This is a genomic window from Burkholderiaceae bacterium (genome assembly GCA_024235995.1).
GTDB lineage: Bacteria > Pseudomonadota > Gammaproteobacteria > Burkholderiales > Burkholderiaceae_C > Ottowia.
In genome coordinates this window covers 2,920,184-2,976,278 of the sequence record JACKLI010000001.1, presented here as the reverse complement: position 1 = coordinate 2,976,278, position 56,095 = coordinate 2,920,184, and the positions used below count along the sequence as shown (strand labels likewise).

Sequence of the window (56,095 nt, the reverse complement as noted above, 5' to 3'; positions counted from 1 at the left end):
GCTCGCCGGTTACGCCAGATGTTCAAATGGAGCAAAAATTTTTTTATTGGCCGCCGCGATCCGGGCGTAACCTTTGCCTGGGCTGGGACGAACTCAGCGTTGCGCCACTCATCCAATGCCCGTCTCCGACACCGAAACCGAACTGCGTGCGCTGATGCTGGCCGGCCTGGCGGGCGACGAGGCGGCCTACCGGCGCTGCCTGCAGAAGCTGGCCGCCCACCTGCGCGCCTATCTGGGGCGGCGCCTGTTCGGCTGGCCCGACGACGTGGAGGATCTGGTGCAGGAATGTCTATTGGCCATGCACAACAAACGCCATACCTATCAGGCCGACCAGCCGTTCACGCCCTGGGTGCACGCCATCGCGCGCTACAAGCTGATCGACCTGCTGCGTGCGCGCGGCGTGCGCGAGGCCCTGCACGATCCGCTGGATGAGGAGATGGCCCTGTTCAGCGCCAGCGAGCACGACGCGCTGGATGCCCGCCGCGACGTGCTGGGCATGCTGCAAAGCCTGCCCGACAAGCAGCGCCGCTCGATCGAGTGCGTCAAGCTCGAGGGCCTGTCGGTGGCCGAGGCGGCGCGCCTGACGGGCCAGTCCGAGTCGGCGGTGAAGGTGGGCATCCACCGGGGATTGAAGGCGCTGGCGGCGCGCTTTGGCGCCAACCAGCGCCTGGAGGGCCAGGCATGAAAACCGACGATCTGATCAAGCTGCTGGCCACGCAGCCCGCCGCCGAGCGGCAGGCCCCGGCGGGCGCAGCGCTGGCGCGCGCGGTGGGGCTGGGGCTGCTGGGGGCCTTGCTGATCATGCTGGCCGGCTATGGGACGAATCCGGCCTTGCCGCAGTTGCTGGGCACGCCCATGTTCTGGTTCAAGCTGGGCATGCCGGTGGTGGTGGCGCTGAGCGCGGCGCGGCTGGCGGCCCGCCTGGCGCGCCCCGGCATGGGCCCGGGCCGCGCAGGGTGGGGCATTGCGCTGGCCGTGGCGCTGGTGTGGATCGCGGCGGTGGCGCAATGGCAGGCCACCCCGGCGCCGGAGCGCGCGGCCTTGCTGTGGGGGCAGACCTGGCTCAGTTGTCCCTTCAGCATCGGCCTGATCGGGCTGCCGGTGCTGGTGGGCAGCCTGCGCGCCTTGCGCGAACTGGCGCCGACCCGGCTGCGGTTGGCGGGCGCGGCCGCCGGGGCGCTGGCCGGTGGTGCCGGCGCGGCCGTCTATGCCTTGCACTGCCCCGAGTTCGGCGCGCCCTTTCTGGCGGTGTGGTACGTGCTGGGCATGGCGCTGCCGGTGGCGGCGGGCGCCTGGCTGGGGCCGCGCGTGCTGCGCTGGTGACGGCGAGCACGCAACACGCCGCAGGCTTGCGTCAAGAACTATCGAAAATATAGCTCACTGCGCTTGTCCGGCGCCGGCTGCGGCCCGATTTTGCTTTGATTCAGCGCTTGCGCCCGCCCAGCAGGCTGCCCAGCGCACCGCGCAGAAATTCGCGGCCCATACGGCGCATCTCGCCCTTGACCACGGTCTGCACCATGCCGTCGTACTGGCCGCCGCGCGGGCCGGTGCGGCCGAACAGGGCTTCCTTGACCACCGTGCCCACGCTGCCCAGCAGGCCGCCGTCGGCCGCGCCGCCGGCCGCGGGCGCGCCGCTGCCGTTGCCGCCACCGGGGGCTGCGCCCGCGCCCGTGCGCTGGGCCAGCTTCTCGTAGGCCGACTCGCGGTCCACCGCCTGCTCGTAGGTGCCTGCCACCAGCGAGCCGGCCATCAGCGCCTTGCGCTCGTCGTCGGTGATGGGGCCGATGCGGCTGCCGGGCGGGATGACGAACAAGCGCTCGGTCACGCCGGGGCGGCCCTTGGCGTCGAGCAGGCTGACGAGCGCCTCGCCGGTGGCCAGCTCGGTGATGGCGGCCTCGACGTTCAGCTTGGGGTTGCCGCGCATGGTCTCGGCCGTGGCCTTGACGGCCTTCTGGTCGCGCGCGGTGAAGGCGCGCAGGGCGTGCTGCACGCGGTTGCCCAGCTGCGCCAGCACGGTGTCGGGCACGTCGATCGGGTTTTGCGTCACGAAGTACACGCCCACGCCCTTGCTGCGCACCAGGCGCACCACCAGCTCGATGCGCTCGAGCAGCACCTTGGGCGCGTCGTTGAACAGCAGGTGCGCCTCGTCGAAGAAGAACACGAATTTGGGCTTTTCGGGGTCGCCGATCTCGGGCAGGCGCTCGTACAGGTCGGACAGCAGCCACAGCAGGAAGCTGGCGTACAGGCGCGGCGCGGTCAGCAGCTTGTCGGCGGCCAGGATGTTGACGACGCCCTTGCCGCCGACGGTCTGCATCATGTCCTCCAGGTTGAGCATGGGCTCGCCGAAGAACCTGTCGCCGCCCTGGCTCTCCAGCGTCAGCAGGCCGCGCTGGATGGCGCCCACGCTGGCGGTGCTGACGTTGCCGTACTGGGTGGTGAAATCCTTGGCGTTGTCGCCCACGTGCGCCAGCATGGCGCGCAGGTCCTTCAGGTCGAGCAGCAGCAGGCCCTGGTCGTCGGCGATCTTGAACACCAGGTTCAGCACGCCGGCCTGCGTGTCGTTCAAATCCAGCATGCGCGCCAGCAGCAGCGGCCCCATGTCGCTGATGGTGGCGCGCACCGGGTGGCCCTGCTCGCCGAACACGTCCCACAGCGTGGTGGGGCACTGGGTGGGCGGCGGCGGCTCCAGCCCGCGCTCCTTCAGCACCTGGGCGATCTTGCCCTCGATGCGGCCGGCCTGGCTGATGCCCGTCAGGTCGCCCTTGACGTCGGCCATGAACACCGGCACGCCGATGGCCGAGAACGACTCGGCCATTTTCTGCAGCGTGACGGTCTTGCCGGTGCCGGTGGCGCCGGTGACCAGGCCGTGGCGGTTGGCCAGGCCGGGCAGCAGGAAGGCCTGGAGATCGCCGTTCTGGGCCATGAGGATGGGATCGGCCATGGGCACTTGCCTTTGAAAAGTAAAATCGCCCGATTATCAAGCGACTTTTTTGAAGAAGGTGAGAGCGTCATGGCCGGCCACAGCAAATGGGCAAACATCCAGCACCGCAAGGGGCGCCAGGACGAGAAGCGCCAGCGCATCTGGACGCGCGTGGTGCGCGAGATCATGGTGGCCGCGCGCACCGGCGGGGGCGACCCCACGGCCAACCCGCGCCTGCGCCTGGCCATCGACAAGGCCAAGGCCGCCAACATGCCGGCCGACACCATCAAGCGCAACATCGACAAGGCCACCGGCAACCTCGAGGGCGTGAGCTACGAGGAGATCCGCTACGAGGGCTACGGCATCGGCGGCGCGGCGATCATCGTCGACACCATGACCGACAACCGCGTGCGCACCGTGGCCGACGTGCGCCACGCCTTCAGCAAGTACGGCGGCAACATGGGCACCGAGGGCTCGGTGTCGTTCCAGTTCAAGAACGTGGGGCAGATCGTGTTCGCCCCCGGCGTGAGCGAGGACCAGGTGATGGAGGTGGCGCTGGAGGCCGGCGCCGACGACGTCATCACCGACGAGGACGGCGCCATCGAGGTGCTGACCGCGCCGGGCGCCTTCGAGGCCGTGCGCGACGCGCTGGCGGCCGCGGGCCTGGCGCCTGAGGTGGCCGAGGTGACGCTGCGCGCCGACAGCAGCATCGACCTGGCGGGCGAGGACGCGCAGAAGATGCAAAAGCTGCTGGACGTGCTGGAAGACCTGGACGACGTGCAGAACGTCTATCACAACGCCAACGTCGACCTGGGCGAGTGACGGCAGCATGAAAGTCCTTGTCATCGGCGGCGGCGGCCGCGAGCACGCGCTGGCCTGGAAGCTGGCGCAGTCGCCCCGGGTGCAGCAGGTGTTCGTGGCGCCCGGCAACGGCGGCACGGCGCGCGACGCCAACCTGAAGAACGTGCCCCTCACCGACGTGGCGGCGCTGCGCGACTGGGCGCTGGCCGAGAAGATCGCGCTCACGGTGGTCGGCCCCGAGCAGCCGCTGGCCGCGGGCGTGGTGGACGACTTTCGCCAGCACGGCCTGCGCATCTTCGGCCCCAGCCGGGCGGCCGCGCAGCTGGAAAGCTCCAAGGCCTTCAGCAAGGCCTTCATGCAGCGCCACGGCATTCCCACCGCGGCGTACGATACCTTCACCGACGCCGCGGCGGCGCGCGCCTACGTCGACCGGCTGGGCGCGCCCATCGTCGTCAAGGCCGACGGCCTGGCCGCCGGCAAGGGCGTGGTGGTGGCGCAAACCGTGGCCGAGGCGCATGCCGCCATCGACGACATGCTGGGCGGTAACCAGCTGGGCGTGGCGCACAACGAAGGCGGCGCGCGCGTCGTGATCGAGGAGTTCCTGCACGGCGAGGAAGCCAGCTTCATCGTGCTGTGCGACGGCAAGAACGTGCTGCCGCTGGCCACCAGCCAGGACCACAAGCGCCTGCTGGACGGCGACGCCGGCCCCAACACCGGCGGCATGGGTGCGTACTCGCCCGCGCCGGTGGTCACGCCCGACATCCATGCGCGCGCGATGCGCGAGATCATCCTGCCCACCGTGCGCGGCATGGAGCAGGACGGCGTGCCCTTCACCGGTTTCCTGTACGCCGGCCTGATGATCGACGCGCAGGGCCACCCCAGGACGCTGGAGTTCAACACCCGCATGGGCGACCCCGAGACCCAGCCCATCCTGATGCGCCTGAAGTCCGACCTGCTGGAGGTGCTGCTGGCCGCCACCGCCGGCAAGCTGGACACGGTGCAGCTGCAGTGGGACCGGCGCGTGGCCCTGGGCGTGGTGATGGCCGCGCACGGCTACCCGCAGGCGCCGCGCAAGGGCGACGTGATCGTCGACCTGCCCGCCGTGCAGGACGACGCCATGGTGTTTCACGCCGGCACCGTGCTGGACGGCGACCAGGTCAAGACGGCAGGCGGGCGCGTGCTGTGCGTCACCGTGCTGGCCGACTCCGTCAAGCAGGCGCAGGTGCGCGCCTACGACGTGGCGCGCCAGATTCACTTCGATGGGGCGCAGTACCGGCGCGACATCGGGCATCGGGCGGTGGTGTGAGCCACGCTGCATGCGCCCTCGCCCAACCGCACACACGCTGACATGACCGACTTCAACACCCAGGTCCGCCATTACCTCATCGGCCTGCAGGCCCGCATCATCGACGCCATCGAAGGCGTGGACGGCCAGGCCCAGGCCGTGCGCGACGCCTGGCAAAAAGCGCCCGGCGATACGCTGCAGGGCGAGGGCATCACCCGCATCATGGAAGGCGGCGCGGTGTTCGAGCGCGCGGGCTGCGGCTTCTCGGATGTGCGCGGGCCGCGCCTGCCGCCCTCGGCCACGCAGCACCGGCCCGAGCTGGCCGGCGCGCCCTTCGAGGCCATGGGCGTGTCGCTGGTGTTCCACCCGCGGAGTCCCTATGTGCCCACCGTGCACATGAACGTGCGCATGATCTCGGCCGGCCAGCCGGGCAGCGAGCCCGTGCGCTGGTTCGGCGGCGGCATGGACCTGACGCCTTACTACGGCTTCGACGAGGACTGCCGGCACTTCCACGCCACCTGCCGCGACGCGCTGGCGCCGCTGGGCGGCGACCTGTACGGCCGCTTCAAGCCCTGGTGCGACGAGTATTTTTTCAACAAGCATCGCGGCGAGGCGCGCGGCATCGGCGGCATCTTCTACGACGACTTCGCCGAGGGCGGGCCCGAGCACGGCTTTGCGCTGATGCGGGCGGTGGGCGATGCTTTTTTGAACGCCTACCTGCCCATCGTCGAGCGCCGCCGCGCCACGCCCTGGAGCGAGCGCGAGCGCCAGCATCAGCTGCATCGGCGCGGGCGCTACGTCGAGTTCAACCTGGTGTGGGACCGCGGCACGCACTTCGGCCTGCAGTCGGGCGGGCGCACCGAGTCGATCCTGCTGTCCATGCCGCCGCTGGTGGCGTGGGCCTACCAACGCACACCCGAGCCCGGCACGCCCGAGGCGCGGCTGACCGAGCACTTCCTGGTGCCGCGCGCGTGGGTCTGAATCCCGCGCCCCAGCGCATCGGCGTCTACGGCGGCGCCTTCGATCCGCCGCATACGGCGCACCTGGCGGTGGCGCGCGCGGCCATCGACCAGCTGGCACTGGACGTGCTGCACGTGATTCCCACCGGCGACGCCTGGCACAAGTCGCGCCCGCTGTCGCCCGCGCGCGACCGCCTGGCGCTGTGCCGGCTGGCCTTTGCCGGCTGGCCGAGGGTGCGGGTCGACGACCGCGAGCTGCGGCGCCTTGGGCCCACCTACACCATCGACACGCTGGGCCAATTGCGTGCGCAGCACCCGCAAGCCGAGCTGTTTCTGATCATCGGCAGCGACCAGGCCGATGCCTTCGCGCGCTGGCGCCAGGCGCAGGACATCGTCTCGATTGCTACCGTTGCGATAGCTTGTCGGGCAGATGCAGCGGGGGCCAGCGCCCCGTTCGATGCCGAACATGCGCTGCCGGGCCTGCCGCTGGCCGGTGCGCGCGGCGTGCGGCACCTGCGGCTGCCGGCGCTGCCGCACAGCTCCACCGACATCCGTGCCCGCGTGGCCGCCGGGCGCGGCATCGCCCGTCTGGTGCCCGCCGCGGTGGCGCGGTATATTGCCGACCATCATCTCTACTCAAGTCACTCAATGAGCGAAACCGCCGCCAAGAAAGACGTGCAGAAACTGCAGCGCGCCATCGTCGATGGCCTGGAGGACGTCAAGGGCCAGGACATCCGGGTGTTCAACACCGAGCATCTGTCGCCGCTGTTCGAGCGCGTGATCGTGGCCAGCGGCACCTCCAACCGCCAGACCAAGGCGCTGGCCGCCAGCGTGCGCGACAAGGTGCGCGAAGCCGGCTTTGCCAAGCCGCGCGTGGAGGGCGAGGACAACGGCGAATGGATCATCGTCGACTGCGGCGCCGCCGTGGCGCACGTGATGCAGCCCATGATTCGCCAGTACTACAACCTGGAAGAAATCTGGGGCGAAAAACCGGTGCGCCTGCGCTCGGCAGCCCCCGCCGTGGCCAAGGCGGCCAAAAAAGCGGCTGCCAAACCGGCGCCAGCCAAGCCTGTGGCCAGCGCCAAGCCCGCTGCCGCCAAAAAGGCGCCCGCCAAGGCGGGTGGTGCCAAAGCTGCCGCGCCGCGCAAGCCCGCCGCCAAGAAGGCCGCAGGCACGGCGGGTGCGGCGCGCAAGACCAGCGCCCGCAAGCCCATGGCCAAGGTGCCGGTGGCCAAGAAGATGCTGGTGGTGGGCAAGCCCGTGGCCAAGACGGCCGCCAAGACCAGCCCCGCGCGCAAGGCCGCGCCCGCCCGCAAAACCCCCGCACGCCCGGCGCGATGAAGCTGTGCGTGGTCGCCGTCGGCCTGCGGGTGCCGGCGTGGGCCGGCGCGGCCTGGGACGACTACGCCAAGCGCTTTCCGCCCGAGCTGAAGGTGGAGCTGAAGGCCATCAAGACCGAGCCGCGCGCCGGCGGCAAGACCGCCGCGCAGGCCATGGCCGCCGAGCGCCAGCGCATCGAGGTGGCGCTGCCCAAATCGGCGCACGTGGTGGTGCTGGACGAGCGCGGCACAGCGGTCAGCACCGCGGCCCTGGCCGAGCGCCTGACGCACTGGCAGTCGCTGGGCCAGGACGTGGCCCTGCTGATCGGCGGCCCCGACGGGCTGGACCCCGCCCTGCGCCAGGCCGCGCACGAGCGCATCCGCCTGTCCGACCTGACCCTGCCGCACGCCATGGTGCGCGTGCTGCTGGTGGAGCAGCTGTATCGCGCCTGGTCGGTCAACGCGGGGCATCCGTATCACCGCGAATGAAGGGCGGCAGCCGAGACTTGACCATGCTTGACTTTGTCTACCTGGCCTCCCAAAGCCCGCGCCGGCGCGAGCTGCTCGACCAGCTGGGCGTGCGCTGGCGCCTGCTGCTGCCGGGCGATGCGCAGGCGGCCGAGACGCTGGAAGCGGTGCTGCCCGGCGAGGCCCCGGCGCGCTACGTGCGCCGCGTGACGGCGCTCAAGCTCGATGCCGCCGTGCAGCGCCTGCAAGCCGAAGGCGGCGCCAGCGCGCCCGTGCTGTGCGCCGACACCACGGTGGCGCTGGGCCGGCGCATCCTGGGCAAGCCGCAGGACGCGCGGGAGGCCGCCGCCATGCTGCGCGTGCTGTCGGGGCAGACGCACCGCGTCATCACGGCGGTGGCGGTGCAGCACGGCAGCTGGCGCGGCCAGGCCGCCAGCGCTTCGCGCGTGCGCTTTGCGCCGCTGGGCGAAGCCGACATCGCCGCCTACGTCGCCAGCGGCGAATGGCAGGGCAAGGCCGGCGGCTACGCGGTGCAGGGGCGGGCGGCGGCCTTCATCGCGCACATCAGCGGCAGCTACAGCGGCATCATGGGCCTGCCCTTGTTCGAAACCGCGCAATTGTTGCGTTCGGCCGACGTGCAATAAGCGCGAGAAGCTATCAAATATGCAGCAAGAAATTCTCATCAACTGGTCGCCGCAGGAAACCCGCGTGGCCGTCGTCGAGCTGGGCGCCGTGCAGGAGCTGCACGTCGAGCGCACGCTCGAGCGCGGCCTGGTGGGCAACGTGTACCTGGGCAAGGTGGCGCGCGTGCTGCCGGGCATGCAGTCGGCCTTCATCGACATCGGGCTGGAGCGCTCGGCCTTCCTGCACGTGGCCGACCTGTGGCAGCGCCCGCTGGAGGGCGAGAGCCTGCCCGCGCACCGCAACGGCGGCGCCCAGCGCCCGATCGAAAAGCAGGTGTTCGAAGGCCAGACGCTGATGGTGCAGGTCATCAAGGACCCCATCGGCACCAAGGGCGCGCGCCTGTCCACGCAGATCAGCGTGGCTGGGCGCATGCTGGTGTTTTTGCCGCAGGACGATCACATCGGCGTGTCGCAAAAGATCCCGGCCGGCCTGCGCGACGCACTGCGCGAGCGCGTGCAGCAGCTGGCGCGCGCCGCCGTGCCGGAGGGCAAGACCGGCGGCTACATCCTGCGCACCAACGCCGAGGACGCCAGCGACGCCGAACTGGCCGAGGACATCGCCTACCTGCGCAAGACCTGGGCGCGCATCCGCGAGGCCGCCACGCGCCAGCCGCCCGCATCGCTGCTGCACGAAGACCTGCGCCTGCTGCAGCGCGTGCTGCGCGACCTGGTGGGCGAGGGCACGCAATCCATCCGCATCGATTCGCGGGAGCAGTTCGACGCGCTGATGGCCTTCGGCAAGGAGTTCATGCCGGCGGCCGCGGCGCGCCTGTCGCACTACCGCGGCGAGCGGCCGATCTTCGATTTGTTCAACGTCGACGACGAGATCGCCAAGGCGCTGGGGCGGCGGGTCGACCTGAAATCCGGCGGCTACCTGGTGGTCGACCAGACCGAGGCGCTGACCACCATCGACGTCAACACCGGCGGCTTCATCGGCTCGCGCAATTTCGACGACACGGTGTTCAAGACCAACCTGGAGGCCGCGCAGGCCATTGCGCGCCAGCTGCGGCTGCGCAACCTGGGCGGCATCATCGTGGTCGACTTCATCGACATGACGCAGGCCGAGCACCAGCACGCCGTGCTGGCCGAGTTCCGCAAGCAGCTGGCGCGCGACCGCGTGAAGACCCAGGTGGGCGGCTTCTCGCCCCTGGGCCTGGTCGAGATGACGCGCAAGCGCACGCGCGAATCGCTGGCGCAGCTGCTGTGCGAGCCCTGCGAGCAGTGCCAGGGCAGCGGGCGCGTGCGCACCGCGCGCACCGTGGCCTACGACGTGCTGCGCGAAATCCTGCGCGAGGCGCGGCAGTTCAACCCGCGGGAATTCCGCGTCGTCGCCGCGCCCGCCGTGATCGACATGCTGCTGGACGAAGAGGGCCAGCACCTGGCCGGCCTGTCGGACTTCATCGGCAAGCCCATCTCGCTGCAGGCCGAAAGCACGGTGGGGCCGGATCAGTACGATATCGTTCTGCTTTGACTGTCACGAACCACTCGGAGAGAAAAATCATGTTCAGCCACATCATGGTCGGCTCCAACGACATCGACCGTTCCAAGCGCTTTTACGACGCGGTGCTGGGCCTGCTCGGCGCGCCCGAGCCCGCTCGCAACCAGGCGCCCACCGGCCACACGCGGCTGTTCTACCGGCACGAGGGCAACACCTTCTGCATCTCCGAGCCGATCAACGGCGAGCCGGCGACCTCTGCCAATGGCGCCACCATCGGCTTCAAGTGCAGCTCGCCCGAGCAGGTCCAGGCCTTTCACGACGCGGCGCTGGCGCACGGCGGCCGCTCGATCGAAAACCCGCCCGGCCTGCGGGAGGGCAAGGCGGGCGCCCTGTATCTGGCCTACGTGCGCGACCCCGACGGCAACAAGCTCTGCGCCCTGTATCGCCCCAAGTAAGGCCGCCGAAGCGGCCATGGGTCGATTTGACCCATGGCCAGCAGGTCACCCCACCATGTCGGCCGACAGGCCCGCCGTCTGGCTGAAGCCGCCGTCCACGTAGGTGATCTCGGCCGTCACGCCGGCAGCCAGGTCGCTCAGCAAGAAGGCCGCCACGTTGCCCACGTCCTCAATGGTGACGTTGCGGCGCAGCGGCGAGGCGCTGGCCACGTAGCCCAGCAGCTTGCCGAAGTCCTTGATGCCGCTGGCGGCCAGCGTCTTGATGGGGCCGGCGCTGATGCCGTTGACGCGCACGCCCTTGCCACCCAGCGCCTCGGCCATGTAGCGCACGCTGGCTTCCAGGCTGGCCTTGGCCAGGCCCATGGTGTTGTAGTTGGGGATGCTGCGCAGCGCGCCCAGGTAGCTCAGCGTCAGCAGGGCGGCCTTGTCGCTCAGGTAGGGCAGGGCGGCCTTGGCCATGCCCGGAAAGCTGTAGGCGCTGATGTCGTGCGCGATGCGGTAGTTCTCGCGCGAGAGGCCGTCGAAGAAGTTGCCGGCGATCGCCTCGCGCGGCGCAAAGCCGATGGCGTGCACGAAGCCGTCGAAGGTGGGCCAGGTGGCCGAGAGGTCCTTGAACATGCGCTCGATCTGCTCGTCGCTGCCGACGTCGCAGTCGAACACCAGGGTGGAATCGAACTCGGCCGCAAACTCGGTGATGCGGCCCTTGAAGCGCTCGCCCACGTAGCTGAAGGCCAGCTCGGCGCCCTGGGCGCGGCAGGCCTTGGCAATGCCGTAGGCGATGGACCGGTTGGACAACACGCCGGTGATCAAAAGCTTCTTGCCCGCCAGAAAGCCGGTGGGATGGGTCATGCGCTGGCTCCTCGAAAAATAGCGGCAGAATTATCGCATGCGACTTGTTCTGGCGGCCCTGCTCGCGGCATGCAGCCTTCCGGCCTGGGCCGCGCATGGCTACGCGCTGTGGGGCGATCTCAAGTACCTGGCCGGCTTCAGCCACTTCGACTACGTCAACGCCGATGCGCCCAAGGGCGGCGAAATCCGCCTGGTGGGCAATTCGCGCGCCTCCACCTTCGACAAGTACAACCCCTTCACCATTCGCGGCAACGCGCCCACCTACCTCAGCCAGCTGATGTTCGACACGCTGCTGACGGGTTCGCTGGACGAGGCCGGCGCCGCCTACGGCCTGCTGGCCGAGGACGTCAGCGTCGCGCCCGACCGCCTGTCGGCCACCTTCCGCCTGCGGCCCGAGGCGCGCTTTCACGACGGCTCGCCGGTGCTGGCGGCGGACGTCAAGCACAGCTTCGACACCCTGGTCGGCCCCTACGTCTCGCCGGCCTACAAGACCCTGCTGATCGAGGTGGCCGGCGCTGACGTGCTGGACGAGCGCACCGTGCGCTTTCGCTTCAGGCAACCCAACCGCGAGCTGCCGCTGACCGTGGGCGGCCTGCCCGTGTTCAGCCGCAAGTGGGGGCAGGGCAAGCCCTTCGACCAGGTGGTGATGGAGCCGCCCATCGGCAGCGGGCCTTACCGGATCGGGCCGGTCAACTTCGGGCGCGACATCACCTACGTGCGCGACCCGAACTACTGGGCGCGCGATCTGGCGCCCAAGCGCGGCAGCGACAACTTCGATCGCGTGCAGGTCAAGATCTACCGCGACAACACGGCGCGGCTGGAGGCGCTGAAGGCCGGCGAGTTCGATCTGATGGCGTTCTACTCGGCCGGCGACTGGGCGCGGCGCGTGAACGGCCCCAAGTTCAAGACCGGCGAGCTGGTCAAGGGCGAGTTCCGGCACCAGTTGCCCACCGGCTTTCAGAGCTACGTGCTCAACACCCGCCGCCCGCTGCTGCAGGACGTGCGCGTGCGCCAGGCGCTGGGCCTGGCGATCGACTTCGAGTGGATGAACCGGCAGATGTTCTACGGCGCCTACCGGCGCGTGCACGGCATCTTCGGCAACACCGCGTGCGCGGCCACGGGCGTGCCCGACGCCGCACAACGGGCGCTGATGGAGCCGTACAAAAAGGACATTCCGCCCGCCGCCTTCGGCCCCGCCTTCGAGCCGCCGCGCACCGACCAAAGCCCCAACGGCCTGCGCGAGAACCTGCGCCAGGCGCAGCAGCTGCTGGCGCAGGCCGGCTGGACGGTGCAGGGCGGCGTGCTGAAGAACGCCCAGGGCCAGCCCATGGTGCTGGAATACCTGGACAGCAACGAGGGCGGCGCGCGCGTGGTGGCGCCTTGGCGGCGCAACCTGGAAAAGCTGGGCATCCGCCTGGACTACCGCGCGGTCGACTTCGCGCTGTACCAGCAGCGGCTGCAAACTTTCGACTTCGACATCACCACCATCGCCTACCAGGGCACCTTCAACCCGGGGCAGGAATACGCCGACCTGTTCGGCAGCAAGGCCGCCGACACTCCCGATTCGGGCAACCTGGCGGGCGTCAAGAACCCGGCGGTGGACAGCCTCATCAGCCACATGGTGGGCGCGGCGACCCGGCCCGAGTTCCTGGCCTCGTGCCGCGCGCTGGAGCGCGTGGTCAGCCACGAGCACTACCTGCTGCCGCAGTGGTATTCGCCGGTGCACCGGCTGGCCTACAACGCCTGGCGGCTGGCGCGGCCCGCCGTGGTGCCGGCGTACTTCCAGGGCGAAGCCTGGGCCATCGAGACCTGGTGGGCGCGCCAGCCGCCAGGCCCCTGACGCTGTCTGTCAGCCCACCGACACCACCAGCTCGGGGTTGAACATGGCGTTTTCGACCTTGCCCTCGCGTGCGTAGCCACGCGGGTTGCACAGCACGCGCGTGCCGTCGACCTCGTAGTCGAAGCTGTCGTGCGTGTGGCCGTGAATCCACAGCCGCGCGCGCCGCCCCTTCAGCAGCCACGCGGCATCCGAGACAAAGGCGGCGTTGATCGGCGAGCCGGCAAAGCGCGGGTGGATGCTGTGCAGCGTGGGCGCGTGGTGGGTGACGACCACCGTGGGCCCGGCAAACGGACGGTCCAGCTCGGCGTCCAGCCAGCGGCTGCTGGCGTCAAACAGCTGCATGGTGTCCTCGGGCGTCAGCAGCGGGGCGTCGTCACCCGGCCCGGTGCGCACGCGCTTGAAGTCGTACATGAACTCGCTTGTGGCGCGCATCGCCTCGGCCTGCCGCTCGCCGTCGCCATGGGCCAGAAAATCGGTCCACAGGGTGGAGCCCAGAAAGCGCACGCCGCCCAGCTCGACGGCGCTGTCGTCCAGCAGGTGGACGTGCGTGCCGTCGAACAGGCGGTGAAAGGCCGCTTTCACCTCGGGCAGGCTGGAGCCGTAGAACTCGTGGTTGCCGATGACGTAGATCACCGGCTTGTCGAAGGCCAGCGCCCAGGGCGCGGCGCGCTCGGGCCGGCTGATGTCGCCGGCCAGGATCACCACGTCGGCCGAGGTGGCGGGCTGCGCCATGTCCTGCACGCCCAGGTGCAGGTCGGAAAGAATGTGAAGCTTCATGAGGGGCTCGCAACGTGTGCCTTGAACTATCCTATCGCGCATCATGTTCGCCTACGTCCTGAAGCGCCTTTTGCTCATGCTGCCCACGCTGCTGGGCGTGCTGCTGCTGACCTTCGTGGTGATCCAGTTCGTGCCGGGCGGGCCGGTGGAGCAGTACCTGGCCGAGGCCCGCGCGGGGGCGGGCGGCGCGGGGGCCGAGGGCGGCGGGCTGGCCTATCGCGGCGCGCAGGGGGTGGACGAAAAGCGCCTGGCCGAGATCCGCAAGCTCTACGGCTTCGACAAACCCGCTCCCGAGCGCTTCTGGCTGATGCTGAAGAACTACGCGCGCTTCGATCTGGGGCGCAGCTTTTTCCAGAACAAGGACGTGTGGCAGCTCATCCGCGAGAAGCTGCCGGTGTCGATCAGCCTGGGCCTGTGGACGTTTTTCATCAGCTACGGCATCAGCGTGCCGCTGGGTGTGGCCAAGGCGGTGCGCGCGGGCAGCCGGTTCGACCTGGTCACCACGCTGCTGGTGCTGGCGGGCTACGCCATTCCGGGCTTCGTGCTGGGGGTGGCGCTGCTGGTCATCTTCGGCGGGCAGCTGGGCTGGTTTCCGCTGCGCGGGCTGACCTCGGGCAACTGGGACGAGCTGAGCTGGCCGGCGCGCATCACCGACTACCTGTGGCACATCACGCTGCCGGTGACGGCCATGGTGATGGGCAGCTTTGCCGTCACCGCCATGCTGACCAAGAACAGTTTTCTGGAAGAAATCCGCAAGCAGTACGTGCTGACGGCGCGCGCCAAGGGCTTGAGCGAGCGGCAGGTGCTGTGGAAACACGTGTTTCGCAACGCGCTGATTCCCATCGTCACCGGCTTTCCGGCCGCCTTCATCGGCGCGTTCTTCACCGGCGCGCTGCTCATCGAGACCTTGTTCTCACTCGATGGCCTGGGCCTGCTCAGCTACGAGAGCGTGATCCGGCGCGACTACCCGGTGGTGCTGGGCACCCTGTACCTGTTCACGCTGATCGGCCTGCTCACCAAGCTCGTCAGCGACCTGACCTATGTGTGGGTGGATCCGCGGGTGAAGTTCGATTGACGGTGAAAACCCGGTTGTCATACAATGCAAGACAAACCGATTTTTCTAAGAGCCTGTTTATGACCTTTTCATGGTGCCCGCAAGGCAGCAAAAAGCCGCAATCGAGGCGCGCGCCGCAGGCCATGCTGGTGGCCTGGGCAAGGTGCGCAACGACGAGTGCGGCTTTTTGCTGCCTTGCCCGAAGGGTTGCCCCGCAAAGGCAGCGTCTGCGGCGTTGCAAATCCTCGCCGGGCCACCAGCCCGTCTGCGGTTTGCGCCTTGCAGCCACTGCCTTTGCGGGGCAACGGGCACCATGAAAAGGTCATAAACAGGCTCTAAGGAGTTCGTCATCATGCGCGTGAATGCACGGTTCGACGGCGACGCGGAGCAGCAGCTGATGTACCTGGCTCAGGCCACCGGCCTGGGCGTGAGCGAGGTGCTGCGCACCAGCGTGCAGCACTACTACGACCAGCTGCGTGCCCAGCGCGGCGGCCTGAGCCACTTTGCCGCCTTTGTGGGGCAGGGGCGCAGCGGCCGCAGCGACGTGGCCAGCCGCTACAAGGATCGCCTGGCCGAGGCCTGGGCCGACAAGCACCAGGGGCGGGCGCCTGCGGTGCATGAGGCCACCCCGCCGTGGCCGGCGCCCAAAGCACCCAAGGGCCGCGCATGATCATTGCCGACGCCGGGTTCTTCTACGCCCTAGCCGACGCCGGCGATGCCTGGCACGGGCGCTCGGTGCGGGCACTGGACACCCAGGCCGAAGGCTGGATCACCACCTGGCCGGTGCTGACCGAGGCCACGCACCTGCTCACGCGCTGGATCGGCACCGACGCGGCCCAGGCCCTGCTGCTGGACGTGGCCGCCGGCGGCGTGGCCGTGTGGCAGTGGCCGGCGCCGCAAACCGAGCGCCTGGCGCAGCTGATGGCCCGCTACGCCAACCTGCCGATGGACCTGGCCGACGCCTCGCTGGTGCTGCTGGCCGAGCACCTGGGCCACGGGCGCATCCTGAGCACCGACGAGCGCGACTTTGGTGCCTACCGCTTCAAGAGCCGCGAGCCTTTCGTCAACCTGCTGGCGCAAGACCTGCATGGTTGAAACGCCGGCGCCCAGTCCATCGCCAGCCCGCCGCGCCTGGCGGCGCTTTCGGCGCAACCGGCTGGGCTTCGTCAGCCTGGTGCTGTTTGGCGTGCTGGTGGGCCTGAGCCTGCTGGCCGAGGTGATCTCCAACGACAAGCCGCTGGTGGTGCGCTACGACGGGCAGTTCTACTTTTCACTGCTCAAGGCCTACCCCGAGAAGGTGTTCGGCGGCGACTTCGAGACCGAGACCGACTACCTCGACCCCTTCATCCGCGCGCAGTTGGCCAAGCCCGGTAACTGGGCCGTCTACCCGCCCAACCCCTACGGCGCGCACACCATCAATTACTTTGCCCAGGCGCCCAATCCGGCGCCGCCCAGCCGCGCCAACTGGCTGGGCACCGACGACCGCGGGCGCGACCTGCTGGCGCAGCTGATCTACGGCTTTCGCGTCTGCGTGCTGTTTGGTTTGGCCTTGACGGCGGTGGGTACCGCGCTGGGCATTGCGGCGGGCGCGGTGCAGGGCTTTTTCGGCGGCAAGACCGACCTGGCCTTGCAGCGCTTCATCGAGGTGTGGGGCTCCATGCCCGAGCTGTACCTGCTCATCATCTTCAGCGCCATCCTGGCGCCCAGCATCGGCCTGCTGCTGGTGCTGCTCAGCCTGTTCGGCTGGATGGGCCTGTCCGACTACGTGCGTGCCGAATTTTTGCGCAACCGCCAGCTCGACTACGTCAAGAGCGCGCGTGCGCTGGGCGTGCCCAACGCGCAGATCATCTGGCGCCACATCCTGCCCAACAGCATGGTGCCGGTGGTCACGTTTCTGCCGTTTCGCATGAGCGCGGCCATCCTGGCGCTGACCTCGCTGGATTTCCTGGGCCTGGGCGTGCCGCCGGGCACGCCCAGCCTGGGCGAGCTGCTGAGCCAGGGCAAGAACAACATCGACGCGTGGTGGATCTCGATCTCCACCTTCGGCGTGCTGGTGCTCACCCTGTTGTTGCTCACTTTCATGGGCGAGGCGCTGCGCGACGCGCTGGACCCGCGCAAGGGGGAGGCATGAATTTCAAGCCCAATGGGGTTGTAGCCCGGATGCAGCAAGCGCGGCCAGCTATCGAATCGATAGGAGCGCAGGCATGACGCCGCCGCTGCTGGACGTGCGCGGCCTGCGGGTTGCCTTCGGCCCCAAGACCGTGGTCGACGGCGTGGACTTCGCACTCGCGCCGGGCGAGCGGCTGGCTTTGGTGGGCGAGTCGGGTTCGGGCAAGTCGGTCACGGCGCTGGCGCTGCTGGGCCTGCTGCACGGCGCGCGCACCCAGGGGCAGGCTCTGTTCGAGACCGCGCAGGGCCGGCGCGACCTGCTGGGCCTGCCCGAGCGCGAGCTGCGCGGCCTGCGCGGCGACGACATCGCGATGATCTTTCAGGAGCCGATGACGGCGCTCAACCCGCTGATGACGGTGGGCGAGCAGATCGCCGAGGTCTTGCGGCTGAAACGGGCCCTGACGCCCGCCCAATCCGCGCAAGCAGCTACTGATTTGTTAGCAAGGACCGGCATCCCCGAGCCCGCGCGGCGCGCCGGCGCCTACCCGCACCAACTATCGGGCGGCCAGCGCCAGCGCGCCATGATCGCCATGGCGCTGGCTTGCCAGCCCCGGCTGCTGCTGGCCGACGAGCCCACCACCGCGCTGGACGTCAGCCTGCGCGGGCAAATCCTGGCCTTGCTGGGCGAGCTGCAGCGCGAGACCGGCATGGCGGTGCTGCTGATCACGCACGATCTGAACCTGGTGCGCCGCTTTGCCGACCGCGTGGCGGTGATGCAGCACGGCCGCCTGGTGGAGCAGGGCGCCACGGCGGCGCTCCTTGCCGCGCCGCGCCATGCGTACACGCAGCAGCTGCTGGCCAGCCGGCCCGAGCGCGACGTCGACGAGAGCCCCGCAGCGCCGGGCGCCACGCCGGTGCTGGCCGCGCGGGGGCTGCGCGTGGTCTACCCGACGCCGCTGCCGGGCATTTGCGGCTGGTTCAAGAAGGGCGAATTCGTCGCGCTGCAGGGCGCCGACTTCAGCCTGCCGCCCGGCCGCACGCTGGGCGTGATCGGCGAGTCGGGCTCGGGCAAGTCCACCCTGGCGCAGGCGGCCCTGGGCCTGCTGGCGCGCCGGCAGGTGGGTGGCGACATCCGGGTGGCGGGCCGGCCCTGGCAGCACCGGGCGGGGCCCGACCGGCCGCTGCGCCGGGCCGTGCAGGTGGTCTTCCAGGACCCGTTCTCGTCCCTGTCGCCGCGCATGACGGTGCAGGAGATCGTCGGCGAGGGCCTGCGCGTGCACCAGCGCGAGCTGCCCGAGGCCGAGCGCGTCGCGCGCGTGCACCAGGCCCTGGCGGACGTCGGCCTGGGCGGGGAGCGCTTTGCCGGCTTGCTGGCGCGCTACCCGCACGAGTTCTCGGGCGGCCAGCGCCAGCGCATCGCCCTGGCGCGGGCGCTGATCGTCGGGCCCGAGCTGCTGGTGCTGGACGAACCCACCAGCGCGCTCGACGTCACCATCCAGAAGCAGGTGCTGGCCCTGCTGCAGGCGCTGCAGCGTGAGCGGCGGCTGGCTTACCTGCTGATCACGCACGACGTGGCCGTGGTGCGCGCCATGGCGCACGAGGTGATCGTGCTCAAGGACGGCGTGGTGGTCGAGTCCGGCGCCGCCGCGCAGGTGCTGGGCGCGCCGCGGCACCCCTACACGCAAAAGCTGCTGGCGGCGGCCTGAGCGGCCGTTTCCAGGTTCAAACCAGCGCCATCGCCGCCCCGGCCAGCGCACACCCCAGCACCACCAGCCAGGGCGGTGCGCGCCAGCGCATCAGCGCCAGCAGGGCCACGGCCGCCAGCGCGGCATCCGCCGCGCCGCGCAGCCCGTAGCGCGCCACCGGGTCGATCAGCGCCGCCAGCAGCACGCCCACCACCGCGGCGTTGACGGCGGCCAGCGCGCGGCGCGCCCGCCCGCTGTGGCGCAGGCGCTCCCAGAACGGCAGCGCGCCGGCCAGCAGCAGGAAGGCCGGCGCAAAAATGGCCGCCAGCGCGATGGCGCCACCCAGCCAGCCCTGGGGCGCCACCGTGCGGGCGGCGCCCAGAAAGGCGGCAAACGTGAACAGCGGCCCCGGCACGGCCTGCGCCGCCCCGTAGCCGGCCAGGAAGGTGTCTTCGCTCACCCAGCCCGGCGGCACCACCTCCGCCTGCAGCAGCGGCAGCACCACGTGACCGCCGCCGAACACCAGCGAGCCGGCGCGGTAGAAGGCGTCCACCAGCAGCAGCACGGCATGCGCGCTGCCGTGCGCCAGCGCCGTCAGCAGCGGCAGGCCCAGCAGCAGGGCGAAGAACAGCGCCAGCCAGGCGGCGCCAGCGCGCAGGGAGCGCGCCGCCGGCGCGCCCTGCTGGGGCGTGGCCGGCCCGGGCGGCAGCCGCAACGCGCCCGCGGCGCCCAAGGCAGCCGCCAGGGCCATCGCGCCCACCTGCGTCCAGGGCGTGGGCCAGGCCAGCGCGGTGGCCGCGACCAGCACCGCCAGCACGCGGCGCCGGCCGTCGGGGCACAGCTGCCGCGCCATGCCCCACGTGGCTTGCGCCACCACCGCCACCGCCACCACCTTGAGGCCGTGCAGGGCGCCCTGGGCCCCTGGGTGCGCCATGTTCCAGTGCGTCAGGCCGAGCGCCAGCAGCACCAGCGCCAGCGCCGACGGCAGCGTGAAGCCGCACCAGGCCGCCAGCGCGCCGGGGTAGCCCGCGCGCCGCAATCCCAGCGCCAGGCCGACCTGGCTGCTGGCCGGGCCGGGCAAGAACTGGCACAGCGCCACCAGCTCGGCGTAGGCGGCTTCGTCCAGCCAGCGGCGGCGCACCACGAATTCCTGGCGAAAGTAGCCCAGGTGCGCCACCGGCCCGCCGAACGATGTCAGCCCCAGGCACAGGAAAATCAGCCCCACGGCCCATGGGCTGTCGGGGCGCGCGCAGGTGCCGGGCGGTGCGGGGGAGGACATGGGCGCAAGCATATCGGCCGCCGGCCCCGTCTGGCCAGGCTGGGCGCGGGCCGTTGTCACGCGGGCGCTGTCGTGCTAAAATTCCATGGATTGACGACCACATGGGCGGCCTTGCACCCGCCCATTTTTTATGCCTGAACGCCAGCGCCGGGTGCCGAAATGGCGCGGCGCGGCCGCAGGCTTCACCGATCACACACGTGGCACTGCAACCGACGATCGAAGACACCGTGCGCTCATTGGGATATGAGCTGGTCGAGCTGGAACGCTCGGCCGGGGGGCTGCTGCGGGTGACGATCGACTGGCCATGGGCCGCGGAGCAGGTCGAGCGCCTGGTGTCGGTGGACGATTGCGAGCGCGTGACGCGCCAGCTGCAGTACGTGCTGGAGGTCGAGGGCGTGGACTACCAGCGCCTGGAAGTGTCCTCGCCCGGCATCGACCGGCCGCTGCGCCACGCGCAGGACTTCGAGCGCTTTGCGGGCGAGGTGGTCGATCTGGTGCTGAAGGCGCCCATCGGCGCGGCCGCGGCCGGCCAGGTGGCCGCCAACCGCAAGAAGTTTCGCGGCACGCTGCAGCGCGGCGAAGGCGAGGGCTGGCGCATCGTGTGGCGTGACGAGCCGGCGGTCAAGCCGGGCGTGCGCGTGAGCAAGAAGCGCGAGGCGGCGCCCGAGCAGGCGCTGGACTTCGCGCTGGACGAGCTGGCCTCGGCGCGCCTGGCGCCGGTGGTCGATTTCAAGGGTCGAAAGCCCAAGGGTGATTCGGTTGAGGCAAAACAGGAATAAGCGCCACCCGCTGTTCCTTTGAGAGTATTGAAACAGGTGACACCATGAACCGCGAACTGTTGATGCTGGTCGAGGCGATTTCGCGCGAGAAGAACGTCGAGCATGACGTCGTGTTCGGCGCGGTCGAGGCCGCGCTGGCCCAGGCCGCCAAGAAGCTGTACGAGGGCGACGTCGATCTGCGCGTGGCCATCGACCGGGAGACCGGCGACTACGAGACCTTCCGCCGCTGGCACGTGGTGCCCGACGAGGCCGGCCTGCAGCTGCCCGACCAGGAAATCCTGCTGTTCGAGGCCAAGGAGCAGATCCCGGACATCGAGGTCGACGAGTACATCGAGGAGCCGGTCGATTCGGTGCCCATCGGGCGCATCGGCGCCATGGCGGCCAAGCAGGTCATCCTGCAGAAGATCCGCGACGCCGAGCGCGAGATGCTGCTGAACGACTTCATGAGCCGCGGCGAAAAAATCTTCACCGGCACCGTCAAGCGCATGGACAAGGGCGACATCATCGTCGAGAGCGGGCGCGTCGAAGGGCGCCTGCGCCGCGGCGAGATGATCCCGAAGGAAAACCTGCGCAACGGCGACCGCGTGCGCGCCATGATCATGGAGGTGGACCTGACGCTGCGCGGCGCGCCCATCCTGCTGTCGCGCTCGGCGCCGGAGTTCATGATCGAGCTGTTCCGCAACGAGGTGCCCGAGATCGAGCAGGGCCTGCTGGAGATCAAGAGCTGCGCGCGCGACCCCGGCAGCCGCGCCAAGATCGCCGTGCTCAGCCACGACAAGCGCGTGGACCCCATCGGCACCTGCGTCGGCGTGCGCGGCACGCGCGTCAACGCCGTCACCAACGAGCTGGCCGGCGAGCGCGTGGACATCGTGCTGTGGTCCGACGACCCGGCGCAGTTCGTGATCGGCGCGCTGGCGCCGGCCAACGTCTCGTCGATCGTGGTCGATGAGGAAAAGCACGCCATGGACGTGGTGGTGGACGAGGAAAACCTGGCCATCGCCATCGGCCGCGGCGGCCAGAACGTGCGCCTGGCCTCCGACCTGACGGGCTGGAAGATCAACATCATGGACGCGGCCGAATCGGCCCAGAAGCAGGCCGAGGAAACCACCTCGCTGCGCAAGCTGTTCATGGAAAAGCTCGACGTCGACGAGGAGATCGCCGACATGCTGATCGCCGAAGGCTTCACCAACCTGGAGGAAGTGGCCTACGTGCCGATCCAGGAAATGCTGGACATCGAGGGCTTCGACGAGGAAACCGTCGAGGAGCTGCGCGCCCGCGCCAAGGATGCCCTGCTGACGCAGGCCATCGCCCGCGAGGAAAGCATGGACGCGGTGTCGCAGGACCTGCGTGACCTCGAGGGCCTGACCCCCGCGCTGATCGGCCAGCTGGCCGAAGCCGGCGTGCAGACGCGCGACGACCTGGCCGACCTGGCCGTCGATGAACTCACCGCCATCACTGGGCAGTCCGAGGACGAGGCCCGGGCCCTGATCCTGAAGGCGCGCGAGCACTGGTTCGCCAGCCAAGAGTAAGGACATGGAGACACGCACCGTATATGACGAACACCACCGTTGCCGATTTCGCGAACGAACTCAAGCGCCCCGCTGACGCGCTGCTGGAGCAGCTGCACGCCGCCGGGGTGGGCAAGCGCTCGACCACCGACGTGCTGACCGACTCCGACAAGCAGCAGCTGCTGACCTATCTGGAGGCCAGCCACGGCACCGGCGCCGCGCGCAAGAAGATCACGCTGACCAAGAAGACCACCAGCGAGATCAAGCAGGCCGACGCCTCGGGCAAGGCGCGCACCATCCAGGTGGAGGTGCGCAAGAAGCGCACCTTCATCAAGCGCGAGGACGAGGTGGCGCCGGCAGCGCCCGCGCCCGCCGCCGAGTCGGCAGCACCCGCCGAGCCGGCGCCCGCGCCCATCATCGACGCCGCCGAACAGGCGCGGCGCGATGAAGAAGCCCGCCGCCACGCCGAGCTGCTGCGCCGCCAGGCCGAGGAGCAAGCCGAAAAGCGCCGCCTGCGCGAAGAGCAGGAACGCCAGGCCGCGGCCGAGCAGGCCCGCCTGGCTGCCGAGCAAGCCGCCGCGGCCGCCCAGGCCACCGCGGCGCCTGCCGCACCGGCCGCGGACAAGCAGCCGGCCGAGGCCGAAGCCGTCGAGGCCACGCCCGCCAAGGCCGAGCCAGCACCCGAGCCGGCCGCCGCCGCGCCCAGCGCCGAGGACGAAGCCGCCCTGGCGCGCGAGTACGATGCCAAGCGCCGCAAGGCACTGGCCGAGGCCGAGGCCATCCGCGCCATGATGAACGCGCCGCGCAAGGTGCTGGTGGCCAAGAAGCCGGACGAGGGCAAGGCCGCCGCCACCACCCCCGCGGTCAAGGCCAAGGCGGGCGCCGCGGCCAAGACGGCGGCGCCGGGCGTCAACAAGGAACTCAAGTCGGCCAAGCTGTCGTCCAGCTGGGCCGGCGATCCGTCCAAGAAAAAAGGCATTCCCACGCGCGGCGACAGCAGCGGTGGGGTGGGGCGCAACAACTGGCGCGGCGGGCCCCGGGGCCGCCGTGGCGAGCGCGGCCGCGACGAGCGCGCCGTCGAGGAGGTGCCGGCCGAGCATCGCGTGCTCGAGGTGCACGTGCCCGAGACCATCACCGTGGCCGAGCTGGCGCACAAGATGGCCATCAAGGCCTCCGAGGTCATCAAGGTGCTGATGAAGATGGGCCAGATGGTCACCATCAACCAGCCGCTGGACCAGGACACGGCCATGATCGTGGTCGAGGAAATGGGTCACACGGCCGTGGTGGCCGCGCTGGACGACCCTGAGGCCTTCACCGACCAGGAGGTGCAGGCGCAGGACGCCGAGGCGCTGACGCGCCCGCCCGTGGTCACCGTCATGGGCCACGTCGACCACGGCAAGACCTCGCTGCTGGACTACATCCGCCGCGCCAAGGTGGCGGCGGGCGAGGCCGGCGGCATCACCCAGCACATCGGCGCCTACCACGTGCAGACGCCGCGCGGCGTGGTGTCCTTCCTGGACACCCCCGGCCACGAGGCCTTCACCGCCATGCGGGCGCGCGGCGCGCAGGCCACCGACATCGTCATCCTGGTGGTGGCCGCCGACGACGGCGTGATGCCGCAGACGCGCGAGGCCATCAAGCACGCCAAGGCGGCACAGGTGCCCATCGTGGTGGCCATCACCAAGTCCGACAAGCCCGACGCCAACCCCGAGAAGGTCAAGGCCGAGCTGGTGGCCGAAGAGGTGGTGCCCGAGGAGTTCGGTGGCGACTCGCCCTTCATTGCCGTGTCCAGCAAGACCGGCCAGGGCATCGATGAGCTGCTGGAGCAGGTGCTGCTGCAGGCCGAGGTGTTGGAGCTGAAGGCGCCGGTCGATGCCGCCGCCAAGGGCCTGGTGATCGAGGCCAGCCTGGACAAGGGCCGCGGCCCGGTGGCCACCGTGCTGGTGCAGTCCGGCACCCTGAACGTGGGCGACGTGGTGCTGGCCGGCCAGACCTTCGGCCGCGTGCGCGCCATGCTGGACGAAAACGGCAAGGCCACCAAGTCGGCCGGCCCCTCGATCCCGGTCGAGATCCAGGGCCTGGCCGAGGTGCCGCAGGCCGGCGACGACTTCATGGTGCTGACCGACGAGCGGCGCGCGCGCGAGATCGCCACCTACCGCGCCGGCAAGTTCCGCAACACCAAGCTGGCCAGGCAGCAGGCCGCCAAGCTGGAGAACATGTTCTCCGACATGGGCGCGGGCGAGGTCAAGCACCTGCCCATCATCGTCAAGGCCGACGTGCAGGGCTCGCAGGAGGCGCTGGCCGCCACGCTGCTCAAGCTGTCGACCGACGAAGTCAAGGTGCAGATGGTCTACACCGGCGTGGGCGGCATCAGCGAGAGCGACATCAACCTGGCGATCGCCTCCAAGGCCATCGTCATCGGCTTCAACGTGCGCGCCGACGCCGGCGCGCGCAAGCTGGCCGAAGGCAACGACGTCGAGATCCACTACTACAACGTGATCTACGACGCGGTCGACGAACTGAAGGCCGCCATGTCCGGCATGCTGGCGCCCGAGCAGAAGGAAGAGGTCATCGGCACGGCCGAGATCCGCACCGTGTTCGTGGCCTCCAAGATCGGCACCGTGGCCGGCTGCATGGTCACGCACGGGCTGGTGCGCCGCGACGCGCACTTCCGCCTGCTGCGCGACAACGTGGTCATCTACACCGGCGAGCTGGAGTCGCTCAAGCGCGTCAAGGACGACGTGCGCGAGGTCAAGGAAGGCTTCGAGTGCGGCATCAAGCTCAAGAACTACAACGACATCAAAGAGGGCGATCAGCTCGAGTTCTTCGAGATCAAGGAGATCGCACGGACTTTGTGATCAAAATGGCCTCCGGCGCCTGTCCATCAAGCGCCGGCAGCTATTCATTCCGTAGTTTCCGGATCGTTTCATGCCCCGCAAGAGCATCGTTCCCAACCGCGGCTTTCGCGTCGCCGACCAGATCCAGCGCGATCTGTCGGAGCTGATCGCGCGCGAGCTGAAGGACCCGCGCGTGGGCATGGTCACCCTCAACGCGGTCGAGGTCACGCCCGACTACGCGCACGCCAAGGTGTTCTTCAGCGTGCTGACGGGCGACGCCCAGGCCAGCGCCGAGGCGCTCAACCACGCCGCCGGCCACCTGCGCAATGGCCTGTTCAAGCGCCTGCACATCCACACTGTGCCCACGCTGCACTTCGTGTTCGACCGCACCACCGAGCGTGCGGCCGACATGAACGCGCTGATCGCCAAGGCGGTGGCCTCGCGCTCCAAGGACGCCGACGAGTAAGCCATGACCGCGACACGCACGAGGGTCATGAGGCGCCCCGTGCACGGGGTGTTGCTGCTCGACAAGCCGTTGGGCCTGTCCAGCAACCAGGCTTTGCAAAAAGCCAAGTGGCTGCTGCGCGCCGAAAAGGCCGGCCACACCGGTACGCTCGACCCGCTGGCCACCGGCGTGCTGCCGCTGTGCTTTGGCGCCGCCACCAAGTTCAGCGGCCTGCACCTGGACGCCGACAAGACCTACGCCGCCACGCTGCTGTTGGGCGAGCGCACCAGCACGGGTGACGCCGAGGGCGAGGTGATCGAGCGCCGTGCCGTGCCCGCGCTGACGCAGGACGACCTGGAGCGCGTGCGCCAGCGTTTCGTGGGCACCATCACCCAGGTGCCGCCCATGCACAGCGCGCTCAAGAAGGACGGCCGGGCCCTGTACGAATACGCCCGCGCGGGCATCGAGGTGGAGCGGGCACCGCGCACGGTGCAGGTTTACAAGCTGAACATGGCTCTGGCCCGCACCGATCAAGCCCAATCAGCTATCGATATCGTAGTCACCTGCAGCAAGGGCACCTACATCCGCACCCTGGGCGAGGACATCGGCCAGGCCCTGGGCTGCGGCGGGCACCTGATCGCGCTGCGGCGCCTGGCCACCGGGCCTTTCGACGAATCGGCCTGCATCACGCTGGATGCCTTCGAGGCCCTGGACGAAGACCAGCGCATGGCTCGCCTGCTGCCGCCCGAGGTGCTGCTGGAAGGCCATGCGCCGATCACCCTGGAAAACGAGGAGGCCGGGCGTTTTCTGAGCGGCCTGCGCCGGCGCGGCCCCTGGCCCGACGCCGCGCAGGTGGCCGTGTACGGGCAGGCGCCGCGCGCCCTGCTGGGCACGGCCCACGTCAAAGCCGGCGAGCTGATCCCCAACCGCCTGCTGTCGCCGCTGGAGCTGCGCCAGATGCAGGCCCAGGCCGTATCGGCGGCGTGAAGGGCGGACCATGAAACCCGTCCCATCCACCCTCGATGCCGCGCAGCACGCCGCCCTGGCGCAAGCGGCCGCGGCCTGGCAGCACCAGCGCTTCGACGCGGTGCTGAGCGCCCTGGCCCCGTGGCTGGGCGCGCCTCAGCCCGCGCCCGCGGCGCTGCAACTGGCCGGGCTGGCGCAGCAGCGCCTGGGCCGGCTGGACGAGGCCCGCCAGCTGCAGCAGCGCCTGGTGCAGCAGACCCCGGCGGATGTGGCCGCCTGGGTCAACCTGGCCGCCACCGAGGCGGCCTTGGGGCTGCACGCCCAGGCGCTGCAGCACCTGGAGCGCGCGCTGCAGCTCGATGCGGCCCAGCCCGCCATCCACTTCAACCGCGGCCATGTGCTGATGCAGATGGGCGACGCCGCCGCCGCGCTGGAGAGCTTTCGCCGCGCCGGCGATCTGGCGCCCGAGCGGCCCGACCCCGTTTGCAACCAGGCCGCCGCGCTCAACCAGCTGGGCCGGCACGACGAGGCCCTGGCCCTGATGCAGGGCGTGGTGCAGCGCTACCCCGAGCTGGCCGCGGGCTGGAACCTGCTGGGCATGTGCCAGCATCGGCTGGGGCAGGATGCGCTGGCGCTGGCCAGCTACCAGCGCGCGCTGCAGCTGGCGCCCACCTTGGCCGACGCCTGGAGCAACGCCGCGCAGGTGCTGGCGCGGCTGCAGCGCCACGCCGAGGCCATCGAGCACGCCGAACGCGCCGTGCAGCTCGACCCGCGGCACGCCGTGGCCGCGCGCACCCTGGGCGTGGTGCTGGCCGGGGCCAAACGCCATGCCGAGGCCCGGCCCTGGCTGGCCCGCGCGCAGCAGCTCGACCCACAGGACACCGTCGCCTCGAGCAACCTGCTGGCGGCCGACCAGGCCCTGTGCGACTGGGACGCGGTGGACGCCGACCTGGCCGCCCTGCGCACGCAGTGGCGGCAGGGCCGGCTGGAAGGGGTGGAGCCCTGGTACCTGTTGGCCTTGCCGGTCGATGGCGCCGAGCTGCGCCAGGTGACCGAGGCGGTGAGTGCCCTGCGCTTCCCGCTGGGCCCCGAAGGCGATGCGGCGGCGCCGCGCTGGCGAGCGCTCGTCGGCCAGCCGCGCCCCGAGCGCCTGCGCGTCGGCTATTTCTCCAGCGACTTTCACCAGCACGCCACCAGCGTTTTGATGGCGGGCCTGTTCGAGCAGCACGATCGCACGCGCTTTGAATGGGTGGGCATCTGCCTGGGGCGCTACCCGGCTGGCCAGGACGACCCCATGCGTCAGCGGGTGCGCGCCGCCTTCGACCGCTTCGAGGCCTGGGGCGAGCTGAGCGATGCCGAACTGGTGCAGCGTGCGCGCGCGCTGGATCTGCACCTGGCCGTCGACCTGAAGGGCCACACCGCGGATAGCCGGATGGGCGTGTTTGCCCAGCGCGTGGCGCCGATCCAGCTGCACCACATCGGCTACCCCGGCACGCTGGGCATGCCCGGCGCCATCGACTACCAGGTGGCCGACGCCATCGTCGTGCCGCCCGAGGCGTACCCGCACTACAGCGAAAAAATCATCGCGCTGCCGGACAGCTACCAGGTCAACGACCGCGCGCGTGCCATCGACCCGCAGGTGCCCACGCGCGCCTCGCAAGGCCTGCCGTCCGGCGCCTTCGTGTTCTGCTGCTTCAACCACCATTACAAGATCACGCGCGAGGTGTTCGGCCTGTGGATGGAGCTGCTGCGCCAGCGCCCGGCCAGCGTGCTGTGGCTGCTGGTGCCCGAAGGCGATGCCCGCCGCAACCTGCGTGCCGCAGCCGCGGCCCACGGCGTCGATGCCCAGCGGCTGGTGTTTGCCGGGCGCGCGCCGCTGCCGCAGCACCTGGCGCGCCACGCCTGCGCCGACCTGTTCCTGGACACCTGGCCCTACAACGCCCACACCACCGCCAGCGACGCGCTGTGGGCCGGCCTGCCGGTGCTGACCTGCGCCGGCGCCAGCTTTGCCGCGCGCGTGGGCGCCAGCCTGCTGCAGGCCTGCGGGCTGCCCGATCTGGTCACGCACGACGCCCGGGCCTACGTCGATCAGGCGCTGCAGCTGTCGGCCGAGCCCGAGCGCGTGCAGGCATTCAAGCGGCAACTGGCCCAAACGCGCCTGGCCGTGCCGCTGTTCGACACGGCGCGTTTTGCCCGCCACCTGGAGCGCGCGTTCGACCTGGCCTGGGAGCGCCATGCCCAGGGCCTGCCGCCCGATCACATCCGCGTGCCCGCGCTGCCTTGATTCCTTGTTTTTTTCTGTCCATACCCATCATGACCCGACCGATTCGCAACATCGCCATCATTGCCCACGTCGACCACGGCAAGACCACCATGGTCGACCAACTGCTGCGCCAGAGCGGCACCTTCGCCGCCCACGAGAAGGTGGTGGACACGGTGATGGACAACAACGCCATCGAGCGCGAGCGCGGCATCACCATCCTGGCCAAGAACTGCGCCGTCAGCTGGCAGGGCACGCACATCAACATCGTGGACACCCCCGGCCACGCCGACTTCGGCGGCGAGGTGGAGCGCGCGCTGTCCATGGTCGATGGCGTGCTGCTGTTGATCGACGCGCAGGAAGGCCCCATGCCGCAGACGCGCTTCGTCACCAAGAAGGCGCTGGCCCTGGGCCTCAAGCCCATCGTGGTGGTCAACAAGGTGGACAAGCCCGGCGCGCGGCCCGACTATGTGATCAACGCCGCGTTCGACCTGTTCGACAAGCTGGGCGCCACCGACGAGCAGCTGGATTTTCCGGTGGTCTACGCCTCGGGCATCAACGGCTGGAGCTCGCTGGCCGAAGGCGAGCCGGGCGAGCAGTGGGGCCCCGACATGTCGGCCCTGTTCGAGACCGTGCTCAAACACGTGCCGCCGCACGAGGGCGATCCGGCCGCGCCGCTGCAGCTGCAGGTGTCGGCGCTGGACTTTTCCACCTTCGTCGGCCGCATCGGCGTGGGCCGCGTCAACGCCGGCACCATCAAGCCGGGGCAGGAGGTGCTGGTGATGGCCGGCCCGGATGGCGCCAGCTACAAGGCGCGCATCAACGAGGTGCTGACCTTCGAGGGCCTGAACCGCGTCAAGGTGGCGCAGGCCGGCCCGGGCGACATCGTGCTGGTCAACGGCATCGAGAACGTGGGCATCGGCGAGACCATCACCGATCCGGCCGACCCCCAGCCGCTGCCCATGCTGCAGATCGACGAGCCGACGCTGACCATGAACTTCTGCGTCAACACCAGCCCGCTGGCCGGCCGCGAGGGCAAGTACGTCACCAGCCGCCAGATCTGGGACCGGCTGCAGCGCGAGCTGCGCTCCAACGTGGCGCTGCGGGTGAAGGAGACCGACGAGGACGGCGTGTTCGAGGTCTCGGGCCGCGGCGAGCTGCACCTGACCATCCTGCTGGAAGAAATGCGCCGCGAGGGCTACGAGCTGGCCGTGAGCAAGCCGCGCGTGGTGTTCAAGGACATCGACGGCGAACGCTGCGAGCCGATCGAGCTGGTGACGGCCGACATCGAGGAAGGCCACCAGGGCGGCGTGATGCAGGCGCTGGGCGAGCGCAAGGGCGAGCTGGTCAACATGGAGCCCGACGGCCGCGGGCGCGTGCGGCTGGAATACCGCATTCCGGCGCGCGGCCTGATCGGCTTTGGCAACGAGTTTCTCAACCTCACGCGCGGCACCGGCCTGATCAGCAACCTGTTCGACGGCTACGAGCCGCACAAGGGCGAGATCGGCGGGCGCAAGAACGGCGTGCTGATCAGCATGGACGCGGGCGAGATCTTCACCTACGCTTTAGGCAAGCTGGACGACCGCGGCCGCATGTTCGTCAAGGCGGGCGATCCGGTGTACGAAGGCATGATCGTGGGCATCCACAGCCGCGACAACGACCTGGTGGTCAACGCCACGCGCACCAAGCAGCTCACCAACTTCCGCGTCTCGGGCAAGGAAGACGCGATCAAGATCACGCCGCCGATCGAGCTGACGCTGGAGTACGGCGTGGAGTTCATCGAGGACGATGAGTTGGTCGAGATCACGCCCAAGAGCGTGCGCCTGCGCAAGCGCCACCTGAGCGAGCACGAGCGCAAGCGCGCCAGCCGCGAAGCGTCGGTCTGACGCACGGCCGACTTCGCGTGACGGCCCACCCATCCTGGTCGCACACCCGCGCGGTGTGGATGATGGTGCTGACCACCTTCCTGTGGGGCACGGCGGGCGTCGTCACGCGCCAGATCGAGCACGCCCAGGGCCTGGAGGTCACCTTCTGGCGCAGCGCCTTCACCGTGCTGGCGCTGCTCGTCATCCTGCCGCTGTGGCGCGGGCGCGGCGTGTGGGCGCGCATCGCCTGGGGCCAGCCGGCGCTGTGGCTGTCGGGGCTGTGCTGGGCCGTCATGTTCACCGCCTTCATGGTGGCGCTCTCGCTCACCGGCGTGGCGCGCGTGCTGGTGACCATGGCCTTCGGCCCTTTCCTGACGGCGCTGCTGTCGCGCGTGGTGACCGGCCGGCGCCTGCCGCGCCGCACCTGGGTGGCGATTGCCGTGGCGGGCCTCGGCATGGCCTGGATGTTTGCTGGCCAATTGGGCGATGCTGGCGATGCTTCGGCCTGGCTGGGCTCCATCGTCGCGCTGGGCGTGCCGGTGGCCGCGGCCGTCAACTGGACGGCATCGCAGCAGGGTCAATCGCGCGGCACGCCGGTCGACTTGGTGCCCGCCGTGCTGCTGGGCGCCGTGCTGTCGGCGCTGGCGGTGGCGCCCTGGGCCTGGCCTCAGGCCGCGTCGGCGCGCGATTTGGGCTGGCTGGCCGCGCTGGGCGTGGGGCAACTGGCCATCCCGTGCGTGCTGGCCGTGCTGTGCGCGCGGGTGCTGCCCGCCGCCGAGGTGTCGCTGCTGGGCCTGCTGGAGATCGTGTTCGGCATCGGCCTGGTCTGGGCCATCGCCGGCGAGGCGCCGCGGCCCGAGGTGCTGCAGGGCGGTGCGCTGGTCATCGGCGCCCTGCTGGCCAACGAGCTGATGGGCTAGGGCCTGTTAACGCTATGAAAGGGGATCGCGTTGTCTCGCCAAGGGGCTGGATGCAAGGCGCCTGCGCGAAGCAAGGCTGGAGCCTTGCAAGCGCGGGCAACGCCGCAGACGGCCCCTTGGCGAGACAACCCGAAGGGAAGCTCATGACAGCCCGCCCCTCGGCGTTGCGCTTCTTGTGCGTGCCGACGCACGCACGGCGTCGCGCGCCTTGATGGGCAGGCTGTCATGAGCTTCGCGACCCCTTTCATAGCGTTAACAGGCCCTAATGGAGGCAGCGGCGGTTCGCATCCGTCAGCGGGTGAGCACAACCTTGCCGCCCGTCTCGCCGTCCATCATCAGCCGGAAGGCCTTGGCGGCCTCGGCCATGGGCAGCTCGGCGCCGATGCGCGGGTGGATGCCGGCCTGCACGCAGAAGCTCAGCAGGTCGGCCAGTTCGCTGCGCGTGCCCATGGTCGAGCCCAGAATGCGCAGCTGCAGGAAGAACACCCGCTGCAGCTCGGCGGCGGTCGCGTCGCCCGTGGTGGCGCCGCAGGTGACCAGCACGCCGCCCGGCTTGAGCGCGCGCAGCGAGTGCGACCAGGTCTGGCGGCCGACGCTGTCGAACACGCCATCCACCCGGTCGGGCAGGCGCGCGCCGGGCTCGAACGCGGCCTGCGCGCCCAGTTCGAGCGCCAGCGCGCGCTTGGCTTCGCTGCGGCCCGTCACCCAGACCTGGAGCCCGGCCGCGCGCCCGAGCTGGATCAGGGCGGTGGGCACGCCGCCCGATGCGCCTTGCACCAGCATCGTTTGCCCGGGCCGCAGGCCGGACTTGACGAACAGCATGCGGTAGGCGGTGAGCCAGGCGGTGCCCATGCAGGCCGCCTCGCTGAAGGACAGGGCCGCCGGCTTGGGCAGCACGTTGGTCTCGGGCACGACCACCCGGTCGGCAAACGTGCCCTGGTAGCTCTCGGTCAGCATGCTGCGCCGGGGGTCCAGCGTCTCGTCGCCGCGCCAGCCGGGCGAGGGGATGACCGAGTGGATCACCACCTCGCGGCCGTCGTCGGTGACGCCCGCGCCGTCCATGCCCAGGATCATCGGGAACTGCTCGGCGCGAATGCCCACGCCGCGCAGCGTCCACACGTCGTGCATGTTCAGGCTGGCGGCGCGCACGTTGACGGCGACGTGGCCGGGCGGCACGTCCGGCGCCGGGCGCTCGCCCACGACGAGTGCGGACTGGGGGTCGTCCGGCTTGGCTTGGGAGGCATAGACTGCAAACATGGGAGGATTCCTTTCAAGGCGTGCACGCCGCGTCGGCCGTGGCGTTCTTCAAGATCGATGTGCTGATTCCGGCAAGCGCTAGCGGCCTTGCCAGCGCGGCGCCCGCCGCTCCTTGAAGGCGGCGACGCCTTCCTTCGAATCGGCGGACTGCCGGGCCACCGCCTTGGCGCGCCGGGTCAGCTCCCAACCGCAGTCGTCATCGTCGGCGTTCAGCCGCTCCAGCGCCGCCAGGGTCTCGCGCACCGCCAGTGGCGCTTGCTCGGCGATCTGCCGCGCCAGCGCCAGCGCTTCGGGCAGCGCCTGGCCGGGCTCGGTCAGGTGGTTCACCAGGCCGAGGGCGTGGGCGCGCTCGGCGCCCAGGGGCGCGCCCGTGAGCAGCAGCTCGCGCGCAATGTTGAGCGGTAGGGCGCGTGGGCCGCGAAACAGCCCGCCGCACTCGGCGACCAGGCCCAGCCCCACCTCCGGCAGCGAGAACGACGCCGTGCTGGCGGCCACGATCATCGAGCAGGACAGCGCGATCTCGAAGCCGCCGCCGGCGGCGATGCCCTCGACGGCGGCGATGACGGGCTTTTGCAGGCGCCGGCCGGCGATGCCGTAGGGGCCGCCGCGCGGCGTGGGCTCGCCCGCCCAGGCCACCACGTCGGTGCCGGCCGAGAAAAACCTCGTCCCTCCGGTCAACACCGCCACCCGCAGCGCCGCGTCGTCCTCGAAGGCGTTCAGTGCCGCGTCCAGCGCGGCCGTCAGCGCGCCGTCGAACGCGTTGCGCTTGTCGGGCCGGTCCAGGGTCAGCACGGCCACCGGCCCCTGCTTGTCGATGCGAACGGGCATGGGGGTTCCTGTGGTTTCAGGGCGCGATCGCGCGCTTGAGCGCCTGCGCCACCGGCTGCGGCAGGTGCGGCGCGGCGCCCAGCACCCAGGGCAGCACCTTGCGCTTGGCGCCGCCGATGGATTCGGGCACCAGGGCTTCGATCAGGTGCGGGCCGGGCGTGGCCAGCGCGTATTCCAGCGCGGTGCAAAAGGCCTCGGCGGTGTCGGCCCGCACGGCGTGCACGCCCATGCCCTGGGCCAGCCGGGCGAAGTCGAGCTGCGGTGCGCCCAGGTCGAGCTGCGCGCGCGAGCGCGGCCCGGGCTCGCCCGCGCCGACGCGCGCCAGCTCGATGTTGAGCACCGAGTACGACGCGTTGTTGAAGATGATGCCGATCACGTGCAGCTGCTCGCGGGCCATGGTCCACAGCGCCTGCACGGTGTACATGGCCGAGCCGTCGCCCACCAGCGCGATCACCGGCCGCCCGGGGCAGGCCACGGCCGCGCCCAGGGCGCTGGGCAGGCCCTGGCCGATGGCGCCGCCGGTGAGCGTGAGCAGGTCGTGGCGCGGCGCGCCGGCCGTCATGGCGCCCAGCTTCTGGCCCGAGGTGATGGCCTCGTCGACCAGGATGGCGCCCTCGGGCAGCAGGTGGCCCACGGCCTGGCAGGCCTTGGCGGCGCTGAGTTCGCCCGTGGGGCGCTCGGGCCGGGCGGCGGCCTGCAGCGCCGGCTGGGCCGAGCCCGCGCCCAGCGCGGCCACCAGTTGCTCCAGGCAGGCCCGCGCATCCTGGTCGGGCGCGGCCAGCGTGTGCACGGTGCAGCCGGGCGGCACCAGGTCGCTGGCCTTGCCGGGATAGGCGAAGAAGGAGACGGGCGACTTGGCGTCCACCAGCACCAGGTGCTTCAGGCCTGCCAACTGCACGCCGGCCAGCTCGGCGAAGTAGGCCAGGCGCTCGATGGGCGGCAGGCCCGCGCCGCGCTCCAGCCGGGTCGGAAACACCTCGGCCAGCAGCTTGACGCCCGTGGCCGCGGCCAGGCGCGCGGCGGCCACCAGCGCCGGCTCGCGCAGTGCGTGGCCGCCCAGCAGCAGCGCGGCTTTCTGGCCCGAGCGCAGGATGCCGGCGATGGCCTGCACCGTGGCTTCGTCCGCGGGCTTGGGCGCGACAGGCGGCGGAGGCGGGCAGGGCACCCCGCCTTCGCTCCACGACACGTCGGCCGGCAGGATCAGCGTGGCCACTTGGCCGGGCAGGCCCCGCGCGGCGGCGATGGCGTCGGCCGCGTCCTGGCCGAGCCGGGCGGTGCTGGCCGAGGTGCGCACGAAGCCAGGCGAGACGTTGCGCGCCACGGTCTCGATGTCGGACTGCAGTTGCGCGTCGTAGGGGACGTGATACGTCGCGTGGTCGCCCACGATGTTGACGATGGGCACCTTGCCCTTGCGCGCGTTGTGCAGGTTGGCCAGGCCGTTGCCCAGGCCGCAGCCCAGGTGCAGCAGCGTGGCGGCGGGCTTGCCGGCCATGCGGGCGTAGCCGTCGGCGGCGCCGGTGGCCACGCCCTCGAACAGGGTCAGCACGGCGCGCAGGCGTGGTTCGCCGTCCAGCGCGGCGACGAAGTGCATCTCGCTGGTGCCGGGGTTGGTGAAGCAGACCTCCACTCCCGCGTCGGCCAGGGTCTTGAGCAGGGCTTGGGCACCGTTCATGTTGCTCTCCTGTTGATAGCTTCTAACGCTTGTTGGACGGGCGCAAGCGGGATTTTTGTTGCTTATTTTCCGTGGGTGATATGCCGCGCCGCCGCGCGCGCGGTGAGGATGCAGCCGGGCAGAAAGGTGCCTTCCAGCGAGCGCTTGCCACTGGCCCCGCCGCCGCCAAAGCCGGCCGCCTCGCCCACGCCATACAGGCCGTCGATGGGCTGGCCCGCGCCATCCAGCACGCGGCTTTGCAGGTCGGTGCGCAGGCCGCCCAGGCTCTTGCGCGTGATCAGCTGCACCTGGATGGCGATGAAGGGGCCGGCGCCCTTCGTCTGCAGCGGCGCGGGCTTGGCTGTGCGCAGCTTGTCGGGACCCCATTGGCGCGCGTGGCGGATCAGGCGGATCTGCGCGTCGTTCTCCAGCTTGCTGCCGTGGGCGAAGTTGGCGTCGAAGGCATCGGCCGTGGCCTGCAGCACGGCCGGGTCGATGTCGCTGGAGGCCGTCAGCGCGTTCATGCGGGCGGCCAGCTCGGCCAGCGTGCCGGCCACGATGAACTGCGGGCTTTGCCGCTGCATCTGGCGCACCAGGCGGTGGTTGCCCAGCAGGGTTTCCTTCAGGAACAGCGCCATCTGCCGGTCGCGGATGCGCGGGTTGTGCTCGGCGCCCGAGATGGCGAACTCCTTGGCCGCGATGCGCCAGTTCAGCAGGTGCCAGGTCCAGGGCTTGGCCTGCGCCGCCACGCGCTGGCACAGCCAGTGGGTGTCGAAGCCCGTCACCAGCGGCTCGGGGCCGATGCGCCGGCCGGCGTGGTCCAGCCACAGCGCCGACTTGCATGGGATCAGCGACAGGCCGTGGCCCGCAAAGTGCGGCAGCGGGTGCGGTATGCCGGCCGCGTAATTCCACATCTCGCCCGCATGGGTGATCTGCGCGCCCAGGCCGGCGGCCGCGTGGTGCAGCCGGCCATCGGCAAAGGGGTGTGCGCCGTTCAGCATGGTGGCGGGGCAGGGGCGGCCGGCGGGCCAGTTCTTGCGCGCCTCGTCGTGGCCGCCGTTGATGCCGCCCATGGCCAGCACCACCACCGGGGCCTGCAGGCGCAGCGGGGCGCCGGTGTCTTCGCGGGTGGCCACCACGCCGCCGATATGCCCCGCGCTGCGCTCCAGCTGCGTCACGCGGTGGCGGTGCAGCAGCGTCAAGCGACCGCCCGCGCCGGCCTGCTGCAGCGCCGCGATCAGGCGCAGCGTCATGGTCTGCGCCGTGCCCCACACGATGTGATAGCGCGGCAGGCTGTTGCCGTCGCCGTGGCGGCCCCGCTCCACCCAGTTGACGGCGGGCATGAAGGTGACGCCCTCGCCCAGCAGCCAGTCGTGCACCTGCGCGCGCGAGTGCGTCACGTAATGGCGCGCCCATTGCAGCGGGTATTCGTCGGCCGCATCCAGCTCGCCAAAGCGCAGCCAGTCGCGCAACGCGATCTCGGGCGTGTCGGCAATCTTCATGCGCGCCTGCAGCGGCGTGCCCACCAGCGCCATGCCGCCAAAGGCCCACCGCGCCAGCCCGCCCAGGCGCTCGGGCGTGTCGCGGTCCACCAGCGCCACCCGCTGGCCGGCGCGCAGCAATTCCAGCGCGGTAACGATGCCGGCCAGGCCGCCGCCGACGATCACGGCGTCGTGGTGCTGGGAGTCCATGGGTACACGGGCTTGAAGGGTTTTGCGTCGGAGTGTATCGAAGCGCCTCACTCTCGGCTTGCGCCGTCGTTACGCTGCGATGGCTCATCGTGACACGGTCGTCTTTGCTTGATGTTCGCCTTGCAGGAGAAGGGCGCGGCTACCATTCACCGATTCTCAACCCTGAGTGCTAGACTTCATCGCGTGAATGCCCGTGTAGACCACATTCTCGATGAAGCTCTCGAGCTGCCTCCCGACGAGCGCTCGGCGTTGACCGTAGCGCTACTCGATAGCCTCGAAGGCAGTGATGACGCTTCAATCACCCAAGCGTGGCGGCAAGAGGTTCGGGCGCGGCAAGCGGCCCTTCGGGCGGGAGAAGTGAAGCCCGTCTCCTGGATGGAAGCCAAAGCAAGACTGAGCGCTCTGTGACGCGCTTCGCAGTCGAAATTCTGCCCGAGGCGGAGGCAGAAATCAGAGAAGCATTTCTGTGGTACTTCGAGCGCAGCCCGATCGCAGCCGATGCGTTTCGCACCGAGACGCTTGAATCGATTGATCGGCTTGGTGTCGATGCGTTGATGTGGCCCGAAGACGAGGATGCGCTCCGGCGACATGTTCTTCGCCACTTTCCCTACACGGTCTTTTACGAGATTCTGGGCCATACCGTGACAGTGCTTGCTGTCGCGCATCAGCGCCGTAAGCCAGGGTATTGGCGCACGCGCTAAGGAACGCCTGGAGCACGCAGGCAAGAAACGCGTGACGCGCCGCGAGAAATAGATGCAGCACATCGCGCCCTGGCAGCGTCTGCTGACGCTCATCGAGCCACACTACCCCAGCTGGCGTAACCGGGCCAGGGCGGTCTTGGTCTCTTGGGGTGGTGTCTTGGGCGACTTCTTGATGAACGCATGCGGCAGCACCATGTGTCAAACGTTTGAAAATGTTGACCTGACCCCGATTCCACTAATATTCTGATTCCACCCGTGCTTTGTCTAGGGACACTCTGCAAAACCTCCAACCGGCGAGACTGGCGCGAGGCGAGAGGATGAGAGACGATGGCGGACATGACACAGATGACCTTCGGCCTTGATCCGCTGCCCAAGAAGACTCGCAAGGAGGTCTTTCTTGACGAGATGAATCTGGTGGTTCCGTGGGGCGAGTTGGTGGCGCTGATTCAGCCACACGCCCGCGGCGCACACCAGGCGCTGGGAGGGCGCCCGCCGTTCGCGATCGAGACGATGCTGCGCATTCACTGCCTGCAACTGTGGTGGAACCTGAGCGATCCGGCGATGGAAGAAGAACTGCATGAAAGGCCGTTGTACCGCCGCTTTGCCGGGCTGCAGGGTGCCGCACGCATGCCCGACGAGAGCACCATCCTGCGCTTTCGGCATCTGCTGGAGAAGCACGAACTCGCCCCGAAGATCATGGCCGTGATCAATGCCGGCTTGGCCCGGCAAGGCCTGATGCTCAAGACCGGCACGGTGGTGGATGCCACCATCATCGCGGCACCCAGTTCGAGCAAGAACAACAGAGGTGAGCGGGACCCGCAGATGCACCAGACCAAGAAGGGCAAGCAGTGGCACTTCGGGATGAAGGCGCACATTGGCGTGGATGCCCAATCGGGTCTGGTGCACACGGTCATTGGCACGGCGGCCAACGTCAATGACGTGACGCAGGCCACGCAGCTGCTGCACGGGCAGGAGACGGACGTGTTCGCCGATGCAGGCTACCAGGGCGTGGACAAGCGCCAGGAGGCCCAAGGGCTGGCCGTGGACTGGCACATTGCCATGCGCCCGGGCAAGCGCGCGGCACTGGAGCTGAGCAATGCACTGGCGGCGAAGATTGAACAGCTCGAGAAGATCAAGGCCAGCATCCGTGCCAAGGTCGAACACCCGTTCAGGCTGATCAAGCAGCAGTTCGGCCATGCCAAGGTGCGCTACCGCGGGCTGGCCAAGAACACGGCACGACTGCAGGTAATGTTCGCGCTGGGCAATCTGTGGATGGTGCGCAAGGCGATTTTGCAGGGGACGCAGGCATGAGTGCGCCTACTGGGCGCCAAAGGGCATCTGAAAACCGGCACAGCGCCTCGAACACGGGCGCCAAGTGCCGAAAATCGAGCCGCTATTGCGCATCACGAAACCTGATCTGCCGTCGCGCCACTCATGCCGTCAGCAGACAGGGTTTTGCAGAGTGTCCTTAAGAGAATATTTATATTTCCCACCCATGCGGTCTTTTCCTTTGAAAAATCATAAGTATCAACCAATTCATATGATTCATCCGGAAAATTCTTGCTTATTGGGCCTCGAAAAATTTTTATGGCGTCTCCACTCTAGCTGAAATTAGACGATTTTGATCAGGCGACTGATTCCACGATAAAATTTTCTATGCAATATATTCTCCTCGAAAGTCTGGGTTTGATCGCCATTTAGGAAAATCTAAAATTTTCCGGATGGCTTTAACCGCTCGTTCATGCCACCCTCGCTGCATGGTCGCGTTCTTTTGGAGCCGGCCTATCGGGATTGAATGTATCAGTTTGTTTTGTGCCACACCAAGCGCTACCCATGAGTCATGGGCAGGATCGAAATCCAGGCGCTTGGTGCGCTGCAATCCCCGCCGTTTCAGACATGCAGCGCCTGCCCCAGCGCCCGCAGCGCCGCCTCCTGCACCGCCTCGCCCAGGGTGGGGTGGGCGTGGATGGTGTGGGCCACGTCTTCCAGCCGCGCGCCCATTTCGATGGACTGGCTGAAGGCCGCTGCCAGCTCGGCCACGCCCTGGCCCACGGCCTGCCAGCCGAGGATGAGGTGGTTGTCCTTGCGGGCCACCACGCGCACGAAGCCGCTGGTGGCCTGCAGTGTCATGGCGCGGCCGTTGGCGGCGAAGGGGAAGTGCGCCTCGATGCAGTCGATGCCGGCAGCCTTGGCCTCGGCCGGCGTGCGGCCGGCCACCACCACCTCGGGGTCGGTAAAGCACACGGCCGGGATGGCCATGGGCTCGAAGCGGCGGGTCTTGCCCGCCACCTGCTCGGCCACGCATTCGCCCTGCGCCATGGCGCGGTGCGCCAGCATGGGCTCGCCGGTCACATCGCCAATGGCCCACACGTTGCGCATGGAGGTGCGGCAGTGCGCGTCGATGGCGACGTGGCGGCCGGCCATGTCCAGTTGCAGCCCCTCCAGCCCAAAGCCGGCGGTGCGCGGCCGGCGGCCCACGGCCACCAGCACGCGGTCGGCGGGCAGGGTGAAGTCCTCGGCCTTGGTGTCGTTGCGCACGTGCACGCCGTGCCTGGCGTCCCAGCCCTGCACCTTGCAGCCCAGGTGCAGGGTGATGCCGCTTTTCTTGAGCGCGTCCAGCACGGGCTGGGTCAGCTCGGGGTCGTAGGTGGGCAGCACGCGGTCGATGGCCTCAACCACCGTCACCTCCACGCCCAGCTTGCGGTAGGCCATGCCCAGCTCCAGCCCGATGTAGCCGGCGCCGACGACGACCAGGCGCTTGGGCAGCGTGTCGGGCGACAGCGCCTCGGTCGATGACCAGATGGCACCACCGAAAGGCATGCTGGGTAGCTCCACCGGCTCGGAGCCGGTGGCCAGCAGCAGGTGCTCGCAGTGCACGCGCAGGGGCTCGCCCTGGTGCGGCTGCACGGTCACGGTCTTGCCGTCGTCGATGTGGGCCCAGCCGGCCAGCACCTGCACGCCGGCCTTGCGCAGCAGCGCGCCCACGCCGCCGGTCAGGCGCTGCACGATGCCGTCCTTCCAGTGCACGGTCTGCGCGATGTCGATGCTGGGCTCCTGCACGCGAATGCCCAGCGGCGAGCCCTTGACCTGGTGGCGCGCCTGCTCGAAGGCGTGCGCGGCGTGGATCAGCGCCTTGGAGGGGATGCAGCCGATGTTGAGGCAGGTACCGCCCAACTGGGCGCCTTCGACCAGCACGGTGGGTACGCCCAGCTGGCCGGCGCGGATGGCGGCCACGTAGCCGCCGGGGCCGCCGCCGATGACCAGCAGCTTGGTGGTGATTTCCTTCATTGCGTTACTCCACGAACAGCAGGGCGGGGGTTTCCAGCAGCGCGCGCACGGCCTGGATGAAGCGCGCGGCGTCCATGCCGTCGACCACGCGGTGATCGAACGACGAGGACAGGTTCATCAACTGCCGCTCCACCACCTGGCCACCGCGTAGCATGGGCCGCTCGACGATGCGGTTGACGCCGACGATGGCCACCTCGGGGTGGTTGATGACGGGCGTGCTGACGATGCCGCCCAGCGCCCCCAGGCTGGTGAGGGTGATGGTGGAGCCGGCCAGCGCGTCGCGCCCCAGCTTGCCGCTCTTGGCGCCTTCGGCCACGCGGGCGATGCCGGCGGCGCAGGCCCACAGATCCAGCGCCTCGGCGTGGCGCAGCACGGGCACCATCAGGCCGCCGTCGGTCTGCGTGGCCACGCCCAGGTGCACCGGCGCAAAGCGCGTGACCACGCCGGCCTCGTCGTCGTAGCGGGCGTTGATCTGCGGGAAGTCGCGCAGGGCCAGCACCAGGGCGCGCACCAGCAGCGGCAGCAGCGTGAGCTTGCCGCGCTGCGCGCCGTGCCGGGCGTTGAGCTGGGCGCGCAGGGCCTCCAGCTCGGTCACGTCCACCTCCTCGACGTAGCTGAAGTGGGGGATGCGGCGCTTGGCCTCCTGCATCTTCTGCGCGATCTTGCGGCGCAGGCCGATGACGGGCACCGGCTCCTCGCCGTGGCGCTCGACGTAGGGCGAGCCCGCCGTGGCAGGCTGGCCGCCGCCAGCGGCAAAGGCGTCCAGGTCGGCATGCTCGATGCGGCCGGCCGGGCCGCTGCCGTGCACGCGGCGCAGGTCGACGCCCATGTCCAGCGCGCGCCGGCGCACCGAGGGCGCGGCCAGCGGGCGCTCGCCTTCGGCGCGGGCCACGCGGGTGGGTGGCGGTGTGGCCGGGCTGCGCGCGGGGGCGGGCGGCGTGGGCGCGGGGGCCGGCGCCGCGGGTACTGCCGTTGCTATTGTTACAGGAGCTGCTGGCGCAGGTGATATGCCGGCTGGAGCCTGTTTTTTCTCTTCATCCTTCAGGTTGCCCGCGCCTTCCACCTCCAGGCGCACCAGCTCGGCGCCCACGGCCATCACCTGGCCCGGGCTGCCGCCCAGCGCCAGCACCTTGCCGTGCATGGGCGAGGGCACCTCGACGGTGGCCTTGTCGGTCATCACGTCGGCCAGGTGCTGGTCCTCCACCACGGCGTCGCCCGGCTGCACGTGCCAGGCCACCAGTTCCACTTCGGCAATGCCCTCGCCAATGTCGGGCACGCGGATCACATAGATACCCATGATGTCATGCCTCCACTGCACGCTTGAGGGCTTCGGCAACGCGCGCCGGCCCGGGGAAGTAAGCCCATTCCTGGGCGTGCGGGTAGGGCGTGTCCCAGCCCGTCACGCGCTCGATGGGGGCTTCCAGGTGGTAGAAGCAGTGCTCCTGCACCAGAGCGGCCAGCTCGGCGCCGAAGCCGCTGGTGCGCGTGGCCTCGTGCACCACCACGCAGCGGCCGGTCTTCTTGACCGACTCGACGATGGTGTCCAGGTCCAGCGGCCACAGGCTGCGCAGGTCGATGATCTCGGCGTCGATGCCGGCTTCGCGCGCGGCTGCCTCACTGACCCACACCATGGTGCCGTAGGTCAGCACCGTCACCGCCTTGCCGGGGCGGAACACCGCGGCCTTGTCCAGCGGCACGCGGAAGTAGCCCTCGGGCACCTTGCCCAGCTCGTGCCGGGACCAGGGCACGACGGGGCGGTCGTGGTGGCCGTCGAAGGGGCCGTTGTACAGGCGCTTGGGCTCCAAAAAGATGACGGGGTCGTCGCACTCGATGGAGGCGATCAAGAGGCCCTTGGCATCGACCGGGTTGCTGGGCATCACGGTGCGCAGGCCGCACACGTGGGTGAAGAAGGCCTCGGGGCTCTGGCTGTGCGTCTGCCCGCCGTAGATGCCGCCGCCGCAGGGCATGCGGATGGTCATGGGGGCGGTGAAGTCGCCCGCCGAGCGGTGGCGCAGGCGCGCCGCCTCGGACACGATCTGGTCGGTGGCGGGGTAGAAGTAGTCGGCGAACTGGATCTCGACCACCGGCCGCAAGCCGTAGGCGGCCATGCCGATGGCGGTGCCGACGATGCCGCTTTCGTTGATCGGCGCGTCGAAGCAGCGCGTCTTGCCGTACTTGGCCTGCAGGCCCTCGGTGACGCGGAACACGCCGCCGAAGTAGCCCACGTCCTGCCCGTAGACGATGACGTTGTCGTCGCGCGCCATCATCACGTCCATGGCCGAGCGCAGGGCCTGGATCATGGTCATGGGGACGCTGCCGGTGGAGTCTTTTTGTTGCTCGGTCATGGCATCAGACTCCCATCTGCTGGCGCTGCCGGCGCAGGTGCTCCGGCATGTCGGCGTACACGTCGTCGAAGATGGTGGCGGCGCTGGGCACGCGGCCGTCCAGCAGGGTGCCGTGGCTTTCGGCCTCCTTCTGCGCGGCCATCACCTCGGCCTCCAGCGTCTTTTGCGTCTGGGCGTGCTGCTCGGGGCTCCATTCGCCGATGGCGATCAGGTGCTTTTTCAGCCGCTCGATCGGGTCGCCCAGCGGAAAGCGCTGCCAGTCGTCGGCGGGGCGGTATTTGCTGGGGTCGTCGGAGGTGGAATGCGGCCCGGCGCGGTAGGTTTCCCATTCGATCAGCGTGGGGCCGTGGTTGGTGCGCGCGCGCTCGGCCGCCCATTGCGAGGCCGCGTACACGGCCAGGAAGTCGTTGCCGTCCACCCGCAGCGAGGCAATGCCCACGCCCACGCCGCGCTGGGCGAAGGTGGTGCCTTCGCCGCCGGCGATGGCCTGGAAGGTGGAGATGGCCCACTGGTTGTTGACCACGTTGATGATGACCGGCGCGTGGTAGACGTGGGCAAAGGTGAGGGCGGTGTGAAAGTCGCTCTCCGCCGTGGCGCCGTCGCCGATCCAGGCCGAGGCGATCTTGGTGTCGCCCTTGATGGCCGAGGCCATGGCCCAGCCCACGGCCTGCGGCACCTGGGTGGCCAGGTTGCCCGAGATGGTGAAGAAGCCCGCGCGCTTGTACGAATACATCACCGGCAGCTGGCGGCCCTTGATCGGGTCGCGCTGGTTGCTCATCAGCTGGCAGATCAGCTCGACCAGGGAGATGTCGTCGCGCGCCAGCAGCAGGCCCTGCTGGCGGTAGGTGGGAAAGCACATGTCGCCGTCCTGCAGTGCCATCGCGTGGGCCACGGCAATGGCCTCCTCGCCCAGGCACTGCATGTAGAACGACAGCTTTTTCTGCCGCTGCGCCGTCAGCATGCGGGCGTCGAAGATGCGCGTCTTCATCATGGCGCGCAGGCCGCGGCGCAGGCGCTCGGGGTGCATGGCCGGCGTCCAGGGGCCGACGGCCTGGCCGTCGTCGTCCAGCACGCGCACCAGGGTGGTGGCCAGGTCAGCCGTGTCGGCGGCAGGGGTGTCGGTGGGGGGGCGGCGCACGGCGCCGGCGGGCGAGGTGCTGAGGTACGAGAAGTCGGTCTTGTGGCCCGGCCGCCCCGTGGGCTCGGGCACGTGCAGCTTGAGCGCTGGGTGCTCTGTCATGGCTCTGTCTCCGTACGCAATCGTGTTGCGTGCTTCATTGCAGGGGTGCACGGCACGCCGGGTGTGGCGCTCCGTCCGTTGGCTTTGCGCGGTAGCGCAGGGCCGATCGTAACGGAGTGCAGGCCGATGCTCCAGCAGCGGCGAAAAGCCTACCCCGCCCAGGGGCTTGTTGTCAGGCTGCTGGCTCGGCCGGCAGCGACTGCCCGTGCAGCCGCGCGTAGCGGCCGCCGCGCGCCATCAGCTCGGCGTGCGTGCCCTGCTCCATGACGCGCCCGCGCTCCATCACCACGATGCGGTCGGCATGCTCGACGGTGGACAGCCGGTGGGCGATGACCAGGGTGGTGCGGCCAGCCATCACGGTGTTCAGCGCCTGCTGCACCAGGCGCTCGCTGTGCGTGTCCAGCGCCGAGGTGGCCTCGTCCAGCAGCAGCACCGGCGCGTCCTTGTACAGCGCGCGGGCAATGGCCAGGCGCTGGCGCTGGCCGCCCGACAGCTCGGTGGCGTTGTGGCCCACCAGCGTGTCCATGCCCTGCGCCAGCGTGGCCACGTGCTCGGCCAGGTTGGCCTGCCGCAGGCAGCGCTGCACGCGCTCGCGGTCGATCGGCTCGGCCCCCAGCGCCACGTTGGCGGCAATGCTGTCGTTGAGCATGATCACGTCCTGGCTGACCAGCGCGAACTGCGCCCGCAGCGCGGCCAGCGGCCAGCGGGTGATGTCGATGCCGTCCAGCTCGATCTGCCCGCTGGTGGGCGCCACGAAGCGCGGCAGCAGGTTGGCCAGCGTGGTCTTGCCCGAGCCCGAGGGGCCGACCAGGGCCACCGTCTCGCCGGCGCGCACCTGCAGGTCCACCCCGTCCAGCGCGGGCGCGGCGTCCTGGCGGTAGCGCACGGTGACGTTGCGCAGGGTGATGTCGCCGTGCGCCGGGTTTGGTACGCCGGCGGCCGCGGCGGGCGCGTCGGCCTCGGGCCGCACCGTGTCCAGCAGCTCCAGTCCGCGCTCCAGCGCGGCCAGGCCGCGCGTGACGGGGTGAACCACGTCGGCCAGCCGGCGCGTGGGCGACACCAGCATCAGCATGGCGCCGATGAAGGCCACGAAGCCGCCCACCGTGACCGCCCCGCCGCCGCTGCCGCGGCCCTGCGACAGCGCGATGGCGATCACCGTGGACAGCGCGATGGCGGCCACCAGCTGCGACAGCGGCATGGTGGCCGCCGAGGCGCGCGTGGCCTTGAGCGCCAGGTCGCGCAGGCGCCGGCTGAGCGCGGCAAAGCGCCGGCCCTGCTGCGTCTGGGCCTGGTGCAGCCGCACCATGCGGTGCGAGAGCACGTTTTCCTCCACCACGTAGGCCAGCTCGTCGGTGGCGTCCTGGCTTTCGCGCGTGACCAGGTACAGCCGGCGCGAGAGCACCTTCAAAATCAGCGCCACCGCCGGCACCAGCACCAGCACGATCAGCGTCAGCTTCCAGTTCAGGTAGATCAGGTAGGCCAGCAGGGCCGCCACCGTGAAGCCGTCGCGCCCCAGGTTGAGCAGGGCCTGCACCAGCAGGGTGGCGCCGGTCTGCACCTCGTAGACGATGGTGTTGGCCAGCTGGCTGGCCGACTGGCGCGAAAACAGCGCCAGGTCGGCCTGCAGCAGGCGCTCGAACAACTGCTGGCGCAGCACCACCATGCCGTCGGCGGCAATGCGCGAGAGCGCGTACTTGCTGGCGAACTGCGCCAGCCCGCGCACGATGAACAGGCCGATGATGGCCGTGGGCACCATCCACAGCTGCAGGTCGCCTTCGGTAAACCCTTCGTCCAGCAGCGGCTTGAGCAGCGCCGGGATGGCCGGCTCGGTCAGCGCGCTCAGCAGGGTCGAGCCGATGGCCAGCACCCAGCCCAGCCGGTACTGCCCAAAATAGGGCCACAAACGCCGCAGCCGCTGTAACAAGGCGTGCTCGGCGGGGGCGGCAGGGGCTGGGTCGGCTTGGGTGGGCATGCGAAGGCAGGCAGGGGGCAGCGCGGATTCTAGGCGGTGGGACCGATGCGGATGGCTCGAAGCCGGAACCATTGGCGGTGCGCGCCCTCTCATGGTCATTTGGGTCTGCGCTACAGTTTGTGACGTTCGGCCCTGTCGGATGTGTAACATGCGGACCCATGCACGGCCTGCCGCGGGCCGCCACTCTCTCTCGTTGATGAACCTCACACACTTTTTCAGCCCGGCGCCGGACGGCTGCCGGCGCCGTCTGTTGGCAACCTTGCTCGCGGTACCGGCCCTGCCGGCACTGGCCCAGTTCCGGGTCGAGGTCTCGGGCGTCGGCCTGACGCAGATGCCCATCGCGCTGGTGCCGTTTCGCGGTGAAGCCGGCTCGCCCCAGGCCATCAGCGCCATCGTGCGCGCCGACCTGGAGCGCAGCGGCCAGTTCCGCGGCGTGGACGCCGCCGGCGCGAGCATGGACGAAACCACCCGCCCCGACATGGCGAGCTGGCGCCAGCGCAGCGCCGACGCGCTGGCGGGCGGCAGCGTGACGCGCCTGCCCGATGGCCGCTGGGACGTGCGCTTTCGCCTGTGGGACGTGGTGCGCGACGCCGACCTGGGCGGGCAGGGCTACGTGGTGCCACAGGCCGATTTGCGCCTGGCCGCGCACAAGAGCGCCGACTACATCTACGAGAAGCTGACAGGCGAGAAGGGCGTGTTTTCCACCCGCATCGCCTACGTCACGCAAAACGGTAAGCGCTACACCCTGTGGGTGGCCGACGCCGACGGCGAAAACGCGCAGCCCGCGCTGTCCAGCCCCGAATCCATCATCTCGCCGGCCTGGTCGCCCGACGGGCGCCAGCTGGCCTACGTGTCGTTCGAGGCGCGCAAGCCGGTCATCTACGTGCACGACGTGGCCACCGGCCGGCGGCGCCTGCTGGCCAACTTCAAGGGCTCCAACAGCGCCCCCGCCTGGGCGCCGGACGGGCGCTCGCTGGTGGTCACGCTGTCGCGCGACGGCGGCTCACAGCTGTTCCAGATCGGCGCCGGCGGCGGTGAGCCGCGGCGCCTGACGTCCTCGCAAAGCATCGACACCGAGCCCGCGTTCTCGCCCGACGGCAAGACCCTGTACTTCGTCAGCGACCGCGGCGGCGCGCCGCAGATCTACCGCATGCCCGCCGGCGGCGGTGCGGCCCAGCGCGTGACCTTCGGCGGCAACTACAACGTCTCGCCCAACATCAGCCCCGACGGGCGCTGGATGGCCTACATCGCACGCACCGGCGGCGCCTTCAAGCTGAACGTGATGGACCTGGCCAGCGGCACGTCCACCGCCATCACCGACACCGGCGACGACGAAAGCCCCAGCTTCGCGCCCAACAGCAAGCTGATCGTCTACGCCACGCGCCAGGGCGGGCGCGAGGCGCTGATGACCACCACGGTGGACGGCAAGATCAAGGCGCGCCTGGCCGGCCAGGGCGGCGATCTGCGCGAGCCCACCTGGGGCCCGTTCACACGCTAGCCCATCCCATTTTTTGACACACCCTTGCAGGAGAAATTTGATGTTCAAACGATTGTTCATGCTGATCGCCATGGCCACGGCCCTGGTGCTGGCCGGTTGCGGCTCCGACGTCAAGCTGGACCAGCCGGCCGAAGGCTCGTCCACCGCGGCGGGCGCCGGCGCGGGCGGCGCCCAGGGGCAGGGCACCGGCCAGAGCTCGGTCACCCAGGTGCAGGCCGGCGCGTCGGCGGCGGACAAGGCCGGCCCGGTGGGCGTGGCCAAGGTGATCTACTTTGACTACGACAGCTACGTGGTCAAGCCCGAGTTCCAGTCGGTGGTCGACCAGCATGCGCGCTTCTTGCGCGCGCACCCCAACGCCCGCCTGGTGCTGGAGGGCAACACCGACCAGCGCGGCAGCCGCGAATACAACCTGGCCCTGGGCCAGAAGCGCGCCGAGGCCGTGCGCCGCGCGATGACCCTGGTGGGCGCCAGTGACGGCCAGATCGAGGCGGTCAGCTTCGGCAAGGAAAAGCCGGCCGTCGAAGGCAACACCGAAGACGCCTACGCGCAGAACCGCCGCGTCGAGTTCCGCTACCAATGACCATGAGCGGCGCTTTCAGGCATCTCATCGGGGCGCTCGCGCTGGCCTGGGCCGGCCTGGCCGCCGTGCCGGCGCAGGCGCAGCTGTTTGGCGACGACCAGGCGCGCCAGGCCATCCTGGACCTGCGCCAGCGCTTCGACCAGGCCGTGACGGCCCAGAACCGGCTGGTTGACGAGAACACCCAGATGCGCCGCAGCATGCTCGATCTGCAGCAGCAGATCGAGTCGCTGCGGGGCGATCTGGCGCGCCTGCGCGGGCAGGAAGAGCAGTTCACGCGCGACATCTCCGAGCTGCAAAAGCGCCAGGCCAGCACGCAGGAAAGCGTGGAGCAGCGCCTGGCCAAGCTGGAGCAGGCGCAGCCCGCCGCCAGCCCCGAGGCTGGCGCCAGCGCCGCCGGCGCGGCGGCCGACAACGGGGCCGAAAAGCAGGACTACGACGCCGCGCTGGCGGTGTTCCGCAAGGGCGACTGGGCCGGCGCGCAAACCGGCTTTGCCAGCTTCATCAAGCGCTACCCGGGCAGCGCCCTGGTGCCGTCGGCGCAGTTCTGGCAGGGCAACGCGCAGTACGCCACGCGCAACTACAAGGAGGCCATCGCCACCTTCCGCGCGCTGCTGGCGGCCGCGCCCAGGCACGCCAAGGCGCCCGAGGCCATGCTGTCGATCGCCAACTGCCAGATCGAGCTGAAGGACACCGCCGGCGCCCGCGCCACGCTCAATGCGCTGATCAAGACCTATCCGCAGTCCGAGGCCGCGCAGGCCGGGCGCGACCGCCTCAGCAAACTGAAGTAGCCGCTGCGGGCCAGCGCGCTGCTATAATCATTGGTTTCCTTGCCGCACCCCGCTCGACGCCGGGGGCGGCTTTCCCTTTGGGCCCGGTCATCGGGCCCGCCATCCACAAGGAGTGTGAATGCGTCACTACGAGATCATTTTGCTGATCCACCCGGATCAGAGCGAGCAGGTGCCTGCCATGCTGGAGCGCTACAAGGGCATGGTCACCAGCGGCGGCGGCAAGATCCACCGCGTCGAGGACTGGGGCCGCCGCCAGCTGGCCTACCAGATCAACAAGCTGAGCAAGGCGCACTACCTGTGCGTCAACATCGAGGCCGACCAGGCCGTGATGGGCGAGCTCGAGCACGCCTTCCGCTTCAACGACGCGGTGCTGCGCCACCTGACCGTGCAGCGCAAGAAGGCCGACACGGCGCCCTCGTCGATGATGAAGAGCGTCGAGCGCGAGGAAGCGCGCAAGGCCCAGCAGGCGGAGGCCGCCAACTGATTGCCCGTGGGGGCGGGTGGATGCGTCGGTGGCCAATCAGCTGCGTCTGAGCGCCACCCTCGCCGAAGCCGGCGCCCTGCGCCACACGCCTGCCGGCCTGCCGGCCCTGGACATGCGGCTCGAGCACGAGTCCGGCATTGAAGAGGGCGGCCAGATGCGGCAGGTGAAGGCGCAGCTCAAGGCCGTTGCCCTGGGCACGGTGGCCGAGCGGCTGGCCCGCCAGCCCATCGGCTCGCACTGGGTCTTCAGCGGCTTTCTGGCCAGCCCCCGCCACGGCAAGCACGTTGTGCTTCACGTTCAGGATTTTCAGCAAGATTCGATTCAAGGAGCCTCTTAAATGGCCACGTTCAAGAAATTCAACAAGGACAAGCGTCCCAAGCGCAACACCCAGTCGCTGCTGTTCAAGCGCAAGCGCTACTGCCGCTTCACCGTCGCCGGCGTCGAAGAGATCGACTACAAGGACGTCGACACCCTGCGCGACTTCATCGGCGAGAACGGCAAGATCGTGCCCGCCCGCCTGACCGGCACGCGCGCCATCTACCAGCGCCAGCTCAACACCGCCATCAAGCGCGCGCGCTTCCTGGCCCTGGTGCCCTACACCGACCAGCACCGCGTCTGAGCAAGGAGCCCATTCATGCAAGTCATTCTTCTGGACAAGGTCGTCAACCTGGGCATCCTGGGTGACGTGGTCAAGGTCAAGGACGGTTACGCCCGCAACTTCCTGATCCCCACCGGCCAGGCGCGCCGCGCCACCGCTGCCGCCAAGGCCGAGTTCGAGGCCCGCCGCGCCGAGCTGGAAAAGCACGCCGCCGAGAAGCTGGCCGCCGCCCAGGCGCTGGGCGCCAAGCTGCACGAGCAGACCATCAAGCTGACGCAGAAGGCCGGCGTCGACGGCCGCCTGTTCGGCTCGGTCACCAACCACGACATCGCCGACGAGCTGAAGAAGCAGGGCTTCGACGTGCACAAGGCGCAAATCCGCCTGCCCAACGGCCCGATCAAGACCATCGGCGACACCACGGTGGCCGTGTCCCTGCACACCGACGTGGACGCCGAGATCACCGTCTCGGTCTACGGCGAGACTGCCTGACCGGGCGAGCGACCCAAGCGAAGCAAACAGCCGCCCTCGGGCGGCTGTTTTTTTGCGGCTCGAAGGGCTTTTACTTGAAGTACTTCGACAGCGCCGCCAGCAGCCCCTCGGGGTGGGCCGTGCTGGTCAGCGGGGCCAGCTTGTCGACGTCGTAGGTTTCGTCGCCGTGGAAGGAGGCCCAGTAGTTCTCCTTGGCGTTCCACATGCCGAACTCACCGGTCTTGGACTGGCACAGCGTGCCGTCGTAGGCGTGGATGCCGAAGGTGCTCTCGGTGTTGTCGGGCTTGTTGTCGCGCTTCCAGTTGGCGTTTTGCCATTCGAAGATGGCGAAGCCCTTGACCAGCGACTGCGGGTTGGCGTCCATGTACTCGCGCACGGCGCTGGCCTGGCCGACCACGGCATCCACCTTGGCGTCCACCGAGCCGATGGCCAGGCTGTTGGTGCCCAGCTCGGTGATCACCAGCGGCACGCCCAGCTTCAGGTCGTCGTAGGCCTGCAGGATGTTGTTCTTCAGGTCGTCCCCGTTCTTGAGCTTGAAGGTCTGCACCGAGTTGTAGAAGCGGTTCTGGTACAACTCGGCCGGCAGCTGCTCGCGCAGGAGGTTGTAGAACTTCTTCTCGTCGCCGTTGCTGATCGGCACCGTCATGTAGTGGTCGGGGGCCAGCTTGTGGAGCAGGTTGGCCACCCGCACGGCCTTGGGAATCAGGGTGGCCCAGGTCTCGCCGTCCTGGTTCAGGTCCAGTTCGTTGCCGATGCTGAAGGAGTGCACGGCCGGGTGGATGGCGCCGTTCTTCTTGACGCTGGCCACGATCTGGGTGACGGTGTTCTCGATCTTGTCCCAGGGGCGGTTCTTCGGCCCATCCTGGTTCTTGAAGTTGTAGTTGGACACCGGGATGATGACCTTGATGCCGAGCGCCTGTGCCTTGTCCAGGAAGGCGATGTGGCCGTTGCCCCCCGTTTCCCAATCCTTGGAGCCGCGCTGGTAGTTGTAGTCGTACAACCGCACCAGGTTGATGCCTTGCGCGGCCATCGCTTCCAGGTCGTTGCGCCCGCAGCCGTTCTTGCTGCCCCACAGGGCCTGGAAGGCATCGGCGGTGGTGTCGGAGTCAAAGAAGGCGCCCGTCGGCGGGGCGAGGAACTTGGCCGGAATGGCCGAGTACGCCACGCCGCGCCAGGTCTGCGCGAACACCTCGGAGGGGATGCCGCGGGCGCCGGCGTCGACGAACAGCACGGCGTTGCCGAGCACGGTGCCGGCGTCCGGCACGCCGGGGCCGGCCAGCAGCGTGGCGGCGAAGCTCAGGCGGCCGCTGGCGGCGTCGTAGCGTGGGTCGGACAGGGTCAGCGGCATGATGTCGTAGTCGCCGTCGCCGGGGTCGCCCGCCACCGACGCGTTGGGCAGCACCTGGCTGAAGCGCTCGGGCCACAGGTTGACGAACTGGCCCAGGCTCTCGACGTCGGCGCTGCGCGCCGGCGCGTTGTTCATCCACAGAACGTTCGGGTCGGTGCCCTCCAGCTCCAGCCGCCAGTTGCCATTGCTGTCCTTGGCCAGCGAAGTGCGCGTGGCCGCCAGCGCAAAGCTGGAGCCTTCGGCAGGCGGCTCGAGGTTGTTCAGCAGGGTGAGCACCGGGCGGGTGAAGCCGCCGGCCGGGGCGCCGAGCGCGTCCGACGCCCGGCTCACGCGCAGGGTCAGGCGCAGGCTGCGGGCGCTGCCGTCGTAGACCATGTCGCGCACGCTGCCGAACAGCGCGTGCACGCCGCCGGCCATGTGGAACTGCAGCAGGGCGTTGGGCGCGACGTCGCCGTACACGCGCCGCCAGTCGGCGTCGATGAAGGCCTGCGTCCTGGCGTCGCCGGTGAGCCGTTCGGGCCGGTCGCTGTACCAGTCGACCTCGGGCTCGACCCCGCTCAGCGTGACGGTGACGTCCTGGCCCGCGCCGGCGGCACCCGCGCTGCCGCTGGCCGCGGCCAGCACGTAGATGCGCTGGGTCGGGTCGCCGTTGTCGGCCGTGTTGCCGTCGTCGCCGCCGCAGCCGGCCAGCAGCAGCGCCAGCGCGACGAGCAGGAGTTGAAGCAGTTTCATGGAGGGCTCCTCGTGGCTTGTTGTTGGTGTTGAAAATCGTTCGGGGTCACGGCGGCCCGGCAACGCGCTGGAACAGCCCGTGCGCGAGGTCTTCGCTGTACAGCTCGATCTGCATCTGACCGGGCGCGAACGTGACGGCCGACACCGAGCCGGGCGCCGCGCTTTCACCGCGTGGCGTGAAGACGAAGACGTCGCCGTCCCAGTGACGCAGCGGGTAGCGTGCGGCCGCCGGGCCGATGGTGAGCTCCAGCGCGTCGCCCGTGGCATTGGGCGTGACCTGGGCGTCGCCGAAGTAGGCATTGCGGTAGCGCGCCGCGTAGCTGGATAGCGGCTGGGCCGGCTTGGGCGCGGCCGGCGGCGGCAGGCCGGCGAATCGGCCCGCGGGCAGGTACAGGCCATGCAGCTTGTCCTGCATGAAGGCCAGCCAGTCGGTGGGGGGCGCCGTGCCGCCCCAGGCCTGCGCGCCGAAGGCCAGCGCGATGGCCTCGGGCAGGCCGCGCGGCTGGGCGTTGGTCAGCACCGTGATGCCCAGCCGGGCCTGCGGCCACAGGATGAAGCTGGTGGCGGCCCCCATCACGAAGGCGCCGGAGTGCGAGACGCTGGCGTGGCCCATGGGGTCGGTCCCCACGTTGAAACCGTAGCCGTAGTTGCCCCCCGGGCGTGCCGTCATGGCTGCCTGCAGGGCGGCAGGGCTGGCCAGCGCGTGCCCCTGCCACTGACCTTGCGCCAGCACCAGCTTCATCCATTGCGCCATGTCGGCCACCGATGAGCTGACGCTGCCGGCGGGCGATTGCGCGTCGGGTTGGCGCGGGGGCTGCTGCACGACGTAGCGTGCGGGCTGGGCGCCGTAGCTGGCGTAGCTGACGTCCTCCTGCACATGGCCCCAGGCGCGGTTGGCCTGCGCCGCGTAGTCGGCATGGCGCGAGCTGGTGTGGGCCATGCCCAGCGGGCGGTACAACGACTGCTCGGACAGTGTGGCCCAGTCCGTGCCCTGCGCCTGCGCCATGGCCTGCGCCGCGGCGGTGAGGCCGAAGTTGGTGTAGTCGTAGCCGCCGTAGGGTTTGAGCGCCGCATCGCGCAGGCGCTGCAGGATGTCGGCGCGCCCGTAGCCCATGTCTTCCAGCACGTCGCCCGCGTGGTCGGGCAGGCCGCTGCGGTGGGCGTACAGGTCGCCCAGCGTCAGGCGCGCGTTGTCCGCCGGGTCGGGGTAGGCCAGCCGAAAGTCCGGCAGCAGGCGCTGGATGGGCGTGTTCCAGTCGATGGCGGGCACGCCTGCTGCGCCAGATGCACCGTCCGCACCCGGCATGTGCGCCGCCATCACGGTGGCGCCCACGGGCTTGGACACCGACGCGAGCTGAAACACCGTGTCGGCGTCCACCGGCGCGGCCTCGTCCACGCGCCGCAGGCCGAAGCCCTTGGCGTACACCGTCTTGCCCTCGAACACCACCGACACCGCCGCGCCCGGCACGCCCGTGCGCGCCAGCCACTGCGGCACCAGCGTGCCCAGCAGGGCCGTGGCCTGCTTCACCGTGTCGGCGTTGGGGGCCGGTGGCGCGTCGCCGTCGCCGCCGCCGCAGGCGCTGAGGGCGACAAGCAGGCAGGCGGCGCCGAGGCCGGCGCGCAGCGGTGCGAGGAGGGGGTGGTGCATCGTCATGCCGCGAAGGTCTCGTCCAGCCAGTCCATCGATACGGCCGCCGAATAGGCCAGGTTGGCGACCTGGCAGTGGCCGTCGGCGCCTTCCTCGGCGCTGAACACGTGGCCCGATACGGGGCCGGCCACGGTCTTCAGGAAATGGCGGTATTGCGCCAAGGGTTCGGCCCCTTCGCCGCTGCCGACCAGGGCCAGGGCGGGGCAGCGGATGCGCGCCAGGCCCGCGTCATCGACGCGGAACTGGCGCAGGCGCCGATAGGCCTGCTTGAAGCTGTCCTGGCCCAGGCGCAGCATCAGGTTGCGCATCATCTCGCGCGTTTGCGCCGGCAACTCGCTGGGCGGGATGTGGTCGATGTCGTCCAGGTGGATGTCCTGCGCGTCGGGCATCTCGGCCGGATCGAAGCCGGCAAACGACACCATGTAGGCGTGCAGGTCGACGATGGGCGAGTTGGCGATCAGCGCGCGCAGGCGCGGCTCGTGCGCGGCGATGCGCGAGGCGAAGTAGCCGCCGTAGCTGATGCCCATCAGCGCCACGCGGCGCGCGTCGGTGCCGGGGCGCGCCAGCACGTGGTCGAGCGCCAGCTTGCCGATGCGCTCGTACTCGGGGACGAAGGCCAGGCGCGGGTGAAAGCGCAGCGTGTCCATCTGTCCGGGGCCGGTCAGCAGCATCAGGTGGTAGCCGCGCTCCAGCGCCGCGCGGCCGTAGGCCAGCCAGGTTTCCTCCAGCGTGCCGTCGTAGCCGCTGATGACGAGCAGCGTCTTGCCGGCGCGCGCGCCCGCCTGCGGGTTGCGAAAGTAGTAGGCCGGCAGCGGCGTGTCGCCCCAGGGCAGCGTGAAGGCCTCGAACGGTGCGCCGTGCGCGCGCATGGCGGCGGCAAAGCAGTCGCGGCTTTGCAGGCCCAGTTGGGCGTGCTGCGGGTCGAGCACGCCGCTGTAGTACTCGGCGGCGCGAAAGCTGTTGCAGGCCACCAGGTACTGGTCGCGCGCGCTCTGCGCGTGGCCGCGTTGCGCGCGGGCCTGGGCGTCGGCCTGCTGGCGCGCGCCGGCGGCGGCGAACTGGGCGATCCAGCTGGCCGGGTCGCCGTTCTGGATGCGCTGGGCGAGGGCCAGGCATTCGCCGACCGAGGCGCCGCCATAGCGCGCCGTGCCCAGCTGGCGCAGCAGCTGGTAGTCCATCTCGGCGTCGGCGAAGCCGGCCACGCGGGTGCGGCTGCGCTCCAGGCCCTGGGTGGGTTTGGGGTCGGCGCTGGGGCTGGCCTGCGCCAGCACGGGCAGGGCCAGGCCGGACGCGGCCGCGGCGATGAAGCCGCGCCGCCGGGGCAGGCCGGTGGGTGGCTGGGTCGTGAAGGATCGGGGCATGGGCATGCAAGGAGCCGAAGGTTGGGTTCAGCCGGACGTTCGGGTAGCCAGCATGCCGGCAGATGGCGGTGTGGCACAGGTGGGCCGGACGCCTG

Annotated in this window: 50 protein-coding genes and 1 pseudogene; 35 read left to right on the top strand and 16 right to left on the bottom strand. The window is 69.8% G+C overall.

Features of this window, described 5'->3' with window-relative positions; translation table 11 throughout:
* Window positions 1-115 precede the first annotated feature (115 nt).
* Both H6927_14225 and H6927_14220 read left to right on the top strand, forming a co-directional pair.
* The gene (locus tag H6927_14225) at window positions 116-685 is read left to right on the top strand and encodes a sigma-70 family RNA polymerase sigma factor (protein ID MCP5219255.1); all 570 of its coding nucleotides are present in this window, start codon (window positions 116-118) and stop codon (window positions 683-685) included.
* Window positions 682-1,323 (top strand): DUF1109 domain-containing protein, encoded by a 642-nt coding sequence (locus tag H6927_14220; GenBank protein ID MCP5219254.1) that lies wholly within the window; start codon window positions 682-684, stop codon window positions 1,321-1,323. Before H6927_14225 ends, H6927_14220 begins: the two co-directional genes overlap by 4 nt.
* Window positions 1,324-1,423: 100 nt before the next feature.
* Here H6927_14220 and H6927_14215 read toward each other — a convergent pair whose 3' ends face one another.
* A complete protein-coding gene (locus H6927_14215) occupies window positions 1,424-2,941 on the bottom strand; it encodes a DUF853 family protein (protein ID MCP5219253.1) in 1,518 nt (505 codons plus the stop codon).
* Window positions 2,942-3,010: 69 nt separating this feature from the next.
* Here H6927_14215 and H6927_14210 point away from each other — a divergent pair, with 69 nt between their 5' ends.
* The 9 genes and pseudogenes from H6927_14210 to H6927_14170 all read left to right on the top strand — a co-directional run bounded on the left by H6927_14210 (window position 3,011) and on the right by H6927_14170 (window position 10,328).
* Entirely contained in the window at window positions 3,011-3,742 is a 732-nt protein-coding gene (locus H6927_14210; protein MCP5219252.1) for a YebC/PmpR family DNA-binding transcriptional regulator, read from the top strand.
* Between the two features lie 7 nt (window positions 3,743-3,749).
* Entirely contained in the window at window positions 3,750-5,027 is a 1,278-nt protein-coding gene (purD, locus tag H6927_14205; GenBank protein ID MCP5219251.1) for a phosphoribosylamine--glycine ligase, read from the top strand.
* 42 nt (window positions 5,028-5,069) lie between these two features.
* Entirely contained in the window at window positions 5,070-5,987 is a 918-nt protein-coding gene (gene hemF, locus H6927_14200) for an oxygen-dependent coproporphyrinogen oxidase (protein ID MCP5219250.1), read from the top strand.
* Window positions 5,984-6,607, top strand: a pseudogene (nadD, locus tag H6927_14195) (nicotinate (nicotinamide) nucleotide adenylyltransferase). Before hemF ends, nadD begins: the two are co-directional and overlap by 4 nt.
* Before the next feature lie 6 nt (window positions 6,608-6,613).
* A complete protein-coding gene (gene rsfS / locus H6927_14190) occupies window positions 6,614-7,306 on the top strand; it encodes a ribosome silencing factor (protein ID MCP5219249.1) in 693 nt (230 codons plus the stop codon).
* Window positions 7,303-7,773 (top strand): 23S rRNA (pseudouridine(1915)-N(3))-methyltransferase RlmH, encoded by a 471-nt coding sequence (gene rlmH, locus H6927_14185; protein ID MCP5219248.1) that lies wholly within the window; start codon window positions 7,303-7,305, stop codon window positions 7,771-7,773. Before rsfS ends, rlmH begins: the two co-directional genes overlap by 4 nt.
* 23 nt (window positions 7,774-7,796) lie before the next feature.
* The gene (gene maf / locus H6927_14180; protein ID MCP5219247.1) at window positions 7,797-8,396 is read left to right on the top strand and encodes a septum formation inhibitor Maf; all 600 of its coding nucleotides are present in this window, start codon (window positions 7,797-7,799) and stop codon (window positions 8,394-8,396) included.
* Window positions 8,397-8,415: 19 nt separating this feature from the next.
* The gene (gene rng / locus H6927_14175; GenBank protein MCP5219246.1) at window positions 8,416-9,906 is read left to right on the top strand and encodes a ribonuclease G; all 1,491 of its coding nucleotides are present in this window, start codon (window positions 8,416-8,418) and stop codon (window positions 9,904-9,906) included.
* Between the two features lie 29 nt (window positions 9,907-9,935).
* Window positions 9,936-10,328 carry a VOC family protein gene (locus H6927_14170; GenBank protein ID MCP5219245.1) on the top strand — a complete coding sequence of 131 codons (393 nt, stop codon included), beginning with the start codon at window positions 9,936-9,938 and terminating at the stop codon, window positions 10,326-10,328.
* A 45-nt stretch (window positions 10,329-10,373) separates the two neighbouring features.
* Here the strand turns inward: H6927_14170 and fabI are convergent, their stop codons facing one another.
* Window positions 10,374-11,177 carry an enoyl-ACP reductase FabI gene (gene fabI, locus H6927_14165; GenBank protein MCP5219244.1) on the bottom strand — a complete coding sequence of 268 codons (804 nt, stop codon included), beginning with the start codon at window positions 11,175-11,177 and terminating at the stop codon, window positions 10,374-10,376.
* 37 nt (window positions 11,178-11,214) lie between these two features.
* Here fabI and H6927_14160 point away from each other — a divergent pair, with 37 nt between their 5' ends.
* Complete coding sequence (locus H6927_14160) at window positions 11,215-13,017, top strand: ABC transporter substrate-binding protein (GenBank protein ID MCP5219243.1); 1,803 nt, start codon at window positions 11,215-11,217, stop codon at window positions 13,015-13,017.
* A 9-nt stretch (window positions 13,018-13,026) separates the two neighbouring features.
* On the opposite strand, the gene H6927_14155 is transcribed toward H6927_14160, so the two are convergent.
* Window positions 13,027-13,794 carry a metallophosphoesterase family protein gene (locus H6927_14155; GenBank protein ID MCP5219242.1) on the bottom strand — a complete coding sequence of 256 codons (768 nt, stop codon included), beginning with the start codon at window positions 13,792-13,794 and terminating at the stop codon, window positions 13,027-13,029.
* Window positions 13,795-13,837: 43 nt separating this feature from the next.
* On the opposite strand from H6927_14155, the gene H6927_14150 reads away from it, so the two are divergent.
* The 5 genes from H6927_14150 (at window position 13,838) to H6927_14130 (ending at window position 18,663) form a co-directional block, all read left to right on the top strand.
* Complete coding sequence (locus H6927_14150; protein ID MCP5219241.1) at window positions 13,838-14,869, top strand: ABC transporter permease subunit; 1,032 nt, start codon at window positions 13,838-13,840, stop codon at window positions 14,867-14,869.
* Window positions 14,870-15,200: 331 nt separating this feature from the next.
* A complete protein-coding gene (locus H6927_14145) occupies window positions 15,201-15,518 on the top strand; it encodes a hypothetical protein (protein MCP5219240.1) in 318 nt (105 codons plus the stop codon).
* The gene (locus H6927_14140; protein MCP5219239.1) at window positions 15,515-15,943 is read left to right on the top strand and encodes a PIN domain-containing protein; all 429 of its coding nucleotides are present in this window, start codon (window positions 15,515-15,517) and stop codon (window positions 15,941-15,943) included. Before H6927_14145 ends, H6927_14140 begins: the two co-directional genes overlap by 4 nt.
* The gene (locus tag H6927_14135) at window positions 15,936-16,979 is read left to right on the top strand and encodes an ABC transporter permease (GenBank protein MCP5219238.1); all 1,044 of its coding nucleotides are present in this window, start codon (window positions 15,936-15,938) and stop codon (window positions 16,977-16,979) included. Before H6927_14140 ends, H6927_14135 begins: the two co-directional genes overlap by 8 nt.
* A 73-nt stretch (window positions 16,980-17,052) precedes the next feature.
* Entirely contained in the window at window positions 17,053-18,663 is a 1,611-nt protein-coding gene (locus tag H6927_14130) for an ABC transporter ATP-binding protein (GenBank protein MCP5219237.1), read from the top strand.
* A 16-nt stretch (window positions 18,664-18,679) separates the two neighbouring features.
* Here the strand turns inward: H6927_14130 and chrA are convergent, their stop codons facing one another.
* Window positions 18,680-19,921, bottom strand: a complete 1,242-nt coding sequence (gene chrA, locus H6927_14125; GenBank protein ID MCP5219236.1) for a chromate efflux transporter — start codon at window positions 19,919-19,921, stop codon at window positions 18,680-18,682.
* A 197-nt stretch (window positions 19,922-20,118) separates the two neighbouring features.
* On the opposite strand from chrA, the gene rimP reads away from it, so the two are divergent.
* The 8 genes from rimP (at window position 20,119) to H6927_14085 (ending at window position 31,501) form a co-directional block, all read left to right on the top strand.
* Window positions 20,119-20,700, top strand: coding sequence for a ribosome maturation factor RimP (gene rimP / locus H6927_14120; GenBank protein MCP5219235.1), 582 nt, complete (start codon window positions 20,119-20,121; stop codon window positions 20,698-20,700).
* 44 nt (window positions 20,701-20,744) lie between these two features.
* Window positions 20,745-22,229, top strand: a complete 1,485-nt coding sequence (nusA, locus tag H6927_14115; GenBank protein MCP5219234.1) for a transcription termination/antitermination protein NusA — start codon at window positions 20,745-20,747, stop codon at window positions 22,227-22,229.
* Window positions 22,230-22,252: 23 nt separating this feature from the next.
* Window positions 22,253-25,066 (top strand): translation initiation factor IF-2, encoded by a 2,814-nt coding sequence (gene infB / locus H6927_14110; protein ID MCP5219233.1) that lies wholly within the window; start codon window positions 22,253-22,255, stop codon window positions 25,064-25,066.
* A gap of 70 nt (window positions 25,067-25,136) precedes the next feature.
* Window positions 25,137-25,511: a 30S ribosome-binding factor RbfA gene (gene rbfA, locus H6927_14105; protein ID MCP5219232.1), complete on the top strand. Its 375-nt coding sequence runs from the start codon at window positions 25,137-25,139 to the stop codon at window positions 25,509-25,511.
* 3 nt (window positions 25,512-25,514) lie between these two features.
* Complete coding sequence (gene truB, locus H6927_14100; protein MCP5219231.1) at window positions 25,515-26,477, top strand: tRNA pseudouridine(55) synthase TruB; 963 nt, start codon at window positions 25,515-25,517, stop codon at window positions 26,475-26,477.
* 10 nt (window positions 26,478-26,487) lie between these two features.
* Window positions 26,488-28,740 (top strand): tetratricopeptide repeat protein, encoded by a 2,253-nt coding sequence (locus H6927_14095; GenBank protein ID MCP5219230.1) that lies wholly within the window; start codon window positions 26,488-26,490, stop codon window positions 28,738-28,740.
* A 29-nt stretch (window positions 28,741-28,769) separates the two neighbouring features.
* Window positions 28,770-30,602, top strand: coding sequence for a translational GTPase TypA (gene typA, locus H6927_14090; GenBank protein ID MCP5219229.1), 1,833 nt, complete (start codon window positions 28,770-28,772; stop codon window positions 30,600-30,602).
* Window positions 30,603-30,664: 62 nt separating this feature from the next.
* On the top strand, window positions 30,665-31,501 hold the full coding sequence (locus H6927_14085) for a DMT family transporter (protein ID MCP5219228.1): 837 nt from the start codon (window positions 30,665-30,667) through the stop codon (window positions 31,499-31,501).
* A gap of 291 nt (window positions 31,502-31,792) precedes the next feature.
* Here H6927_14085 and H6927_14080 read toward each other — a convergent pair whose 3' ends face one another.
* From H6927_14080 to H6927_14065, 4 genes are all read right to left on the bottom strand, one after another.
* Entirely contained in the window at window positions 31,793-32,758 is a 966-nt protein-coding gene (locus tag H6927_14080; GenBank protein MCP5219227.1) for a zinc-binding dehydrogenase, read from the bottom strand.
* 78 nt (window positions 32,759-32,836) lie between these two features.
* Window positions 32,837-33,586 (bottom strand): enoyl-CoA hydratase/isomerase family protein, encoded by a 750-nt coding sequence (locus H6927_14075; GenBank protein ID MCP5219226.1) that lies wholly within the window; start codon window positions 33,584-33,586, stop codon window positions 32,837-32,839.
* Window positions 33,587-33,602: 16 nt separating this feature from the next.
* Window positions 33,603-35,258: an acetolactate synthase large subunit gene (locus tag H6927_14070; GenBank protein ID MCP5219225.1), complete on the bottom strand. Its 1,656-nt coding sequence runs from the start codon at window positions 35,256-35,258 to the stop codon at window positions 33,603-33,605.
* A 62-nt stretch (window positions 35,259-35,320) separates the two neighbouring features.
* On the bottom strand, window positions 35,321-36,928 hold the full coding sequence (locus tag H6927_14065) for an FAD-dependent oxidoreductase (protein MCP5219224.1): 1,608 nt from the start codon (window positions 36,926-36,928) through the stop codon (window positions 35,321-35,323).
* 111 nt (window positions 36,929-37,039) lie between these two features.
* On the opposite strand from H6927_14065, the gene H6927_14060 reads away from it, so the two are divergent.
* From H6927_14060 to H6927_14050, 3 genes are all read left to right on the top strand, one after another.
* Window positions 37,040-37,336 carry an addiction module protein gene (locus H6927_14060; protein ID MCP5219223.1) on the top strand — a complete coding sequence of 99 codons (297 nt, stop codon included), beginning with the start codon at window positions 37,040-37,042 and terminating at the stop codon, window positions 37,334-37,336.
* Window positions 37,333-37,629 carry a type II toxin-antitoxin system RelE/ParE family toxin gene (locus H6927_14055; GenBank protein MCP5219222.1) on the top strand — a complete coding sequence of 99 codons (297 nt, stop codon included), beginning with the start codon at window positions 37,333-37,335 and terminating at the stop codon, window positions 37,627-37,629. Before H6927_14060 ends, H6927_14055 begins: the two co-directional genes overlap by 4 nt.
* A 336-nt stretch (window positions 37,630-37,965) precedes the next feature.
* Entirely contained in the window at window positions 37,966-38,940 is a 975-nt protein-coding gene (locus tag H6927_14050) for an IS5 family transposase (GenBank protein MCP5219221.1), read from the top strand.
* Between the two features lie 579 nt (window positions 38,941-39,519).
* Here H6927_14050 and lpdA read toward each other — a convergent pair.
* The 5 genes from lpdA to msbA form a co-directional block, all read right to left on the bottom strand.
* Complete coding sequence (gene lpdA, locus H6927_14045) at window positions 39,520-40,917, bottom strand: dihydrolipoyl dehydrogenase (GenBank protein MCP5219220.1); 1,398 nt, start codon at window positions 40,915-40,917, stop codon at window positions 39,520-39,522.
* A gap of 4 nt (window positions 40,918-40,921) precedes the next feature.
* On the bottom strand, window positions 40,922-42,214 hold the full coding sequence (locus H6927_14040; GenBank protein MCP5219219.1) for a 2-oxo acid dehydrogenase subunit E2: 1,293 nt from the start codon (window positions 42,212-42,214) through the stop codon (window positions 40,922-40,924).
* Between the two features lie 4 nt (window positions 42,215-42,218).
* The gene (locus tag H6927_14035; GenBank protein MCP5219218.1) at window positions 42,219-43,223 is read right to left on the bottom strand and encodes an alpha-ketoacid dehydrogenase subunit beta; all 1,005 of its coding nucleotides are present in this window, start codon (window positions 43,221-43,223) and stop codon (window positions 42,219-42,221) included.
* A 43-nt stretch (window positions 43,224-43,266) separates the two neighbouring features.
* Complete coding sequence (locus tag H6927_14030; GenBank protein ID MCP5219217.1) at window positions 43,267-44,502, bottom strand: 3-methyl-2-oxobutanoate dehydrogenase (2-methylpropanoyl-transferring) subunit alpha; 1,236 nt, start codon at window positions 44,500-44,502, stop codon at window positions 43,267-43,269.
* A 172-nt stretch (window positions 44,503-44,674) separates the two neighbouring features.
* A complete protein-coding gene (gene msbA, locus H6927_14025) occupies window positions 44,675-46,474 on the bottom strand; it encodes a lipid A export permease/ATP-binding protein MsbA (protein MCP5219216.1) in 1,800 nt (599 codons plus the stop codon).
* A gap of 196 nt (window positions 46,475-46,670) precedes the next feature.
* Here msbA and tolB point away from each other — a divergent pair, with 196 nt between their 5' ends.
* The 7 genes from tolB (at window position 46,671) to H6927_13990 (ending at window position 50,911) form a co-directional block, all read left to right on the top strand.
* Window positions 46,671-47,972, top strand: coding sequence for a Tol-Pal system protein TolB (gene tolB / locus H6927_14020; GenBank protein MCP5219215.1), 1,302 nt, complete (start codon window positions 46,671-46,673; stop codon window positions 47,970-47,972).
* 40 nt (window positions 47,973-48,012) lie between these two features.
* Entirely contained in the window at window positions 48,013-48,552 is a 540-nt protein-coding gene (pal, locus tag H6927_14015) for a peptidoglycan-associated lipoprotein Pal (GenBank protein ID MCP5219214.1), read from the top strand.
* 2 nt (window positions 48,553-48,554) lie between these two features.
* Window positions 48,555-49,340 (top strand): tol-pal system protein YbgF, encoded by a 786-nt coding sequence (gene ybgF, locus H6927_14010; GenBank protein MCP5219213.1) that lies wholly within the window; start codon window positions 48,555-48,557, stop codon window positions 49,338-49,340.
* Between the two features lie 118 nt (window positions 49,341-49,458).
* Window positions 49,459-49,824, top strand: coding sequence for a 30S ribosomal protein S6 (gene rpsF, locus H6927_14005; protein MCP5219212.1), 366 nt, complete (start codon window positions 49,459-49,461; stop codon window positions 49,822-49,824).
* Window positions 49,825-49,852: 28 nt separating this feature from the next.
* Window positions 49,853-50,161 carry a primosomal replication protein N gene (gene priB, locus H6927_14000; protein MCP5219211.1) on the top strand — a complete coding sequence of 103 codons (309 nt, stop codon included), beginning with the start codon at window positions 49,853-49,855 and terminating at the stop codon, window positions 50,159-50,161.
* Complete coding sequence (locus tag H6927_13995) at window positions 50,162-50,443, top strand: 30S ribosomal protein S18 (protein ID MCP5219210.1); 282 nt, start codon at window positions 50,162-50,164, stop codon at window positions 50,441-50,443.
* A 15-nt stretch (window positions 50,444-50,458) separates the two neighbouring features.
* Window positions 50,459-50,911 (top strand): 50S ribosomal protein L9, encoded by a 453-nt coding sequence (locus H6927_13990; protein ID MCP5219209.1) that lies wholly within the window; start codon window positions 50,459-50,461, stop codon window positions 50,909-50,911.
* 70 nt (window positions 50,912-50,981) lie between these two features.
* Here the strand turns inward: H6927_13990 and H6927_13985 are convergent, their stop codons facing one another.
* Genes H6927_13985 through H6927_13975 form a run of 3 tightly spaced genes read right to left on the bottom strand, consistent with a single transcriptional unit; the run spans window position 50,982 to window position 55,943 of the window.
* Complete coding sequence (locus H6927_13985; protein ID MCP5219208.1) at window positions 50,982-52,991, bottom strand: cellulase family glycosylhydrolase; 2,010 nt, start codon at window positions 52,989-52,991, stop codon at window positions 50,982-50,984.
* A gap of 46 nt (window positions 52,992-53,037) precedes the next feature.
* Complete coding sequence (locus H6927_13980) at window positions 53,038-54,639, bottom strand: serine hydrolase (protein MCP5219207.1); 1,602 nt, start codon at window positions 54,637-54,639, stop codon at window positions 53,038-53,040.
* Window positions 54,640-54,641: 2 nt separating this feature from the next.
* Window positions 54,642-55,943 carry a prolyl oligopeptidase family serine peptidase gene (locus H6927_13975; protein ID MCP5219206.1) on the bottom strand — a complete coding sequence of 434 codons (1,302 nt, stop codon included), beginning with the start codon at window positions 55,941-55,943 and terminating at the stop codon, window positions 54,642-54,644.
* Window positions 55,944-56,095 lie beyond the last annotated feature (152 nt).

Coding starts and splice junctions, on each gene's coding strand:
- H6927_14160 (MCP5219243.1), top strand. CDS start 11,215: ATGCGACTTGTTCTGGCGGCCCTGCTCGCGGCATGCAGCCTTCCGGCC.
- chrA (MCP5219236.1), bottom strand. CDS start 19,921: ATGTCCTCCCCCGCACCGCCCGGCACCTGCGCGCGCCCCGACAGCCCA.
- H6927_14065 (MCP5219224.1), bottom strand. CDS start 36,928: ATGGACTCCCAGCACCACGACGCCGTGATCGTCGGCGGCGGCCTGGCC.
- H6927_13995 (MCP5219210.1), top strand. CDS start 50,162: ATGGCCACGTTCAAGAAATTCAACAAGGACAAGCGTCCCAAGCGCAAC.
- H6927_13985 (MCP5219208.1), bottom strand. CDS start 52,991: ATGAAACTGCTTCAACTCCTGCTCGTCGCGCTGGCGCTGCTGCTGGCC.
- lpdA (MCP5219220.1), bottom strand. CDS start 40,917: ATGAAGGAAATCACCACCAAGCTGCTGGTCATCGGCGGCGGCCCCGGC.
- H6927_14095 (MCP5219230.1), top strand. CDS start 26,488: ATGAAACCCGTCCCATCCACCCTCGATGCCGCGCAGCACGCCGCCCTG.
- H6927_14070 (MCP5219225.1), bottom strand. CDS start 35,258: ATGAACGGTGCCCAAGCCCTGCTCAAGACCCTGGCCGACGCGGGAGTG.
- H6927_14040 (MCP5219219.1), bottom strand. CDS start 42,214: ATGGGTATCTATGTGATCCGCGTGCCCGACATTGGCGAGGGCATTGCC.
- infB (MCP5219233.1), top strand. CDS start 22,253: ATGACGAACACCACCGTTGCCGATTTCGCGAACGAACTCAAGCGCCCC.
- H6927_14030 (MCP5219217.1), bottom strand. CDS start 44,502: ATGACAGAGCACCCAGCGCTCAAGCTGCACGTGCCCGAGCCCACGGGG.
- pal (MCP5219214.1), top strand. CDS start 48,013: ATGTTCAAACGATTGTTCATGCTGATCGCCATGGCCACGGCCCTGGTG.
- H6927_14130 (MCP5219237.1), top strand. CDS start 17,053: ATGACGCCGCCGCTGCTGGACGTGCGCGGCCTGCGGGTTGCCTTCGGC.
- H6927_14050 (MCP5219221.1), top strand. CDS start 37,966: ATGACACAGATGACCTTCGGCCTTGATCCGCTGCCCAAGAAGACTCGC.
- H6927_14150 (MCP5219241.1), top strand. CDS start 13,838: ATGTTCGCCTACGTCCTGAAGCGCCTTTTGCTCATGCTGCCCACGCTG.
- H6927_13980 (MCP5219207.1), bottom strand. CDS start 54,639: ATGCACCACCCCCTCCTCGCACCGCTGCGCGCCGGCCTCGGCGCCGCC.
- rsfS (MCP5219249.1), top strand. CDS start 6,614: ATGAGCGAAACCGCCGCCAAGAAAGACGTGCAGAAACTGCAGCGCGCC.
- H6927_14135 (MCP5219238.1), top strand. CDS start 15,936: ATGGTTGAAACGCCGGCGCCCAGTCCATCGCCAGCCCGCCGCGCCTGG.
- H6927_14035 (MCP5219218.1), bottom strand. CDS start 43,223: ATGACCATGATCCAGGCCCTGCGCTCGGCCATGGACGTGATGATGGCG.
- hemF (MCP5219250.1), top strand. CDS start 5,070: ATGACCGACTTCAACACCCAGGTCCGCCATTACCTCATCGGCCTGCAG.
- purD (MCP5219251.1), top strand. CDS start 3,750: ATGAAAGTCCTTGTCATCGGCGGCGGCGGCCGCGAGCACGCGCTGGCC.
- H6927_14075 (MCP5219226.1), bottom strand. CDS start 33,586: ATGCCCGTTCGCATCGACAAGCAGGGGCCGGTGGCCGTGCTGACCCTG.
- H6927_14220 (MCP5219254.1), top strand. CDS start 682: ATGAAAACCGACGATCTGATCAAGCTGCTGGCCACGCAGCCCGCCGCC.
- rbfA (MCP5219232.1), top strand. CDS start 25,137: ATGCCCCGCAAGAGCATCGTTCCCAACCGCGGCTTTCGCGTCGCCGAC.
- typA (MCP5219229.1), top strand. CDS start 28,770: ATGACCCGACCGATTCGCAACATCGCCATCATTGCCCACGTCGACCAC.
- H6927_13990 (MCP5219209.1), top strand. CDS start 50,459: ATGCAAGTCATTCTTCTGGACAAGGTCGTCAACCTGGGCATCCTGGGT.
- H6927_14060 (MCP5219223.1), top strand. CDS start 37,040: ATGTTCGCCTTGCAGGAGAAGGGCGCGGCTACCATTCACCGATTCTCA.
- H6927_14155 (MCP5219242.1), bottom strand. CDS start 13,794: ATGAAGCTTCACATTCTTTCCGACCTGCACCTGGGCGTGCAGGACATG.
- H6927_14085 (MCP5219228.1), top strand. CDS start 30,665: ATGGTGCTGACCACCTTCCTGTGGGGCACGGCGGGCGTCGTCACGCGC.
- rpsF (MCP5219212.1), top strand. CDS start 49,459: ATGCGTCACTACGAGATCATTTTGCTGATCCACCCGGATCAGAGCGAG.
- rlmH (MCP5219248.1), top strand. CDS start 7,303: ATGAAGCTGTGCGTGGTCGCCGTCGGCCTGCGGGTGCCGGCGTGGGCC.
- truB (MCP5219231.1), top strand. CDS start 25,515: ATGACCGCGACACGCACGAGGGTCATGAGGCGCCCCGTGCACGGGGTG.
- H6927_14215 (MCP5219253.1), bottom strand. CDS start 2,941: ATGGCCGATCCCATCCTCATGGCCCAGAACGGCGATCTCCAGGCCTTC.
- H6927_14210 (MCP5219252.1), top strand. CDS start 3,011: ATGGCCGGCCACAGCAAATGGGCAAACATCCAGCACCGCAAGGGGCGC.
- H6927_14140 (MCP5219239.1), top strand. CDS start 15,515: ATGATCATTGCCGACGCCGGGTTCTTCTACGCCCTAGCCGACGCCGGC.
- H6927_14145 (MCP5219240.1), top strand. CDS start 15,201: ATGCGCGTGAATGCACGGTTCGACGGCGACGCGGAGCAGCAGCTGATG.
- msbA (MCP5219216.1), bottom strand. CDS start 46,474: ATGCCCACCCAAGCCGACCCAGCCCCTGCCGCCCCCGCCGAGCACGCC.
- nusA (MCP5219234.1), top strand. CDS start 20,745: ATGAACCGCGAACTGTTGATGCTGGTCGAGGCGATTTCGCGCGAGAAG.
- H6927_14080 (MCP5219227.1), bottom strand. CDS start 32,758: ATGTTTGCAGTCTATGCCTCCCAAGCCAAGCCGGACGACCCCCAGTCC.
- H6927_14225 (MCP5219255.1), top strand. CDS start 116: ATGCCCGTCTCCGACACCGAAACCGAACTGCGTGCGCTGATGCTGGCC.
- fabI (MCP5219244.1), bottom strand. CDS start 11,177: ATGACCCATCCCACCGGCTTTCTGGCGGGCAAGAAGCTTTTGATCACC.
- H6927_14170 (MCP5219245.1), top strand. CDS start 9,936: ATGTTCAGCCACATCATGGTCGGCTCCAACGACATCGACCGTTCCAAG.
- rng (MCP5219246.1), top strand. CDS start 8,416: ATGCAGCAAGAAATTCTCATCAACTGGTCGCCGCAGGAAACCCGCGTG.
- tolB (MCP5219215.1), top strand. CDS start 46,671: ATGAACCTCACACACTTTTTCAGCCCGGCGCCGGACGGCTGCCGGCGC.
- maf (MCP5219247.1), top strand. CDS start 7,797: ATGCTTGACTTTGTCTACCTGGCCTCCCAAAGCCCGCGCCGGCGCGAG.
- ybgF (MCP5219213.1), top strand. CDS start 48,555: ATGAGCGGCGCTTTCAGGCATCTCATCGGGGCGCTCGCGCTGGCCTGG.